Here is a 48071-nt window from a genome sequence, read left to right on the forward strand (position 1 = left end):
CCAGTCGGACTCCGTCGTCGTGGCCGGCGCCGGGCGGGTGGCCAGCTCGGTCACCCCTGGTCCTCGCGGGCGCCCACCCGATCGGGTTCGCCCTCGTCGTCGTCCTCGGGCTCGGGTTTGTACGGGTCGGGCTCGCCCGCGTACTGCTTGCCGGCCGCCAGCCGCTGCACCTCGGCGTCGCGGTGCCGGGCCGCCGCCAGCAGATCGTCGATCTCGTTGACGTGGTCGAGAACGTTGTCCAGGGTGAAGCTGAGGCTGGGCGAGTGCCGCAGGCCCAGCGCGTGGCCGACCCGGCTGCGCAGCATGCCCTTGGCGCTCTCGAGCGCCGCGGCCGTGGCCGCCTGCTCGGTCGGGTCGCCGAGGACCGTGTAGTAGACGGTCGCGTCGCGCAGGTCACCCGTGAGCCGCGCGTCAGTGATCGTCACCATGCCGAGCCGGGGATCCTTGATCTCCCGCACCAGGGAAGCAACCAGCTCACGCACGCGCTCGGCGTGCCGACGGGTCTTGGCCGGATCCGACATCTCGCCCACCTCCGACAGAACGTAACCCCGTGAATCCCAACGGGTGGAGCCTACCCACGTGCCGTTACGACCGAACGTCCCGAGGGTCCGTCTGTGGATAACCCACCGCTTAGTCTTCATCGCCGTGTAGCCGGCGCTTCACCGACAGCAACTCGATCTCGGGCCGGCCGGCCACCTGGTTCTCGCAGGTGTCGATCACGGTCCGGGCGTGGGCCAGGTCAGCGGCCACCACGGCCACCCCGATCGCGGCCCGGCCGTGCAGGTCCAGATGACCGACCTCGGCCACGCTGACCTCGAACTTCCGCAGCATCGCGATGATCGGCCGGACGTACCCTCGCTTTTGCTTCAGCGACCGCGAGTCGCCGGGCAACAGGATGTCGAACAATGCGGTCTCCGTGAACACGGCCGCACCTTACGCGTACGGCCGGAAAACGGCATGCGATTCTTTCCCGATGCCCGATCCGTACGCCCTGCTCCTAGCCCCGTCCGCCAACCGCGTCTACGCCGATCAGGCCGCGAGGCTGGCCATGGCCGAGCTCAATGCCTTCGCCGGCGTCCTCGACACCCGCCCGGACGAGATCGCGACCACCGTGATCGGTGGCGTGCCGTACCTCACCTTCACCGGCGACCTGACCGCGCAAGATGTGGCGTACCTGTCGAATCTGTCCTCGGCCTTCGCTTTGTTCAAAAGCGAAGGCGAGCTGCTCCGGCCGGTCACGCTGAGCCCGCTCGCCCGCTACGACAGCGATCTGATCACGATTCCCAAGTACGCCGGGAAGACCAACGAGCAGTTCACCAAGCTCGTCCTCAACCTGACCGTGCTGGCCTCCGAGTCGGCCAAGCGGATGCTGACCGGCGGGCTGACCGTCCTCGACCCGGTGTGCGGCCGTGGCACCACCCTCAACCAGGCTCTGATGTACGGCTACGACGCGATCGGGGTCGAGCTCGACGGCAAGGACGTGGACGCCTACAAGTCGTTCCTGCAGACCTGGCTCAAGCGCAAGCGCCTGAAGCACACCGCCGACCTTCATCCGGTACGCCGCCAGGGCCGGAAGTCCGCCCGCCGCCTCGAGGTCACGCTGGCCGCGTCCAAGGACGACCACAAGGCCGGCGCCACCCAGCAGGTCACCGTGATCCACGCCGACACCACCCAGCTGGACGGCCTGCTCAAGCCCCGCTGCGCCGACGTGCTGGTGGCCGACCTGCCCTACGGCGTGGCGCACGGCAGCTACGACGACGAGGGTGGCCTCTCCCGCCGCCCACTGGACCTGCTGGAGCGGGCCGTGCCGCACTGGGCCACCCTGCTGCGCCCGGGCGGAGCGATCGGCCTCTCCTGGAATCTCAAGGTGGCCCGGCGCGAGCACGCCGAGGACATCCTGATCGCCAACGGCCTGACCCCGGTCGAGCACGACGACCTGGCCCACCGCGTAGACCAGTCGATCGAACGCGATGTGCTGATAGCCCGGAAATGACAGAACGGCCCCGCACCGAACCGGTGCGGGGCCGAACTGCACGAGCCGATCAGGCGCGCGGCTTCTCGCGCATCTCGAAGGTCTCGATCACGTCGCCGACCTGCGGCGAGCCGAACCCGGTGAGCGTCAGACCACACTCGAAGCCCTCGCGGACCTCGGTCGCGTCGTCCTTGAACCGCCGCAGCGAGCTGATCGTGACGTTGCCCTCGGACACGACGACCCCGTCCCGCAGGATGCGGGCCTTGCCGTTGCGCTTGATGAGGCCGGTACGGACCACACAACCCGCGATGAGTCCGATCTTGGACGAGCGGAAGACCTCGCGGATCTCCGCCGTGCCCAGCTCGACCTCTTCGTACTCGGGCTTGAGCATGCCCTTGAGGGCCGCCTCGATCTCCTCGATGGCCTGGTAGATGACGCTGTAGTAGCGGATCTCCACGCCGGCGCGGTCGGCCAGTTCCTTGACCTTGTTCGAGGCCCGGACGTTGAAGCCGATGATCGTGGCGGTTGCCTCGGAGGAGGCGCTGGCCAGGTTCACATCGCTCTCGGTGACCGCACCGACGCCGCGGTGGATGACCTTGAGCTGGACCTCGTCCGGAATATCGATCTTGAACAGTGCGTCTTCCAGGGCCTCGACCGAACCCGAGCTGTCGCCCTTGATGATCAGGGTGAGCGAGGTCTTCTCGCCCTCCTTCAGCTCGTTGACCAGGTCCTCGAGCGTCCGGCCCCGACGCGAGTTCGCCAGCGTGGCCGCGCGGCGGCGAGCCTGCCGCTGCTCGGCGATCTGCCGCACCGTCCGGTCGTCCTCGGCCGCCAGGAAGGTGTCACCCGCACCCGGCACCGAGGTCAGACCCAGGACCAGAACCGGACGCGCCGGCTCGGCCTCGGCCACCGTGTTGCCGTTCTCGTCGAGCATGGCGCGGACGCGGCCGTGCGCGCCGCCCGCCACGATCGAGTCGCCGGCCCGGAGCGTGCCCTTGTGCACCAGGACGGTGGCCACGGCACCGCGACCCTTGTCCAGGTGCGACTCGACCACGACACCCTGCGCCGGCCCGTCGATCGGAGCGGTCAGCTCCAGCGCCGCGTCGGCGGTCAGCAGGACGGCCTCGAGCAACTCGTCGATGCCGATGCCGGGCTTGGCCGCGACGTTGACGAACATCGTCTCGCCGCCGTACTCCTCGGCCAGCAGGCCGTAGTCGGCCAGCTGCTGCCGCACCTTTTCCGGGTTGGCGTCGGGCTTGTCGACCTTGTTGACCGCGACCACGATCGGCACCTCGGCCGCCTTGGCGTGGTTCAACGCCTCGACCGTCTGCGGCATCACGCCGTCGTCGGCCGCGACCACCAGGATCACGATGTCCGTCGCCTTGGCACCACGGGCACGCATGGCCGTGAACGCCTCGTGACCCGGGGTGTCCAGGAAGGTGATCGCCCGGTCCTCGCCCTGGTGCTCGACCACGACCTGGTAGGCGCCGATGTGCTGGGTGATGCCACCCGCCTCGCCGGCGACCACGTTGGTCTTGCGGACCGCGTCCAGCAGCTTGGTCTTACCGTGGTCGACGTGACCCATGACGGTCACCACCGGCGGCCGGGTGACCAGCCGGTCCTTGGCCACCTCGGCGTCGAGGTCGATGTTGAACTGCGCCAGCAGCGCGCGGTCCTCGTCCTCGGGGCTGACGATCACCACGTTGAAGCCCAGGTGCTCGCCCAGCAGCAGCAGGGTGTCGTCGGACACCGACTGCGTGGCGGTCACCATCTCGCCCAGGTTGAACATCTCCTGGACGAGCGAGCCCGGGTTCGCGTTGATCTTGTCGGCGAAGTCGGACAGCGACGCACCACGCGACAGCCGGATCTCCTGACCCTGGCCGCGCGGCGCGCCCGAGCTCATCGCCGGGGCGCTGAGGTTGTCGAACTCTTGACGCCGCTGCTTCTTGGACTTGCGGCCACGGGTCGGCCGGCCACCGGGACGCCCGAAGGCACCCGCGGCACCGCCGCCACGACCGCGACCGCCACCACCGGGACGCCCGGGAGCGCCACCCGCGGGAGCGCCGCCACCGCCGGGACCACCGCGGTAACCGCCACCACCAGCGCCACCACCGGGGCCGCCACGGTAGCCACCGCCACCGCCGCCACCACCGGGGCCGCCACGGTAACCGCCACCGCCGGCACCGCCGCCACCACCGGGACGGAAGCCACCGCCACCGCCACCACCGGGGCCACCACGACCGCCGCCGGGACCACCGGGGCGACCGGCACCGCCACCGCCGCCAGGACCGGGACGACCCGGACGCTGCGACGGCATGGACGCGGGGCTGGGCCGCGGCGGCATCGAGGCCGGGCTCGGCCGCGGCGGCATGCCGCTGCCGGACTGGCCGCCGGGCCGGGGCATGGCGTTCGGGGTCGGACGGCCGGAGCCGCCGGAGACACCGAACGGGTTGTTGCCGGGACTGCGCGACGGCGGACGCGGCGTGTTACCGCCGGGGCCGGGACGCGGACCGGGGCCGGGACGCGAGGCCGGTGAACCCGGACGCGGCGGCACCGAACCGGGGCCGGGACGCGGACCGGGACCCGGACGCGTGGCACCACCATCGGCCGGCGGCGTCTGCTGCCGGCGTTCGGCGTCCCTGGTCCGGGCGGCCTGTGCGGCCTTGACCGCGGCCTCCTGCTCGGCCTTGAGCGCGGAAGCCCGCGCCTCGGCCGCCGCCACCTCGATGTCGTGCGCGCTGGCCGGCTTGGCGACCGGACCGGGCGTGGGGCCGGGACGGGCCGGACCGGGCCGGGGCCCGGGACGGACCGACGGGCCGGGTGCGGGCGCCGGGGACGACGGGGCACTGGGCTTGGTCGCCTCTGCTCCCGGCGCGGGCGCGGAGGGACGACGCGGCGGCGCGGGTCGCGCGCTCGTGCTGGACTTGGGCGCGCTGGGAGCCGCCGCGGCGGGCGCCGGAGCGCTGCCGTTCGACGCCTCGAAGGCACCACGAAGTCGCCGGGCCACGGGGGCCTCGACGGTGCTGGAAGCTGATTTGACGAACTCGCCCATGTCCTTGAGCTTGGCGAGAACGGTCTTGCTGTCGACCCCGAGCTCCTTTGCGAGCTCGTGTACGCGGGCCTTGCCTGGCACTGCACTCCTCACTTCGAGGTCGTGCAGGCGCACCCGCAGCGACCTCACTCGTGCACTAGAAGCCTGTTCATTTCAGGGACTTCATCGTGTGCTCATGTCGGTCGTCCTACCTTGCTGGGTCGTGGCTGGGCTTCGACGCCCCGCCATCGGCGGCTCCGGAGGGTCGAGAGACCACCCGGATGTGCTCGGCCAGCGGACCGGTGTCAGCAACACCGATGAGTCGCAACGCGCGCCCGAAGGCACGACGCCGCTCCGCCAGCGCGAAGCAAGCCGGATCGGGATGCAGATGGGCTCCCCGCCCCGGCAGTCGGCGGTTCGGATCAGGCTGGAGCCGGAGATCATCCCCGGAACCGGCCGCGACGAACCGCAACAATGCGAAGGCCGGGGCGCGTGAGCGACAACCGACACAGGTGCGTGTCGGCCCGGCCGTGAGCAAGTCTACTCCTCCGCCTACGGCTGCGCGTATTCGGTCAGCTTCCGGCTTCGGCGGCATCGTGTTCCGTGACGCCGGCGGGCTCGTTGTCCGGCTTGATGTCGATGCGCCAGCCGGTGAGCCGGGCCGCCAGCCGGGCGTTCTGCCCCTCACGGCCGATGGCCAGGGACAGCTGGAAGTCGGGAACGGTCACCCGGGCGGTGCGGGACGCGGCGTCCACGACCTCGACCCGCAGGGCCTTGGCCGGGGAGAGCGCGTTGCCGACGAACTGTGCCGGGTCGTCCGACCAGTCGATGATGTCGATCTTCTCACCGTGCAGCTCGCTCATCACGGCCCGGACCCGCTGACCCATCGGGCCGATGCAGGCGCCCTTGGCATTCACCCCGGGCACGGTCGACCGGACCGCGATCTTCGTACGGTGACCTGACTCACGTGCGATGGCGGCAATCTCGACCGTGCCGTCGGCGATCTCCGGCACTTCGAGCGCGAACAGCTTCTTGACCAGCGCCGGATGCGACCGGGACAGGGTGATCTGCGGGCCGCGGAAGCCCTTCACCACGTGCACCACGATGCACCGGATCCGGGCGCCGTGCTCGTAGGTCTCGCCGGGAACCTGCTCGGACTGCGGCAACACCGCCTCGAGCTTGCCCAGGTCGACGATGATGATGCCCTTCTCGGCCCGCGCGGCGTCGGCCTGGACCACGCCGGTCACCAGGTCACCGTCGCGGCCGGCGTACTCGCCGAAGTGGGCCTCGTCGGTCGCCTCGCGCAACCGCTGCAGAATCACCTGTTTGGCGGTCATCGCCGCGATCCGGCCGAAGTCGTGCGGGGTGTCGTCCCACTCGCGGACGACAGTGCCCTCGTCGTCCAGTTCCTGGGCGAAGACCAGGGCCGCGCCGGTCTTGCGGTCGATCTCCACCCGGGAGTGCGTCTCCGCGCCGTCGGTGTGGCGGTACGCGGTGAGCAGCGCCGTCTCGATCGCCGCGAGGATCGTGTCGAACGGGATCTCCCGCTCGCGCTCCAGGGCGCGCAGCGCCGCGAGGTCGATGTTCATTCCTCGCCCTCCTCATCCTCGTCCTCGAACTCGGCTTCTTCCATGCGCTTGAACTCGATCTGGACGCGACCCGGACCGAGGTCCGCGTACGCCACCACAACCGAGTCCAGAGTTATGCCGGTCTCGTCGGCCGCGGTGACCCGGCCGGTCTGCCCGTTGACCGTGACCAGACGGCCCACGTTGCGGCGCCAGTGCCGGGGCAGGGTCAGCGGCCGGTCGACCCCGGGCGAGCCGACCTCGAGCTGGTATTCCCCGGCGATCACCTCATCGCCGGACTCCTCGGCCGCGTCCAGCGCGGTGGAAATCGCCCTGGAGACCAACGCCACGTCGTCCAGGCTGATTCCGCCGTCGGCGTCGACCAGGACGCGCAGCACGTGCCGCCGGCCGGCCCGGGACAGGCCGATGTCCTCCAGGTCGTACCCGGCCGCGGTGACCACCGGCTCGATCACGGCGAGCACCCGGGCCTTGGCCGCGGCCAGGTCGATCCGGGGTGCCGCGGGACGATCGGGAGCCGCGTCCCGGTCACGGCCGCCACCGGGGCGGCGATGACCCGGGCGAGAGCCCGCGCGACCACGCTGCGTCATCGATGAACACCCCTTTCTGGCCGCCGCCGGAAACACCGGCATGCCGCCGGGCCGAAAACCCCCGGCGGCTGCGCAGAGCGTAACGCTTCGCTCGGAAAGCCCGGCCGCCGCCGCTCCGAATCCCCACGAGCCGCTGGTCAGCGACCGGTTAACTACCGATGGTGTGAATGGTGTTGACTATCCGCCGTGGGGATGTGGAACCGGCGGCGCGTGCTCGGCGCGACCGTGATCGGGGCGGTGGCCATGACCGCGCCGAGCGGCTGCGGACTCTTCGACAGCGACCCCGAACCGATCCCCGAACCGGACCCGCTGCAGCCGATCCTGGACGACGCGCTGGCGCTGGCCGAGGCCTACGACCGGCTGGCCGCGGCCCAGCCCGAGCTGGCCGCCCGGATCACCCCGCTGGCCGCCGACCACCGGGCCCACGCCGCCGAGCTGTCCCGGGTCATCGGTGCACCCGCGCCGTCCAGCCCGTCGAGCGCTCCCACGCGGGAAGAGGACTTGCCGGGAATGCGTACGGCGGAATCGAGGGCGATGAAGACCGCCGACGCGTCCGCCCGCACCGCCCCGGCCGCCCGGGCCGTCCTGGTCGGGTCGATCGCCGCCTGCCGGGCCGCCCATGTCGAGGCGCTGAGGTGAACGAGGACCTGGCCCGGGCGCTGGCCGCCGAAGAAGCGGCGATCTACGCGTACGGAATCATCGGGGTGCACCTCAGCGGCACCGCCCAGACGCTGGCCCGATCGGCCGAGGCCGACCACCGCGCCCGCCGCGACCAGTTGGTCAGCCGCCTCGACGAGCTCAAGGCCAGCCCGGCCCCGGCACCGGCCGGCTACGACCTGCCGTTCCCGGTGACCGACAAGGAGACCGCCCTCAAGCTGGCCATCCAGGTCGAGGACGGGGTGGCCCAGGCCTGGCGGGCGACGCTGGCGGCGACCAGCGGCACCGACCGGGCGGTCTCGCTGGCCGCGCTCAGCGGAGCCGCGATCCAGGCCGTCCGCTGGCGCAGGGCCGCCGGCGTCGCCCCGCTGACCATGGCCTTTCCCGGCCGCCCGGCGTAGAAGCTGACCATGGCTTTTCCGGCCCGCCCGGCATAGAACGGGTCCCATGGACATCGATGTCGCCGGGCCGCGGGGTCACCTCGCCGCCCGGCTGCGTGACCTGATCGAGAACCGCTGGCCGGCCGACGTCCGCGCGATCGGCGTGCACGGCTCGGTGGCGCACGGCGACGACACCGACGGCAGCGACGTCAACCTGCTCGTGGTGACCTACCGGAACGCGGGACCACGGCCGACCCTGCGCCGGGTGGACGGCATCCTGGTCGACCTGACCGTGGTGAACGCCGAGGAGGGCCTGCGCCGGGCCCGCGAACTGACCCCGCGCTGGCCACTGATCGCCGACCGCTACCTGTCGGCGAAATCGCTCTACGACCCGCACGGCTGGTTCGCCGAGCAGCGCGACGCCCACCTGGCCAAGCTGGCCGAGACCCGGCCGGGCGAGTTCACCGCGCTGGCCCGGCGCAACTGGGGTGTGGCGTCGGCGGCGCACGCCCGGGCGGTACGGCTGGCCGAGTGGTACGAGACCGACACCGCCCTGGTGCTGATGGCCGAGGCCCGCCTGCACGCCGCGATGGTGACCGGGCTGCTCAGCCGCACCTACTTCCGCAGCCGGGCCGACGCGGTCAAGCGCACCGGCCTGGCCTCGGCCGACATGCGCGAGCTCGGTGCGCTGCTGAAGGCGCAGGCCGAGGATCTGACCGCGCGGGGCCGCCCGGTCGACGGGACGATCGACGACTTTCTCAGGGCAGAGTGAGAATCTCGTAGCCGTCCTCGGTGACGACCAGGGTGTGCTCGAACTGGGCCGTCCACGAGCCGTCCTTGGTCACCACGGTCCAGCCGTCGGCCCACATCGAGTACTGGTACGTCCCCAGCGTGATCATCGGCTCGATGGTGAAGGTCATGCCCGGTTCCATCACCGTGTCCAGCTTCGGGTTGTCGTAGTGCGGCACGTAGAGGCCGCTGTGGAAGGTCCCGTGGATGCCGTGCCCGGTGAAGTCGCGGACCACGCCGTACCCGAACCGGCGCGCGTACGCCTCGATGACCCGGCCGATCGCGTTGATCGGGCGGCCCGGCGCCACCGCCCGGATGCCCCGCATCATCGCCTCGTGGGTGCGCTCGACCAGCAGCCGCACCTCCTCGCGGACGTCGCCGACCAGGAACGTCGCGTCGGTGTCGCCGTGCACGCCGCCGATGTAGGCCGTCACGTCCACGTTGACGATGTCGCCGTCCTCGATCACCGTGCTGTCCGGGATGCCGTGACAGATGACCTCGTTGAGCGAGGTGCAGCAGGATTTCGGATAGCCCTTGTAACCCAGCGTCGACGGGTAGGCGCCGTGGTCGCAGAGGAACTCGTGCACCACCGCGTCGATCTCGTCGGTGGTCACGCCGGGCTTGCAGTGCTCGCCGGCGAGCTGGGTGGCCTGGGCCGCGAGCCGACCGGCCAGGCGCATCCGCTCGATGGTCTCGGCCGACTGGACGTGCGAGCCGTGGTACTCCTTCGGGCGGGGCTTCCCGACGTACTCCGGGCGGGTGATGTCAGCGGGCACCTGCCGCCGCGGGGACTGCTCACCCGGGGTGAGCGGGGCTCGTTCGGTCATGCGTACCAGCCTATCGCTGAGCCCTCGTTCACCCACCTGGCACAACCCCTTGTTGCCTGCCCTCGGAGCGCTGTGCCATCGTGCAGCCGTGGATCAAGACGGGCTCGGCTCCTTCTCCGCCGTCGGTGAGGTACACGACGACCGGGTCACCGTGACGGTGACCGGCGAGGTGGACATGTCGACCGCGGAGGCCATGTTCCGGGCGGCGACCCCGCAGGGCGTACGCGGAGCGACCCTCGACCTGACCGCGGTGACCTTCTTCGACTCGGCCGCCCTGCACGCCCTGATCCGGCTGAACGAGCGCTACCCCGGCTCCCTCCACGTGATCCCGTCCACCCAGGTCCACCGGGTCCTCGACATCAGTGGTCTGGCGACTCAGCCGTGGGTGGTACATCCCGGGTGAGCGGCCGGCGCAACGTCACCGAGGTGCCGAACTCGGACCGGACCAGCGACATCTCCGACAGCGCCCCGATCAGCGCCAGCCCCCGCCCGCGGAAGCCCGGCCCGCTCGACGGCCGCCAGGTGCCGGTGTCCCGGATGGTCACGGTCACCGCCTCCCGATCCAGTGACGCCTCGATGGTGATGAACGGCTCGGCCGGGTCGATCGGGTGCTCGATCGCGTTGGCCGCCGCCTCCGACACCGCCACCGTGAGATCGAACACGTCGGCCTCGGGGACCTCGTGCGCGGTGAGGAAGTCCTCCAGCCGCCGGCGCAGCACGCTCAGCCGGGTCGGGTCGGACGGCAGCCGCAGCACGAACTCGCGGGGCTCGGTGACCTGCAGCGCCAGCAGCGCGATGTCGTCCCGGCGGGACTGCTGGGACGCCTTGGCCAGCAGCATGTCGAGCAGGTCCTCGATGTGCTCGGCCGGCTTGGCGACGTCGCTGGTCAGCTCGGCCAGCCCGGTGTCGATGCCCCGGCGCCGGTCCTCGACCAGCCCGTCGGTGTAGAGCAGCAGCCGGGTACCGGCGTCCAGCTCGACCTCCCGGGTCGGGTAGTCGATGTCGCTGAGGGCGCCGATCGGCGGTCCCATGGCCGCGTCGTAGAGGAACGTGCCGTCCGTGCCGGCGGCGGTCAGCACCGGCGGCGGATGACCGGCCGACGCGTAATGCAAGATCCGGGTTCGCGGGTCGAAGCACACGCACACCACGGTCGCGAACTGCCGCCGGCCCAGGTTGTCGACCAGCCGGTTGAGGCGGCTCAGGCTCTCCCCGCAGCCGAAACCCTCGAGGATGTACGCGCGGAGAGCGTTGCGCAGCTGCCCCATCCCGGCGGCGGCCTGCACACCCTTACCGACCACGTCCCCGATGACCAGGAACAGCTTCTCGCCCGGGGCGCTGATCACGTCGTACCAGTCGCCGCCGACCTCGGCCTCGGTGCTGCCGGGCAGATAGCGGGCGGCGACGATGGCCCCCGGCATCCGCGGCAGGTAGGCCGGCAGCAGGCTGTGCTGCAACGTGGTGGCGATCCGGTGCTCGGCCTCGTAGATCCGGGCGTTCTCCAGCCGCAGGCCGATCAGCCGGGCCAACTGGGTCAGCAGGGCCGGTTCGAGTACGCCGCCGGTGCCCTCCCACACGCTCAGCTCGCCGCGCTCGACCCCGGCCGTGTCCAGCAGTGGCAGCACCGACACCGGGGTCGCGCCCGGGGCGGCGCCGCCGTCCACCTCGGCCCGTACGCCCGGGGCGGTCACCACGACCCGGCCGGCCGCGGTCATCGCCCGCACGTGCCGCGCCGCGACGTCGAGGACCTCGGCGGTGGTGCGTACCGTGTTGACCGCCGCCGCCGCGTCGACCAGCCCGCGCAATCGGCTGATGATCTGCCGGCGTACCTTGCCGAGCTCGAGGTTGGCCCGCACCCGGGCCACCAGGTCCCGCGCCGAGAACGGCTTGACCAGGTAGTCGTCGGCGCCGACGGCGAGCCCCTCGCCCGACGCCTCCTCGCCCGCGCGGGCCGAGAGCACCACGATCGGCACGTCCCGGGTCCGTTCGTCGGCCCGCAGCGCCCGGATCAGCCCGAAGCCGTCCAGGCGGGGCATCATCACGTCGGTCAGGACCAGGTCGACCGGCTCCTTCAGGGCCGTCTCCAGGGCGGCCTGCCCGTCGGCCACCGCTGTCACCTCGAAGTGCGGCCGCAGCAGCCGGGACACGTGTTCGCGCAGGTCGGCGTTGTCGTCGGCGAGCAGGATGCGGCCGCCCGGCCCGGCACCGCCGGTCGCCGGGCGGGCCGGCTCGGCCGACCAGCTCTGTGTCTCGTCCAGGTAGAGCCGCGGGTCGAGCTCGTCGCCGAGCTGCCGCGGGTCGGCGATCAGCCGCTCGGCCGGGAGGTGGGCGGTGCCGAACGGGATCCGTACGGTGAACCGGCTGCCCAGCCCGGCCTCGCTGGCCGCGGCCACCCCGCCGCCGTGCAGCTCGGCCAGCTCACGGACCAGGGCCAAACCGATGCCGGTGCCCTCGTGGCTGCGCGACCAGCTGCTGGAGACCCGGTGGAAACGGTCGAAGAGCAGCGCCTGCTCCTCGGCCGGGATGCCGACCCCGGTGTCCTCGACGGTCAGCACCGCAACCGCGTCGGCCGAATCCCCCTCCGCCTCCAGCCGGACCGTGATGCCGCCCTCACGGGTGAACTTGACCGCGTTGGCGAGCAGGTTGAAGACGATCTTCTCCCACATCTCACGGTCGACGTGCACCGGCGCGGCCAGCGGCGGCGTCTCCACGGTCAGCCACAGCCCGGCGCGTTCGGTGGCCGAGCGGAACGTGCCGGCCAGCCGGGCGGTGTAGGTGGCCAGGTCGGTCGGGCGGTAGGCGGCGCGAATCCGGCCCGACTCCAGCCGGGAGAAGTCCAGCACGGTGTTGACCAGGCGGAGCAGGCGCAGCCCGTTGCGGTGCATGAGCCACAGCCGGTCGGAGACGTCGGCGTCGAGACGTGCGGCGAGCAGATCCTCGAGCGGGCCCAGGATCAGGGTCAGCGGGGTACGGAACTCGTGGCTGACGTTGGAGAAGAAGTTGGTCTTGGCGGTGTCCAGCGCGGTCAGCTCGGTGGCCCGGCGGCGTTGCAGTTCGTACGCCCGGTGCGCGGCGACGGCCTGGGAGATCTGGCCGCCGGCCAGGTCGAGGAAGTCGCTGTAGTCGCGGTCCATGGCCAGGTGCCGGCTCAACCCGACGACCAGCACGCCGGCCTGATCGGTGCCGGAGCCGACCGGCAGCACCAGGGCGGTGTCGGCGGCCGCGTGCGGCGGCGGGTCGCACACCGCCCGGGTCGGCACCCGGTCGGGCCGGCCGTTGCGCAGCACGCCGGCGATGATCCCGCGTTCGGCCGGCGTCATCCGGGTCAGCGGGGACGGCGCCGCGCCGCTGGACCCGGCCAGGCTCAGCTCGCCGCCGGTCTCCGGATCGTCCAGCCACAGCGCAGCGAACGGCACGTCACCCCGGTTCTCACCGAGCACTTCGGCCACCCGGGCACCCAGGCCGGCCTGGTCGACCTGATCGGCCAGGCGGCGGCCGAGAGCGCTCAGGGTGCGTACGCGCCGCTCGTTGAGCACCCGCGACGTGGTGTCGCTGACGATGCAGTTGACGCCGGTCACGGTGCCGTCGCCGGCCCGGATCGGGTCGTACGAGATGTCGAAGTACGTTTCCTCCAGGAACCCGTACCGGTCGAGCATGAACGGGTGGTCGCCGGCCCAGAACGACTCGTCCGAGCCGACCACCCCGTCGAAGAGGGCCTGCAGCACGCCCCACGCCTCGGCCCACATCTCGCGCCCGGGCCGCCCCAGGTAGCCGGGATGCTTGGTGCCCATCGTCTCGATGTACGCGTCGTTGTAGAGCGCGCAGTACTCCGGCCCGTGGAAGATGACGATCTGCGCCCGCGAGGCGAGCATGGCCGCCACCGCGTACTGCAACTCCTCGGGCCAGTCCCGGGGCGGGCCGAGGGGTGTCGTGGCCCAGTCGAGCTCGCGCATCCGGCGGCCCATCTCGCCGCCGCGCTCGAACGCCGTCCGCAGCCGCTGCGGCAGGGGGTCGTCCGAGCCCACGCCCACCTCCCCAGTACACGTCCGGCCAGGCCTAGCACGGTAACACCGCGAGGCGCCGGGTCAGGCCGCCAGCGCCTGTCGTGCGGCCTCGGACCGGCGGGACGCGGCCTCGGCCAGCGCCGCGAAGACCCGGAGATCACCGGTACGTTCCGGATGCCACTGGACGCCCAGCGCGAACGTCCGGTCCGGGTCCTCCAGGATCTCGATCACCCGGTCGTCCGGGCACCAGCCGCTCGCGGTGAACGTACCGGGGTCGTTGACGCCCTGGTGGTGGAACGAGTTCACGGTCAGGCGCTCGCCGAGCAGGGCGGCCGCCCGCGAACCGGGCCGGACCTCGACGTCGTGCCGGCCGAACGCGGACGAGTCCGCGGCCAGCGGATCGGTGCCCGGTGCGGCCCGATGCCGGTCGTGGCCGATCACGTCGGGCAGGTGCTGGTGCAGCGAACCACCGGCGGCCACGGCCATCACCTGCATCCCCCGGCACACGCCGAGCAGCGGCAGGTCACGTTCCAGGGCGGCCTTCATGAGCATCAGCTCGGCGGTGTCCCGAGGCTCGTCGACGTCGGCCGCCGGGTGCAGTTCCTCGCCCCAGTACCTCGGGTCGATGTCGCCGCCACCGGAGAAGACGATGCCGTCCAGCGTGTCCAGCACATCGACGTCCGGCTCGTCCGGGGTGATCAGGACGGCGCGCCCGCCGGTGGCGTGCACCGCCTTGACGTACGACATCGGGAGCATCCCGGCCAGGACCTCGTTGCTGTTGTACCGCACGTTCGTCGCGTAGGCGGTCATTCCGATCAGGGGCCTGCGCATGATCCTCCTTCGCTATCGGGCGGCGTCGACCAGAGCGCCGAACAGCCGCTTGTCCCGGTGCAACTCGGGATGCCACTGCACACCGAGCACGAACCGGCGGGCCGGGTCCTCGACCGCCTCGGGCAGTCCGTCCTCGGTCCGCGCGGTCACCAGCAACGATCCCGGATCGGCCACGCCCTGATGGTGGTAGCAGTGGATCTCCAGGTCGTCACCCAGCAGTCCGGCGATGCGGCTGCCCGCGACCGGCGTCACGGCGTGCGTGCCGTAGACGGCCGGCGCCGGGCGGTGCTTCTCGTGGCCGAGCACGTCCGGTAGGTGCTGATGCAGCGTCCCGCCGGCGGCCACCACGAGCACCTGCATGCCCCGGCAGACACCGAGGATCGGCCGGTCGGCGTCGAGGGCGGCGCGGGTGAGCGGCAACTCTGCCGCGTCCCGGTCGGTGCGGGCCACGGTGAGCGGCTCCGGTTCGGCGCCGTAGAGCGCCGGGCCGAGGTCGGCTCCGCCGGAGAGCACCAACCCGTCCAGGGTACGCAGAACATCGGTGTCCGTGTCATCCGGCGGCAGCAGCACGGCCCGCCCACCGGCACCGGTGATCGCCTCCACGTAGGCGTGCGGCACCAGCGTCGTGGGCAGATCCTGCCAAACCCCCCAGGTGGCGGGCTCGACGTAGGTCGTGATGCCGATGATGGGACGGCGCATGATCCCCACGTTATAGAACGCGGCGCCTTCCCAGAACGGGAGGCGCCGCGCACCTGGGTCCTTCCGACCCACCCACGCGGCGCCCATACGCACGCCCGGGCGGGGACTCGACCCCTGCGATGTATTACATCGGTCGTGCACAAACCCTGCCCAGCAGACCCGCGAGTTAAACCCGAACTGCTACAAAGGTGTTACATAGGCGCCCGTGATACCGCCGTCGACGACGAACTGGTTGGCGGTCATGAATGAGGCGTCGTCGCTGGCCAGGAAGGCCACCGCGGCGGCGATCTCGGTGGGCTCGGCGAACCGGCCCATCGGCACGTGCACGAGGCGGCGGGCGGCCCGCTCCGGGTCCTTGGCGAACAGATCCATCAGCAGCGGCGTGGCCACCGGCCCGGGGCACAGCGCGTTGACCCGGATGCCCTCGCGGGCGAACTGCACGCCGAGCTCGCGGGTCATCGCCAGCACGCCGCCCTTGCTCGCGGTGTACGCGATCTGCGACGTCGCCGCGCCCAGCAGCGCCACGAACGAGGCGGTGTTGATGATCGAGCCTTTGCCCTGCGTACGCATGTGCGGGATGGCGTATTTGCAGCCGAAGAAGACCGACGTGGTGTTGACCTTGAGCACCCGTTCCCAGGCGTCCAGGCCGGTGTCCAGGATCGAGTCGTCGTCGGGCGGCGAGATGCCGGCGTTGTTGAAGACGATGTCGAGGCGCCCGTGCCGTTCGGCCGTGCCGTCCATCAGCGCCCGCACCGACTCCTCGTCGGCCACGTCGACCTGGACGAACTCCCCGCCAACCTCCCCGGCGGCCTTTTCTCCAGCGGAGACCGAGATGTCCGCGCAGACAACGCGTGCCCCCTCGGCGGCGAACCGTCGCGCGGTGGCCAGCCCGATGCCGCTGCCGGCGCCGGTGATGACGGCGACCCGGTCCTGAAGTCGTTCCAAATCAGTCCTCCGTAGCGATGAACACGTTCTTGACGTCGGTGAAGGAGTGCAGCGCGTCGGGGCCGAGCTCGCGGCCGAGGCCGGACTGTTTCATGCCGCCGAACGGCGTCCAGTAGCGCACCGAGGAGTGCGAGTTGACGCTGAGCGCGCCGGTCTCGACCGCCCGGGACACCCGCAGCGCCCGGCCGAGGTCGCGGGTCCAGAGACTGCCGGACAGGCCGTACTCGGTGTCGTTGGCCAGCCGGACCGCTTCCTCCTCGTCGCGGAACGGCAGCACCGACAGCACCGGGCCGAAGACCTCCTCGCGCCAGTGCCGGTCGCCGGTCGAGTGGGCCAGCAGCACGGTCGGCGGGAACCACCAGCCGTCGCCGTCGGGTGCGGTGCCACGGAACGCCACGTCGGCGTCCTCGACGTACGACGCGACCGATTCGCGTTGGCCGGAGGAGATGAGCGGGCCCATGTCGGCGCTGGGCGACGCCGGGTCCTCGACCCGGAAGGCGCGGACCGCCGGTTCCAGGAGGGCGAGAAACTCGTCGTACACGGAATCCTGGACGAGCAGCCGCGAGCGGGCGCAGCAGTCCTGGCCGGCGTTGTCGAAGACCGAGGCCGGCGCCGACGCGGCCGCCTTGGCCAGGTCGGCGTCGGCGAAGACGATGTTGGCGCTCTTGCCACCGAGTTCCAGCGTCACGCGTTTCACCTGGTCGGCGCAACCCGCCATGATCGCCTTGCCGACGTCGGTGGAGCCGGTGAAGCACACCTTGCGGACCGCCGGATGGGTGACGAACCGCTGGCCGACCACGCTGCCCCGGCCCGGCAGCACGGTGAACACGTGCGGTGGCAGGCCCGCCTCGAGCGCGAGTTCGCCGAGCCGGATCGCGGTCAGCGGGGTCAGCTCGGCCGGCTTGAGCACCACCGTGTTGCCGGCCGCCAGCGCGGGCCCGAAGCCCCAGCCGGCGATCGGCATCGGGAAGTTCCACGGCACGATCACGCCGACCACGCCGAGCGGCTCGTGGAAGGTCACGTCGAGGCCGCCGGCGACCGGGATCTGCCGGCCGGTGAGCCGCTCGGGCGCGCCCGCGTAGTAGTCGAGCACGTCCCGGACGTTGCCCGCCTCCCACCGGGCGTTGCCGATGGTGTGCCCGGAGTTGCGTACCTCCAGGTCGGCGAGCTCGTCGATGTGCTGGTCGACCACCGCCGCGAAGCGGCGCAGGAGCCGGGCGCGGTCGCCGGGGGCGACCTTGCGCCAGCTCTCGAAGGCCTTCCGCGCACGCTCGATCGCCGCGTCGGTCTCGTGCGGACCCATTCCCGGCACGGAGGTGAGCACCGCACCCGTGGAAGGGTTGATCACCTGAGTCACGAGTTGATCCTGACACGAGACGAGCCGATCGCAGTGCGCCCGTCGATGACTCGGGCGCCGAAAATGCCGCGGAAACCCCGCCGCGGCATTTTCGGTGACTGAGTCATCGGCATTGGGGGCGCACCGCCCGCCGGAGCGGAGCGGAGGCCATGTCACAGCCTCTCGAAGCCGCGCCGCAGCTCCCAATCCGTTACCGCCGCATCGAACGCGGCCAGCTCGACCGCCGCCATGTTGGCATAGTGATCCCGCACGTCAGCACCGAATGCGGCCTCCGCCACACCACTGCCCGACCACAGCTCGGCCGCCTCCCGCAGGGTCGTCGGCACCCGCCCGGCCGTGGCGTCGTCGTAGGCGTTCCCGACGAACTCGTCCTCCAGGCTCAGCTCGTTCTCGATGCCGTGCAACGCCCCCGCGACCAGCGCGGCGATGGCCAGGTAGGGGTTGACGTCCCCGCCCGGCACCCGGTTCTCCACCCGCATCCCCTGACCGTGCCCGGCGATCCTCAGCGCACAGGTGCGGTTGTCCACCCCCCAGCGCAGCGCGGTCGGCGCGAACGACCCGGCCGCGTACCGCTTGTACGAGTTGATGTTCGGCGCCCAGAAGATGCTGAACTCACGCATCGTGGCCAGCAGCCCGGCCAGCACCCGCTGCCCGATCTCGGAGAGGTGCGCCGGGCCGTCGCCGAGCATCGCGCTCTTTCCATCCTGGCCGCGCAGCGAGAAGTGGATGTGGCAGGAGTTGCCCTCGCGCTCGTTGGGCTTGGCCATGAAGGTCAGCGCCATGCCCTCCTGCGCGGCGATCTCCTTGGCCCCGTTCTTGTAGATCACGTGGTTGTCGGCCGCCTTGAGCGCCTCGTCGTAGCGGAACGCGATCTCGTGCTGCCCGAAGTTGCACTCGCCCTTGGCACTCTCCGGCACCAGCCCGGCGCCGTACATCTCGTTACGGATCCGGCGCAGCAACGGCTCCACCCGCGCGGTCCCGAGCAGCGAGTAGTCGACGTTGTACTGGTTCGCCGGCACCAGGCCGCGGTAGTTCTTGTCCGACGCCTGCTCGTAGGAATCCTTGTACAGAACGAATTCCAGTTCGGTTCCGGCGTACGCGGTCAGCCCGTGCGCCGCCAGCCGGTCGAGCTGGCGGCGCAGGATCTGCCGCGGCGAGGCATAGACGGCCTCGCCGCTCGTGGTCTCCAGATCGGCGAGGACCATCGCGGTGCCGGGCTGCCACGGGACCGGGCGCAGGGTGCTGAAGTCCGGCTTCATCACGAAGTCGCCGTAGCCGGAGTTCCACGACGACATCGCGTACCCGTCGACGGTGTTCATGTCCACGTCCACCGCGAGCAGATAGTTGCAGCCCTCGCTGCCCCCTTGCACCACCTCGTCCATGAAGTACCGGCCGTGCAGGCGTTTGCCCTGCAAGCGGCCCTGCATGTCGGTCAGGGCGAGCAGCACCGTGTCGACGCTGCCGTTGTCCACGGCGACGTCCAGGTCCTCGACATCCATGTTTTCTCGGTCCCCCAGAGTTATTCGGCGGTCGGCATGGTCTGTTCCCCGTGCGCGGCCTTCTCGATCAGGTTCTGCTTCGGTCCGGTGAACCACTTGCGGGCACTCGCGAACCACCAGATCGTGGCGAAGGCCACCACTGCCGCCACCGCGATGATCGTGTAGTTGAAGTTGCTCGCGGTGATCGGCGCCGCGGTCGGCAGGATGAACAGCACACAGATGATCACCACCCACACGATGGCGATCCAGCCGACCGGCGCGCTCCACTTCCCGAGGTTCCACGGCCCGACCTGGAACTCGTTGCCCAGCATCCGGCGCAGGAACACCGGACCGACGTACGCGATGTAGAGGCCGATGACCGCGACCGACGTGGCCGCCAGGTAGGCCGTGGTGTTCACCAGCGACGGGACGACCAGGATGGTGGACAGGGTCACGCACAGCCAGATCGAGTTGGTCGGCGTGCCGGTCCGCGGGTTGACCTGCTTCCACAGCCGCGATCCGGGCAGCGCGCCGTCGCGGGCGAACGCGTAGGACATTCGCGAGTTGGCGGTCACCGAGGCCATGCCGCAGAACCACTGCGCCACCATGCAGATGAACAGCAGGAAGGTGCCGAGGTTGTGGCCGGCCGCGTCGATGAAGATCTGCGCCGGGGGCAGGGCGAGGTCGGTCGTGCGTTCGGTGTCGTAGTCCTGGATCGCCCAGGTGATCGCCGTGAGCAGGAAGAACCCGGCGATCACGGAGACCACCACCGACATCACGATGCCGCGCGGCGCCGCCCGGGACGCGTCGTGGGTCTCCTCGGCCACGTGGGCCGAGGCGTCGTAGCCGGTGTACGTGTACTGGGCCATCAGCAGTCCGATCAGCACCGCGTAGATCGCCGCCCCGCCGAAGGTGAACCCGGTCTCGTTCTTGACCTCGAAGAACACCTCGGAGATGGGCTTGTGCTGGTCCGGCACGACGGCCAGGACGACGACGATGACCGCCACGCCGACCAGGTGCCACCAGGCGCTGACGTCCGAGAGCAGCCGCACCAGGTTGACGCCGAAGGTGTTCAGCAGCCCGTGCACGATGATGATGACCAGGAAGATCAGGAAGGTCTTGAGCGCGGTGACCTCCATGCCGAAGGTCAGGCTCAGGAACGCCGACGTGGTGATGGCCGCGCCGAAGTCGATGGCCGCGGTGACCGCCACCTCGCCAAGGAAGTTGAACCAGCCGATGAACCAGGCCCAGGCGGCCTTGTTGCGTTTGGCCAGCGCCGCCGTCCACCAGTAGAGCGCCCCGGCGGTCGGGTACGCAGAACAGACCTCGGCCATGGCCAGCGCCACGAAGGTGACCATGATGCCGACGAAGAGCCAGCCGAGCGTGATCGCAAGCGGTCCGCCGGCGTTCATGGCGATGCCGTACGACGTGATCGCGCCGGCCAGGATGCTGATGATCGAGAAGGAGACCGCGAAGTTCGAGAACCCGGACAGCCGGCGATGAAGCTCCTGCTGGTAGCCGAGCTGTGCGAGCCGTTCTTCGTCGGTGCTGGGGACTGGTTGGGTAGTCATGTTTCTCCCTCAGCCAGGGGGTCGACTGTGACGCAAGCCACGGCCGTGCCTGGATGATCTCCCCGTGGTGTTACCAGCGTCAATGAGCGCGGTTAATTGCGTTGCCGGGCTGTTCGGCTGACGGCAGACTTCTTGGCATGTCAGGGCTTACGCACGACGCGTTCACTGCTTTTCAGCAGGCAGAGCGCGCGCGGCCCGGCCGGTGTTCTGACGTCGGCGCGTAGCGACGCGGGCCCTCGGCAGGCCTTATGGACACCATTCCCGCGGCGGCGCGGGGGCGCGGTCACCTCTCTCCCTTTTCGGTCATCGCCCGCTCCCGCGCCGCTGCACAAAATCTGTCGTGGCGGTACTAGAAATCTGCCTGTGACCGGCCTAACATTCCAAGGAGCAAGACGCTGTCGCTGGTGAAGGAGGACGAGATACCGCAGCAACGTGTAAGCGAACTCTCAACGTCCCCGACCCCGACAAGAGGTGATCGCAGCCGATGCCCTTCACTCCGGCCCGCCGCTAGCGGCACGCACGCGGTGAACAGGCCACAGAACTGAACAGCCAGGGCCCCGGTTACCCGCCGGGGCCCTGGATCGTGTTCGGGACCCCTCACCCCCCGGAAAGGCAGATGAGCACCAACTTCGACGACGCGGACTACCCCGCGTACACGATGGGCCGCGCGGCCGAGATGATCAGGGTGACCCCCGCCTTCCTGCGCAGCCTCGGTGCGGCCGGGCTGATCGAGCCCGAACGTTCGGACGGCGGCCACCGCCGCTACTCCCGGCACCAGCTGCAGCTGGCCGCACGCGTACGACAACTGCTCGACGACGGCATGCTCCTGACCGCGGCCTGCCGCATCGTCACCCTCGAGGACCGGCTGAACGCCGCGCACCGGCGGATCATCGAGCTCGGCGGCGCCCTCACCCCGGACGACGACGCCGACGTACCCACACAGACCCACCAGCCCCGCACCCCCCACGAGTACGACCAGGCCGGGTAGCTTCTGCGCATGTCCGACGACTGGCGACGGCCCGGCCCGACCCCGCGGCAGCGGCGGATCGACCTGTGGATCGGCCTCGGCACCACGGCCGCCGCCCTGGTCAACGTGGCCATGGCGCGCAGCGCGGGCGTGTTCATCTGGCAATTCCGGCCCAGCGCGCTCGAGCACTACGCCTGGGCGGCGGCCATCACCCTGCCGCTGATCTGGCGGCGCGCCCATCCGTCGATCGTGTTCGCCGCGGTCTCCCTGATCTTCGTCGCGGGTCAGGTCCGGGGCACCCAGGAACAGCAGTTCGCCGGGGGCGCGCTGTTCGCCACCATGTACGCGATCGGCGCCTGGGAGCAGGACCGGGTCCGCGCCAAGTGGATCCGGATCATCGTCATCGCCGGGATGTTCGTCTGGGTCTTCCTGTCCTGGCTGACGTCGCTCGACCGGCTGGCCCAGATCACCGACGGCCGCGGCCCGTTCACCCCGACCGTCGCCGCACTGGTCAGCCTGGTGCTGGTCAACACCGGCATCTTCGCCGGGGCCTACCTCGCCGGCGAGGGCACCTGGCTGGCCGTCCGCCGCCAGCACCAGCTCGAGGTGCAGGCCGAGGAGCTGCGCGCGGCCCAGGAACAGGCCGAGGAGCGGGCGGTCCTGGGCGAGCGGGTGCGCATCGCCCGCGAACTGCACGACGTCGTCGCCCATCACGTGTCGGTGATGGGCATCCAGGCGTCGGCCGCGCGCAAGGCCCTCGACAAGGACCCGCCGAAGACCCGGGCCGCGCTGTCGGCGGTCGAGGAGAACGCCCGGACGGCCGTGGCCGAGCTGCGGCGGATGCTCGGCGCGTTGCGCGCGCCGGACCAGTCGGTGGAGACACCGTCGGCGGCCGCCGGCCTCGACCGGGTCGACGAGCTTCTGGTCCGGGTACGCGAGGCCGGGCTGACCGCCACCCTGACCGCGTACGGCGATCCGGTCGCCCTGCCCGAGTCGGTGTCGCAGGCGGCGTACCGGATCGTCCAGGAGGCCGTGACCAACGTGCTCAAGCACGCGCACGCGTCCACGGTGGACGTCCGCATCCGCTACCTGGAGCACGACCTGGAGATCGACGTGGCCGACGACGGCCGGGCCGCACCGCCGCTCTCGTCCGGCGGCATGGGTCTGATCGGCATGCGCGAACGGGTCGCTGTGCACGACGGCACCATCGAGACCGGCCCGCGCGACGACGGCGGCTTCCGCGTACGCGTACGCCTCCCCCTCGAACTGCCCGCCGTACCCGCCCAGCGCCCGGCCCAGTTCGAGGCCAGCGCATGATCCGTGTCCTGCTCGCGGACGACCACCGGATGGTCCGCACCGGCTTCCGCGTGATCCTCGACCTGGAGGACGACATCGAGGTGATCGGCGAGGCCGCCGACGGCGCCCAGGCCGCCGACCTGGCCGCCGAGCTGCGCCCCGACGTGGTCCTGATGGACGTCGAGATGCCCGGCACCGACGGCCTGGCCGCGACCCGGCGGATCACCGGCGGCGACGGACCCCGCGTCCTGATCCTGACCACCTTCGACCGGGACGAGTACCTGTTCGCGGCCCTGCAGGCCGGCGCCTCCGGCTTCCTGCTCAAGAACGGCACCCCTGAGGCCCTGGTCGAGGCGGTGCGCGTGGTCGCCCGGGGCGATGCCCTGCTCGCGCCCGAGATCACCCGCCGGGTGATCGCCGAGTTCGCCCGCCCGTCCGGCCCCGCCCCCGGCCGCCGCCTGTCCGACCTCACCCCGCGCGAACACGAGGTCCTGGTCCATCTGGCCGGCGGCGCCACCAACGCCGAGATCGCGGCCGCCCTCCACCTGGGCGAGACCACGGTGAAGACCCACGTCAGCCGGGTTCTGATGAAGCTCGGCGCCCGCGACCGCACCCAGGCCGTCGTTCTCGCCTACGAGTTGGGCGTCGTCCGGCCCGGCGGCTGACCCGTCGCCCACCACGCGGGTCCTCCGCACGGAGGACCCCGGGCGGTCGTCCCCGGGCCGGACGACAGGGCCGCCGGCCGCCCCCTACCGTTCGACGGCATGACCGATGTTCTGACCGTCGACGCCGTGAGCCGCAGCTTCGGCGATCGTCAGGTGCTCGAGGACGTCACGTTCGGGGTGACAGCGGGCCGGATGACCGGTTTCGTCGGCGCCAACGGGGCCGGCAAGACCACCACGATGCGGATCATCCTCGGCGTGCTCGCCGCCGACCGGGGCTCCGTCTCCTGGCGCGGCGTCCCGCTGGACCGGCCCACCCGGCAGCGGTTCGGCTACATGCCCGAGGAGCGCGGCCTCTACCCGAAGATGACCGTCACCGACCAGATCGTCTACCTCGGACAGTTGCACGGGCTGAGCCGGGCCGACGCCCGCCGCCGCACCGCCGCCCTGCTCGACCGGTTGCAGCTCACCGAGCGCGGCGGCGACCAGGTGGAGAAGCTGTCACTGGGCAACCAGCAGCGGGTGCAGATCGCCGCCGCCCTCGTGCACGACCCCGAGGTGCTGGTGCTGGACGAGCCGTTCAGCGGCCTCGACCCGATCGCCGTCGAGACCGTCGTCGGGGTACTGCGCGAACGGGCCGCCACCGGCGCGCCGGTCCTCTTCTCCAGTCACCAGCTCGAACTGGTCGAACGCCTCTGCGACGACCTGGTGATCATCGCCGACGGCACGATCCGGGCGGCCGGCAGCCGGGCCGAGTTGCGCTCGTCGTACGCGCTCCCCCGCTATGCCGTCGAGGTCGCCGCCGACGCCGGCTGGCTGCGTGACCAGCCCGGTGTCACGCTGGTCAGCCTGGACGGCCCGCGCGCGGTGTTCGACCTGGCCGCCGACGTCTCTGACCAGGACGTCCTGCGGGCCGCCCTGGCCCGCGGGGCCGTTACGTCGTTCGCTCCGGTGCGGCCGAGCCTGGCCGAGATCTTCCGAGAGGTGGTGTCCGCATGACCACGCTGGAGGCGGCGCGGCTGGTGGCCGCACGTGAGATCAAGGTCAAGATCAGAGACAAGACCTTCCTCTTCAGTACGGTGTTCTTCCTACTCATCGCCATCGGCTCGATCGCCCTGCCGATCCTGCTGGACGACGACCCGCAGAACGTGGCCGTGTCCCCCACCGCCGCGGCGTCGGCCGGCGCCCTGACCCGGGCCGGCCTGACCGTGGTGCCGGCCGGCTCCGACGCCCAGGCCGCTCAGCTGGTCCGCGACGGCGACGCCGACGCGGCCGTGGTCGGCGGCCCCAAGGTTCTCGGCCTGGACGAGGCGCCTCGCGCGGTGGTGCAGGCCCTGAGCGAGTCGCCGCCGGTCGAGCTGCTGGAGCCGGACGACCGCGATCCCTTCGTCAGCTTCCTGGTCCCGTTCGTCCTGGCCTTCATCTTCTTCACCACGTCGCTGACCTTCGGCCTGCAGATCGCCCAGAGCGTGACCGAGGAGAAGGCCACCCGCATCGTCGAGATCCTGGTCGCCAGCGTCCCCGTCCGCGCCCTGCTGGCCGGCAAGGTCGCCGCCATGACCCTGCTCGCGTTCGGCCAGATCGCCCTGATCAGCCTGGTCGCCTTCGCCGGCATGCGCCTGGGCGGCGTCGACACGTCGATCGTGTCGCTGATCCTGCCGGCGATCGGGTGGTTCCTGCCGTTCTTCATCCTCGGCTTCGTCATGCTGGCCACCCTCTGGGCCGGCGCCGGAGCCCTGGCCGCCCGCCAGGAGGACCTGGCCGGAGTGTCGGCTCCCCTCCAGATGATCGTGATGATCCCGTTCTTCCTGACGATCTTCCTGTCCGACAACCCGCTGGCCATGAAGGTGCTGTCCTACATCCCCCTGAGCGCCCCCCTGGCCATGCCGATCCGGGCCTTCACCGGCGACCTGGCCCCCTGGGAGCCGTACGTGTCCCTGCTGATCCTGGCCCTGTCGGCCGCGGCCATGCTCGGCGTCGGTGCTCGCCTCTACGAGGGTTCCCTGCTACGCACCAACGGCCGCACGTCCTTCGCCACCGCCTGGCGCAGCCGTTCCCTGGTCAACTGACCGGTGATCGAAGACCATCGGTAATTCTCATCGCTGGAATGGCGATCATGAGCCACCGAACGCCATGATTACGCCGAGAGTCTGTCAAACACAACGCCCGGGGACATGCGGCTCGTTACTACACTGGGCGTCCCCATCCGTCCCCCCAGCGGAGTTGCCTGATGGACCCCATAACGCTTGCCGGCTCGGCGGTCAAGGCCGCGGCGCAGGGCATCCCGCTGATCAGCAAGAAGCTGATTTCGAAAAGACGAAACCGCGCCATCGCGGACGAGGCCGCCAGCCTTCTGTCCAACGATGCCGTTGACCGGCTGGTTGATCAGCTCACTGAGCGCCAGAGATCATCAGTAGCCGGGTTCATCGACTCCGCACAATTCGGCGCGATCGTCCAACAGGCCACGATCCTCACCCTGACTGACATGAGGGAGGAGGAAACAGCCGCGATACGTGAGCAGATCAGACATGGCCTGCGACTCAGAGGCGGGTTCGACGGAGCCGATCAGCTCGACATGACGGACAAGCTCGAGAACCTTGTCTACGAATCAGTTCACGCGGTCCGGCGGGTCGCTACGCCGACGGCTTTCGACAGCGCGCGGGCCCTCGCGATCGCCAGCAGGGTTGCCATTGCCGGCGCACGAAACAGCGAGCTTCTGGCGGGCATCTCAACTCTCACCGAGATCGACAAGTTCGCGCAGAACGCACGATCTGCCGTCCGATCCGGGAATTCGAAGCTTCGCATGGCCAGCCACAACGGCGGACGCCAAGTCGAATACGCGGAGCTCTATGTCACGCCGGCGCTCGTGCCCCGCGCCGACCAGAACTGGTGGTACCCGCTGGAGGAGGAGACCGCATCTGCCTCCGAAGTCGCAGCGTACGCTACCCGTTTCGTCATCCTCGGCGACCCTGGCGCCGGGAAGTCGACCATGGCCGCCAAGCTGGCGCATGACATAGCGGCCGATCTGGTGCCAGGGCTATGCGGTCAAGTCCCTTTCCTGCTCAGAGTTCGGGACCACACCGCATCACTGAGAACAGACCACGAGACATTACTTCACTACCTTGAGGCAACCTGCCGCCGGCCCCGCAACATCTGCCCGCCGCCCGACGCCGTCGAGTATCTGCTGCTCAATGGCCGCGCGGTGGTCATCGTTGACGGAGTGGACGAACTTGGAACCAGCGAGCATCGCAGATCATTTGCTGAACTGCTCGAAGGTTTTGCGCATCGGTTTCCGCTGGCCCGGATCGTCGTCACATCCCGAGTCGTCGGGTACGACGAGGCACCCTTGGACGCAGATCTCTTTCCAGCCTCCTACGTCAGACCCTTCAGCCTCCCGCAGGTCCAGGACTACGCCAAGCGATGGTTTCGGCTCTCTACCACCCGGCCCGAAGATCGCGACGATCTGACCACGGCGTTCCTCCACGAAAGCAACATCGCCAGCGATCTCCGAGAGAATCCACTGCTGTTGTCGCTGCTCTGCGGCCTTTATTCGTCCGTCCACTACATTCCGCGCAACCGGCCCGAGATCTTCGAGAAATGCGCGGAGCTATTGTTCGAGACGTGGGATCGTCAGCGCGGTATCGAAGTTGCCCACCGGTATGGCGCAAACATCAGACCGGCGGTTCAACACTTGGCTTGGAAGATCTTCACCGATCCGGTCGGACGGCAAGCACTTCCGAGACCGGAACTGGTTTCGTATCTGGCCAACTTCATGCAGCGGCGCAGATTCGAAAATCGCGACGAGGCGGAGCAAGCCGCCTCAGACTTCCTGGATTACTGCGCAGGCCGCGCGTGGGTGCTCACCGAACTCGGGACCAACTCTCTGCTGCCAGTCTATGGTTTCGTTCACCGAACATTCCTGGAATATTTTGCCGCTACCCAGCTGGTGAAGCAGAACCCCCGGCCGGGCGCGGTCTGGAAGGCGATTTCGGCGCACGTCGATGACTTCTCCTGGGAAGTCATGGCACAGTTGGCGGTGCAGATATTGGATCGGACGGTCGAAGGCGGAGCCGAGGATCTCCTGCAACTAGCGACGAGCCGGGAACGATCTTATGACGCAAAGCGCTTTGCCGCACGCGCGCTCGACACAGTAGCTCCCGCCAACGACTCACTGCGAGCCGTCATCGAATCGATCGTGACAACGGCCTGTGAGGTCTCGGTCAACGACCGAAGAGTCGCGGAGTACCGTCCGTCCAATGTGGTACTGAAAGACATGGCCATGATTGAGATTCTTCGGGTCACATCGCCGGACAACGTAGAGCGCGTCATCGAGTACGTTACACGCCATCTCATCAAGAACGCACAGGAGAGGCCTGTCCATTCGTCGGCAGGGCTATTGGTCGCCGCCATTCAGCGCGGGCTCGTAAATCAACCGATCGCGGCAAGGGTGGCCCAAGTTCTCCAACTGGTCAAGATACCTTCGGTGGAGTATTGGCAGCGCATACTTTCCATGCCGGGGCCCGACGACATCACCGCCGACGGACTCGACCCCTTGTACAAAAGTACCTTGGTTCTCGGCGGGTCTTATCCTCCCCCGGTCATCAACTTCCTCGAACACATGACTCGGCATCTTCCCTTCGCCGGAAACGACCAGATCCAGGCATTCAAGGAATCACTCGAAGAATACTACCCGGCTATCATTTCCTATCGTGACTATCTCAGCCGGCAAGTGGTTTCGGTGACTCCCGGATACTTGACAGTGCTTGGGCACCTGGCGAGACCGCAAGACGTCGCCGAAGATTCAATGATCATGCTGCTGAGCGCTGAGGCCCGAGCGGCGTTCATTCTCCTGCTCATGCCATTTGCAGAAGATCCGTCAGACCACTTCGGCAGTCTCATCGCAAAGGTTTCGGGAAGTCGCCGATCACAGGCGGAGTCGCTTATCAGCTATTGGCGCCTGCCGGCCGACGCCCACCACTATCTCATGAGGTGGGTGAGTCTGAGCCCCCATTTCGATGCTCCTGTGCCCTCGCGATGAGACCTGACGACGCTGCCGTCGCGGAGAAGCAGATTCCGGCGCGGGTCTTCGGGGAGGTCGCCGGCGAGTACGACCGGGCCAGCGGTCGCCGGCCGCCTCGGTCGAGGTGGTACGCGCGAGCATCGAGGTCGACCGTCTGTGGGCGGGGTGGCGGCGCATCGTCACCGAGCACGGGCCGTCCGTCGTGGTCCCGGACGATCGGATGACCGCCGACAGTGCCTGGAGCGGTAAGCTGGCCGGGCAGCCGACACCGAGCTGCTGCTGGCCCCGGGTCAGGCCCCGAGCGCGGTGATCAGGGCCAGCTTGCCGGCCGTTCCGCTCGCGTCCCACTCCGGCGTCGCGATCAGGGCCTGCACCGGCACGCGGATGCCGTTCTCGGCGTAGGCCTGGATCTTGGCCCGGCATTCGGCCGGTGAACCGTGCACGATCAGGTCGTCGACCACGTCGTCGGGGATCGCGGCCAGCGCGCCCTTGCGGGCGAGGACGTCGGCCGCCGAGGGCGTCATCAGGGCTCGCAGCTCGTCAATCGCGGGCGGCCGCCGGCTCCACGCCACCAGGGGCGTGCCGGCGCGGACCAGGTTGAGTGCCATCGGCTCGCCCATTACGCCTAGCCCGAGAAATCCGACGATCATCGTAAGACGGAAGGCCATCGCGGTGCCCAGGGTCGCGAGCCACTTCAGTGATGGCGGTCTCGTGCTTGCGATGCTGCGCTGGGCGATCGGAATCCGGCCGTTGACACCCGATCTTTGGCCATGGCGATCACTTGGCGAACTGGCTGGGTGGCGTGAGGTGCAGACGATTCCGGCTGGGCCATTGACTGATCGCGGCTCGGCGGCCTACCTCAACCGACGCGGCGGACGATGGCGAGCAGCGATGCTTCGACGTCTTCGATCGGGCGCTCGGGCGCGAAGACCAGCCAGTCGACCGCCACGACCAGGCCGACACCGAAGAGGGCCGACGACGCCACCCGGACGTCGAGGTCGGGTGGGAGGTCGCCGGAGTCGACGCCGGCCTGGACGGTTTCGGCGATCACCCCGATGGCCTGTTCGCGGAGGAGGATCAGGGTCTGCTGCCACTCGCGGTTGGTGCGCCACATCTCGGAGAGCAGCAGCTGGGCGAAGGCGCGGTAGCGGCGGATGTACTCCAGCTGGGCGCGGACCAGGGCGGCCACCGCCTCGCGCGGGGGCTTGCCGGCCACGGCCGCGCGGAAGGCGTCGGTGAGCAGGTCGATGCCGTGCCGGAGCAGTTCCTCGAACAGGGCGGTCTTGGACTTGAAGTTGTAGTAGACAGTGCCCTTGGCGACCTTGGCCCGCAGCGCGATGTCGTCCACCGTGGTGGCGGTGAAACCCTGCTCGGCGATCAGTTCCACGGCCGCCTCGTAGAGCTTCTGCCGGGTGTCGGCCCGCCTGCGGGTACGCCCATCGGCCACCACGGGAAGTCCCCCTCAGATCACCAGCGACGGGTGCAGCGCGGACGGGGTCAGCCGCCGGCCGCGGTGAGCCACCAGCACGGTCAGGATCAGGGCGGCGGCGCCGTAGCCCAGCAACGCCAGGCCACCCGTGAGTACCGTACCGGCCGCGCCGCCGTCGATGGCGTGGCGGAGCGCGCTCACCGCGTACGTCATGGGCAGCAGCGGGTGGACCGCCTGGAAGAACCACGGCGTGGTCTGCACCGGATAGGTGCCGCCGGAGGACGTGAGCTGCAGCATCAGCAGCACCAGGGCGAGGATCCGGCCGGCCGGGCCGAGCGCGGCACCGAGCAGCTGCATGATCGCGGCGAACGCGGCCGCGGCCAGCGCCAGCAGGCCCCACATCGCGAACGGGTGCACCGGGTCGAGGCCGAGCCCCAGGCACACCACCGCGAACAACAGCGTCGCCTGGGCCACGCCGATCGTCACCGCGGGCAGCAACCCGGCCAGGACGACGCGCGGGGTGGGCGCGCCCGAGACCAGGTGCCGACGGTTCAGCGGGCGCAGCACCATGAACGTGATCATCGCGCCGACCCAGAGCGCCAGGGCCAGGAAGTACGGGGCGAACCCGACGCCGTAGGTGGCCGCCGGGTGCCGCGTGTCGCGGTCCAGCGCGACCGGGTCGCCGAGCACGTCCGAACGCTGGGCGGCGTCGTCGTACCCGGGAATCCGATCGGCGCCGTCGGCCAGCCCGGTGGCCAGCCGCGCGGCGCCGCCCTCGAGGTCACCCAGCCCGGCCGCGAGCTTCCGGCCACCCCGGTCGAGAGTGGTCAGGCCATCGTCGAGCTGCCGGGCGCCGGTGGCCAGGCGGAAGATTCCGCCGCTGAGCCGGTGGGCGCCGGCGGCGGCGCTGTTCGCGCCGGCATCGACCCGGCCGGCCCCCGCGGCGAGGTCCGACAGACCGTTGGCCAGGGCGTCGACCTGGGTACGGGCGGCCGCCACGTCGTCGGCCAGGTGCGGTGCGGCGTCGGCCAGCCGGTCGGCGGCGTCGGCCAGCGTCCGCAGCCGCGCCCGCAACTGGGCCAGGTCGGCGTGGTCGATGCTGTCCTGAATCTTTTCGGCCGTCGCCACCAGCCGGTGGGCGGTGTCCCGCATCGCGTCGATGTCGTCGGTCTCGTCGGGCAGGCCGTCCAGGTAGCGACTCAGCTGCCGGGCACTGCCGACCGCGTCGCCGGCCGCGTCGTCGAGGGCGTCGATGTTGTCGGCCAGCGCGTCGGCGCCGGTCGAGACCTGACGGGCCGCGGTCTGGATCAGCTCGGCGTTGTCGCGCAGGACCGGCTCGATCCGGTCGGCGGCGCCGTCCACGGCCGTCTTGAGCTGCCGCCCGCCGTCAGCGGCGCGGGCGGTGCCGTCGGCCAGCTGCCGCGTGCCGGCCTTGAGCCGGTCGAGCCCGGTGGCCAGGTCCTTGGCGCCGGTGGCGGCGGTACCCAGCCCGCGGTCGAGCTGCCCGGCGCCGTCCTTGGCGGTGCCGAGCCCTCCGGCCAGCCGGTCGGCGCCCGTACTCGCGTCCTGGGCGCCGTCCCGCAGCTGCCCGGCGCCATCGGCGGCCTGCTCGGTCTGCTGCTTCAGATCGGTGAAACCGATCAGCATCCGGTCGAAGTACCCGGCGGCGGCCGAGGCCGAGGCGGCCGCCCGGACCTCGCTGAACGCGGTCTTGGAGAAGACGCCGGACAGGTAGTTGGTGGCGTCGTCGGTCACCACGTGCAGTTGCGCGTCGGCTGGGGTGGCGTCCGGGTCGGGCGCGGTGACCAGATCGGCCGAGAAGTCGGCCGGGATGCGCAGCACGATGTGGTACGTGCCGTCGTCGAGGCCCCGCTCGGCGCCCCGCTCATCGGTCACGTGCCAGTCGAAGACCTGCCGTTTCCGCAGTTCGTCGGCCAGGTCGCGGCCGGCGTGCACCTCGGTGCCGTCGCTGCCCCGGGCCGGCCGGTCCTCGACGACCAGCGCGGCCGGGATGTGGTTGAGCCGGCCGTACGGGTCCCAGAACGCGTAGAGGTAGAGCGCCCCGTAGAGCAGCGGGATCACGGCCAGCACGACGAGGGCGGCCGCGGTCAGCCGGCCCCGCAGGAAGCGCCGCAGCTCCATGCCCGCGAGCCGGATCATGCCGCCACCTCCAGCTTCTCCAGGTTGATGACGTGGGTGGTCAGGTCACATGCGACGGTGCGCGCGGTGATGATCACGGCGATGCCTTCGGTGGTGAGGTCGGTGAAAATCTGCCGGAGCCGCCACCGCTCGGCCTCGTCCAGGCCGGCGTCCCAGTCGTCGAGCGCGATCACGGCCGGGTTCTCCATCCGGGCGAGGACCAGGCCGAGGAGTTGGCGCTGGTAGGGGGTCAGGTCACGGCCGCGCAGGTCAGGATCGAGACCCAGCAGGGGTACGGAGGGGAGCTCGCGCCGCCGCCCGAATCGTCGCCGGCGGTGTCCGAGCAGGGCCAGCCGCTCCCGCACGTGCTCGGCCACGGTGGCGGTCGGCTCGGGGTCATTCACCCCGGCGACGTAGGCCAGTGCCACCCCTCGCCGCATCGGACCCACCGTCCCCGCCTCGTCACGCCCGGCGTCGCCAGGCGCCGCCTCGTCGGGCACGACGTCTATGGGCGTGCCGTCCACGGGGTCGGCGTCGGCTGCGGGCGGGGCGTCGGGGGCGGGGGTGTCGGAATCGCGGGCTGACGGAGGCGTACCCGCCGGGGTGTGGATCTTGCCGGCGGAGAGCTTGAAGCGACCGGCCAGCGCGAGCAACGCGGTGGTACGGCCGCTGCCCGGCGGGCCGGTGAGCGCGACCAGCTCGCCCGGCTCGACCACCGCGTCGAGGCCGCGGACGATCCAGCGGCGGCGATGGCGGACGCCCACACCCTCGGCGATGAGCACTGACATGCGGAACACCTCTTTGCACTGACTGGTCAGTACAAAAAGATACTCCCACTCCGGCCCGATGCGGCGGCACGAGACCAGGATCACGTCCCGTGGCAGGATCGGGCCCATGGTGAAGCGCTGGGGCATGACCGTTCCGCTCGGCGGGATCCCGCTGGCCGAGCACGCCGACGTGTTCAAGACCCTGGTCGACGCCGGGTTCACCGACGCCTGGACGTCCGAAGTGGCCGGCACCGACGCGTTCACCCCGCTCGCCCTGGCCGCGGCCTGGGCGCCGGCGCTGCGGCTGGGCACCGCGATCGCGCCCGTCTTCACCCGCGGCCCCGGGCTGCTGGCGATGACCGCGGCCGCCCTGGCCGAGACCGCACCGGGAAGGTTCCAGCTCGGCGTGGGCGCGTCCTCGCCGGTGGTGGTCGGCGACTGGAACTCGGTGCCGTTCGACCGGCCGTTCGCCCGCAGCCGCGACACGTTGCGCTTTCTGCGTCCGGCGCTGGCCGGCGAGATGGTCGACCAGGAGTTCGAGACCTTCGCGGTACGCCGGTTCCGGCTCGAGCGTCCCCCGGCGACCCCGCCGCCGGTCCTGCTGGCCGCGTTGCGCCCGGGCATGCTGCGGCTCGCCGCGACCGAGGCCAACGGCGTGATCATGAACTGGCTGGCCGCCACCGACGTGCCGACCGCGCTGGCCGAGACCAAAAGCGCCGCCACCGACGTGCCCGCCGCCCTGGCCGAGCCCGAGAACGCCGCGGCTGGCTTCGACGTGGTGGCGCGGATCTTCGTCTGCCCGACCACCGACACCGGCTACGCCCGCGCGGTGGGCCGGCGCATGATCACGTCGTACCTGAACGTGCCCGCCTACGCCGAGTTCCAGAAGTGGCTGGGCCGCGGCCCGGCGCTGGCGGGCATGTGGTCGGCGTGGGCCGCCGGGGACCGCAGGGGTGCGCTGGCCGCAATCCCCGACGAAGTGGTCGACGACCTGATCGTGCACGGCTCACCGGCCGAGTGCCGCGCGAAGATCCAGGCGTACGCCGACAACGGCATCCGCGTGCCGGTGCAGGCCCTGATCGCGACGCCGGAGTGGGACGCGGGCAGCACCGCCGACAAGCTCGCCCTGATCACCGCGCTCGGAGCCTAGGCGCATCTGACGGACGTTCCAACACTGGTTCGTAGCCAGGCGGCACGCAGACGATGCGTTCGTCGTTCCAGAGCAGGGCCAGCGTGCCGCCGGCGGCGAGCGCGCCGGCGGCCGGCCGCCACCGGGAGGCGGGCCGGCGACCTCGCGAAGACGCGGCCGGGATTCCGGTCCTCCATCGTGGAATCGTGGGGCGCGAAAGCCCGTCGCGTCGGCTGACGGCTTCGGGTTAACCTACGGGCCCTCGGCGGAAGGGCTGACGATGAACGCCGTACCCGCCCCGCGGGTGACTCTGAACGGGATTGCCCGGCTGGCCGGCGTGTCGGTGGCCACCGTGTCGCGGGTCCTCAACGGACAGGGCAACGTGTCGGCCGCCACCCGGGCCCGGGTCCGGCACCTGCTGGACGAGCACGGCTACCAGGCTCGCGCCTCGCGCCGGCCCGAGTCGACCGGGCTGATCCAGGTCATCTTTCCCGGCATCGACACCGGCTGGGAGATCGAACAGCTCCGCGGGATGGAATCGGCCGCGCACGACGCCGGCGTGGGCCTGGCCGTGGCCGCGCTCGGCCCGGGGCCGGCCGACGACCTGCGACGGTGGGTGAGCACCGGCCGGATCGACGGCGTGATCCTGGCCGCGACCAGCGGCGCCGGCCCGCTCGCGGCGATGCTCGACAGTTTGGACATTCCGGTGGTGGCCCTCGACCCGGGCACGCGGGCCGGTGCGGAGTTGCCTTCGATCGGCGCCGCCAACTGGTCCGGTGCGTTCCAGGTGACCCGGCATCTGACCGCGCTCGGCCACCGGCGGATCGGCATGGTGACCGGCTGGAACGGCTTGCTGTGCAGCCGGGCCCGGCTCGACGGCTTCCGGGCCGCGCTCGACGGGGCGGGCATCGAGGACGACCCCGGGTTGATCGTGCGGGGCGATTTCTCGTACGAGGCGGGCTTCGCCGCGGCGCAGGGGCTGCTCGCCCTCGACCGTCCGCCGACGGCGATCGTGGCGTCGAGCGACAACATCGCCCGTGGCGTGATCGAGGCGGCCCGGCGACGCGGCATCGCGGTGCCCGACGAGCTCAGCGTCACCGGCTTCGACGACATCCCGAGCGCCCGCTGGTCGTCGCCGCCACTGACGACGGTCCGCCAGCCACTGCAGGACATGGGCCACCTGGCCACGGGCACCGTCCTGCGGCTGGCCCGCGGCAAGCCCCTCGACACCCCCACCGTGGAACTCAGCACCCAGCTGATCATCCGCGAGAGCACCGCCCCACCACCGCGCCCGCGTCGCCGCTGACCCCCACCCAGCACTGAACGCTCCCTGCTTCCCCATCGCCGCCGCAGAGCCCGTCCCGGCGACACCCCGAGCCGCGATCGCCGAATTGGATCGCGACGCCGAAAGCGCCGGTCACCTACCGTCTGCCCATGGTCGTCGGATTTCTGGGGCTCGGCGTGATGGGCGAGCCGATGGCACTCAACCTGGCCCGCGCCGGCACACCCCTGGTGGTGTGGAGCCGACGGCCACCCGCGAGCGACGAGCTGCGCGCCCTGATGGCGCCGTCCGCCGCCGAGGCCGTCGCCCAGGCCGATGTGATCCTGCTCATGCTGGCCAACGGCGAGGCCATCGACGCGGTCCTGGCCCGCGGCACCGACGACTTCGGCGCCCTCAAAGGCAAGATCATCGTGCCCATGGGTACGACCGCACCCGAGTATTCCGCCGGCCTCTGCGCGGATGTGCTCGCCGCGGGCGGACGGTACGTCGAGGCCCCGGTCTCCGGCTCCCGCAAGCCCGCCGAGGCCGGCCGGCTGGTCGCGATGCTCGCCGGCGAGCCCGGCGACGTGGCGGTGGTCCGCCCGCTGCTGGCCCCGATGGTCGGCGACGCGATCGAGTGCGGCCCGGTCCCGCAGGGCCTGCTGATGAAGCTGGCGGTCAACGTCTACCTGATCAACCTGGTGACCGGCCTGGCCGAGTCGTACCACTTCGCCGAGCGCCACGGCCTCGACCTGGACCGGCTGACCTCGGTGCTGAACGCCGGTCAGATGGCCAGCGACATCTCCCGGATCAAGACGCTGAAGTTGCGTGACCGCGAGTTCGGGGTGCAGGCCGCGATCCGGGACGTGCACTACAACAGCGAGCTGGTGGCCGACGCCGCCCGCCGCGCCGGGATCGCGTCGCCGCTGGTCGACGTGTGCGAGCAGCTGTTCGGCGAGGCGGTCGCCCTGGGCCACGGGGGCGACGACATGGCCGGGGTGGTGACGGCGCTCGAGGCGCGTACCCGGTCAGCCGCTCAGCGCCACGCCCCCGCGACCAGCACGAGCAGCGGGATCACGCGCTCGCCGGGCACCTCGTAGACGCCTCGCGCCGACGACCGCAGCCAACCGGCGTTGACCAGTTGCCGCAAGTGGTGGTAGATCTGCCCGGTCGTACCCAGCCCTTCCTGCTCGGCCAGTTCGGCCGGATTGCGGACCCCTTCGAGTACGCGCCGGAGCAGCGTCAACCGCACCGGATGCCCGAGGGCGGCCAGGGTTCGGGCCGGGTCGGACCAGTCCTCGGCCATCAGCCGCTCGACCGGCAGCCCGTACTGCCATTCGTAGCGTTCGTCGGTGGGCAGTTGGACGATGCCGGTGAAGAGCACCGCCCCGCCCTCGAGGTCCCCGATCTGCCCGCGCAGCCCTTCCAGCGCCCAGAAGTCCTGCTCGTGCCGGCCCGGCGCCGGCGTCGCGGGCGGCTCAGCGGTCAGCGCGGCGACCTTCTGTTCCAGGTCAGCCAGCCGTTCCTCGACACTTCTTTCCTCCATAATTCCACAATTACGGAGCTACGAAGAAGAGTCAATCCAAGGCCTACGAGCCAGGCCACCGCGACCACGAGCAGGAGCCGTTCCAACGCCGCCCCGAGCATCACCCGCCCCGCGAACAGCATGATCAGCCCGAGCGCCCCGCCCACCGGCACGGTGATCGCCACCGCGATGCCGGACACCCACCGCGCCGCCCGGTCCCGCGTGATCATCCAGTGTTCGGCCATCGCCCCGGCCAGGACCACCATCCCGAGGATGGCCGCGCCGGCGTGCACCACGTCAGCCCCCGTGCTCGCCTCGAAGGGCGGCAACGGGCACCCGCCCGTACACGGAACCGCCCCCGACACCGCGGCCAGGCCCGCCGCCACGAGCAGCAACACCGCACGCAGCCGGAGGCCCAGCCCGGCGACACCGACCGCCAGCACGATCAGACCGGCCCGGTAGAGCCCGGCCAGCGGCAGCCCCGCCACGCCGGCCTCACTCACGTACCCCTGCCACCAAGGCCCCGGAGCCGCGACCAGACCGGCCAGCATGATCACCGCGCCGCCGAGCACCGCACCGGCGCTCGCCCCCGCCAACAGGCGAGCGGCCCGCACCGACTGACTCGGTGCGGGCCGCTCCTGGGTGCCGGTCACTCGCCGTCGGCGAGGATCGCGTACAGCCGGCGCTTGGTGTCCCCCAACACCTCGAGCGCCTTCTGCCGCTGTTCCGGCGTGCCGTTGAAGCCGACCTGCCGCAGCGCGTCGAAGATGCCGACGGCCGCGTCGCGGAAGTCGTGCACCTGGGACATGCTGTCCTCGCTGAACTGTGCCCACGGCGGGTTCTGGGCGGCGGTCTCGGCCTCGGGCCGGCCGTCGGAGGTAAGCCGGTAGCTCTTGCGGCCACCGGCGGCCTCGGCCTCGATCAGGCCCTCGTCCTCCAGCAACTGGAGGGTCGGGTAGACCGAGCCCGGGCTCGGGCGCCAGATGCCGCCGGTGCGGCTCTCCAGCTCCTGAATGATCTCGTAGCCGTGCATCGGCCGCTCGAGGAGCAGCGCCAGCACCGCGGGCCGGACGTTGGGCCGGCTGCCTCGCCCGCCCCGCCGGCCACCGCGCCCCTCGAACCCGCCACCCCAGCCGTGGCCACCGGGACCACCGGGGCCACCCGGGCCGAACGGGAAACCGGGAGGGAAACCAAACCCACGCATGCGGGCCTCTCGCAGATGACGGAAAGCTTCATGCCTCATGATCGTTCTCCAACCTGTCGTCGATAGGTAGACGATATATCGGCAACCGCTCGGCGACAAGGTTTTCATTCTTGCCGGGGTACGACGCGTGTGGACGAGTCGTCGTCTGGCAATCTGATAGCTGTGCTGACGGTGCCGATGCGCCAGCTCGGGGAGTCCGAGCGGGCGACGGTCGAGCGGATCCTCGACCGAGACCCCTACGCCGGTGCCCAGATCGCCGAGCGTGTAGCCGCCCATGGCCTGAGCTGGTGGCGGTCCGACGGGCGGGTCTACGGCTACGGCCCGAGCGACGCCGTCGAGTCGATGATCTGGTCCGGTGCGCATCTGGTTCCGGTGTGCGCGACGCCGGCGTCGGTGGCCGCCTTCGCCGAGTTGCTGGCCGGCGAGCCCCGCATCTGCTCGTCGATCATCGGTCGCGCCGACGCGGTGCTAGATCTCTGGGACAGGCTGGCCGTGCACTGGGGCCCGGCCCGCGACGTGCGCCCCAACCAGCCGCTGCTGGTCGCCGATCAAGAGCCCGAGATCAACCCCGATCCCGGGGTACGCCTGGTCCGCCACGACGAGATCGATCTGCTGTTCCCGGCGGCCGTGGCGATGTACACCGAGGAGGTCGGCGTCTCGCCCCTCATGGACGACGGCGGCCGTGGCTACCGTCGCCGCATCGCCGAGCTGGTCCGGGGCAAGCGCGCCTACGCCCGCTTCCACGAGGGCCGCGTCATCTTCAAGGCCGAGCTGGCCATTGTGACCCGCCACACCGCCCAGGTCCAGGGCGTCTGGGTCGACCCCGAGTTCCGTGGCCAGGGCTTGGCCGCCCCGGCGATGGCGGCGGTCACCCAGGACGCTCTGCGCCGCGTGGCTCCCACGGTCAGCCTCTACGTGAACGACTACAACACTCCCGCCCGCAAGGCCTACGCCCGCTGCGGTTTCACCCCCGCCGGCACCTTCGCCACGGTCCTCTTCTAGCGCCCACCGCAGAGTTCCCTACCGCGCGGAATTCCGTGCGGCGCGACCCACCGTGGGGCGCACGTCCCCAACCGCCGCCCAGCTCCCCCTCGACGGCGCCGCGCGCCCACTCACCGCGCGGGGCCTCGCCCACTCACCACGCGGGGCCGCACCCACCCACTCACCGCACGGGGCCACGCCCACCCACCACGCGGGGCTCTGCACCCACCCACCACGCGGGGCCGCACCCACCCACTCACCGCACGGGGCCACGCCCACCCACCACGCGGGGCTGCACCCACCCACCACGCGGGGCCGCACCCACTCGCCGCGCGAGGTGGGCTCAGTGCACCGTGACGGTCGGCCCCGGCAGCAGCTCGCGCATCTCGTCGGGCAGGTCGGCGCCCATCGCGTCGGCGAGCCGCAGCGCCTCCTCGACCAGCGTCTCGACGATCACCGACTCGGGCACCGTCTTGATCACCTGGCCCTTGACGAAGATCTGCCCCTTGCCGTTGCCCGACGCCACACCCAGGTCGGCCTCGCGCGCCTCGCCCGGACCGTTCACCACGCAGCCCATGACGGCCACCCGCAGCGGCACCGGGAAACCTTCCAGCGCCGCCGTCACCTGCTCGGCCAGCGTGTACACGTCGACCTGGGCCCGGCCGCACGACGGGCAGGAAACGATCTCCAGCCCACGCTCACGCAGCCCCAGCGACTCGAGGATCGCTTGCCCGACCTTGATCTCCTCGACCGGCGGCGCCGACAGCGACACCCGGATCGTGTCGCCGATGCCCTCGGCCAGCAGCGCACCGAACGCCACCGAGCTCTTGATCGTGCCCTGGAACGCCGGCCCGGCCTCGGTCACGCCCAGGTGCAGGGGGTAGTCGCACTGCTCGGCCAGCTGGCGGTACGCCCGGATCATCACGACCGGGTCGTTGTGCTTGACCGAGATCTTGATGTCGCGGAAGCCGTGCTCCTCGAACAGTGAGCATTCCCACAGCGCCGACTCGACCAGTGCCTCGGCGGTCGGCTTGCCGTATTTCTCCAGCAGGCGCTTGTCCAGGCTGCCGGCGTTGACCCCGATCCGGATCGGGATGCCGGCGTCGGACGCCCGCTTGGCGATCTCCTTGACCTGGTCGTCGAACTTGCGGATGTTGCCGGGGTTGACCCGGACCGCCGCGCATCCGGCGTCGATCGCCGCGAACACGTACTTGGGCTGGAAGTGGATGTCCGCGATCACCGGGATCTGGGACTTCTTGGCGATCGCCGGGAGCGCCTCGACGTCGTCCTGGGACGGCACCGCGACCCGGACGATCTGACAGCCGGACGCCGTGAGCTCGGCGATCTGCTGCAGCGTGGCGTTCACGTCGGCGGTCAGGGTGGTGGTCATGGACTGCACGCTGACCGGTGCCCCACCGCCCACCGGGACCGAGCCGACCATCACCTGACGGCTCTGGCGGCGGGGGGCGAGCGGCGGAGGAGGAACGGCCGGCATACCGAGACTGACTGCGGTCACTGTCACATCACCTGGAGAAGATCGAGATCGGATTGACGACGTCCGCCGTGACGGTGAGCAGGGTGAACGCCCCACCGATCAGAATGACGGCGTAGGTCAGCGGCATCAACTTGAAGTAGTCGACACGCCCTGGATCGGGTCGCTTCAGCTTGGAGTAGAGCCACGAACGTGCGCGTTCGTACCAGGCGATGGCGATGTGCCCGCCGTCGAGCGGCAGCAGCGGCAGCAGGTTGAAGATGCCGATGAAGACGTTCAACGAGATAAAGATGCCGATGAAGATCTCCCACAGGCCGGCCTCGGCCGCCTCGGCGCCCAACCGGCTGGCACCCAGCACGCTGATCGGGGTGTCGGGGTCGCGCTCGTCACCGGTGATCGAGTGCCACAGGGCCGGGATCTTCTCGGGGATGCGCTTCATCGCCGCGAACGTGCCGCTGACGATCGTCGCGGTCTGCTGGCCGACCGAGCCGAACGCGTCGACCGGGCCATAGGTGACCGTGAGCGGTTCCGTGGTGGTCCAGTTGATGCCGGCCACCGCGACCTGAGTGACCGGGCCCTTCGGGTTTTCCAGCGGCGGCCGCTGGGCCGCGATCAGGTTGATGGTCGCCGTGCCGGGCTGACCGGCCCGGGAGTAGGCGAACTGGGCCGCGCCGGCCGGCAGGGACCGGATCGTGTCGGTCAGCTGGCCGTAGTTGGCGATCGGCTTGCCGTTGATCGCGGTGATGATGTCGTCGGTCTTCAGCCCGGCGACGGCCGCCGGGCCCTTGACGTCACCGTTCTGCCCGACCGCGCACGGTGAGTTGTCGCGCAGGTTGATCTGCACGCAGTCGCCGACCTGGATCTGGGCGGGTGCCTCACGCTGCTCGGTCGCGGTGACCGGCAGGGCCGGGTTCTGCACCCCGACGGCGACGGCCGCGAAATACATCGCCACCAGGGCCAGCAGGAAGTGCGTGACCGAGCCGGACGCCATCACGATCGTCCGTTTCCACACCGGGAAGCGCCACATCGCCCGCGGCTCGTCGGCCGGGTCGACGTCGTCGTCCTGCGGCGTCATGCCGACGATCTTGCAGAAGCCGCCGAGCGGGATCAGCTTCAGGCCGTACTCGGTCTCGCCCCGGCGGAAGGAGAACACCGTCGGTCCGAACCCGACGAAGTACTTGGTGACCTTCATGCCGAAGCGTTTGGCCGTGATCATGTGGCCCGCCTCATGCAGGCTCACCGAGATCAGGATCGCGAGCGCGAACGCCACAAACCCCACCGCGAACATCCTCAAGCCCCTTCAGCCGCAGTCGCGATCATCCGCTGCGCCTGGGCACGCGCCCAGGACTCCGCGGCCAGCACGTCGTCGACGGTACTCGGATCGGCAAACCCGGGCGCCGCCGCGAGCACCCGCTCCAAGGTTTCGACGATGCCCAGAAAAGGTAGCCGACCGGACACGAACGCGGCCACACACTCTTCGTTGGCCGCGTTGTAGACAGCCGGTAACAAATGCCCCGCCTGGCCCGCCTGTTTCGCCAGGCGTACGGCTGGAAAGGCCTCGTCGTCCAGCGGCCGCAGCTCCCAGTTGTGTGCCTCACGCCAGTCGACCCCCGCGGCCGCCCCCGGCACCCGATCGGGCCAGGCCAGCGCCAATGCGATAGGCAGCCGCATGTCGGGCGGGCTGGCCTGGGCCAGCGTGGAGCCGTCGGTGAACTCGACCAGCGAGTGCAGCACCGACTGCGGATGCACCATCACCTCGATGTCGGAGTACGGCACGTCGAACAACTCGTGCGCCTCGATCACCTCGAGTCCCTTGTTCACCATGGTGGCCGAATTGATGGTGACGACCGGGCCCATGTCCCAGGTCGGGTGCTTGAGCGCGTCCTCGGGTGTGACATGCGTCAACTCCGCGCGCGTACGCCCCCGGAACGCTCCCCCGCTGGCCGTCAGCACCAGCCGGCGCACCTCCTCGCGCCGCCCGCCGCGCAGGCACTGGGCCAGCGCCGAGTGCTCGGAGTCGACCGGCACGATCTGGCCGGGCGCCGCCGCGGCCTTGACCAGTGGCCCACCCGCGACCAGGGACTCCTTGTTGGCCAGGGCGAGCACCCGCCCGGAACGCAGCGCGGCCAGCGTGGGGGCCAGCCCGAGACTGCCCACGACGCCGTTGAGGACCACGTCACAGGGCCACTCGGCCAGCTCGGCCATCGCCGACGGCCCGGCCACGATCTTGGGCAGCTGGAAGTCGCCGCTGGCCCACCCACGGCGCTGCGCCTCAGCGTAGAAGGCCAGCTGCAGGTCTTGCACGACGGTGGCCCGGGCCACCCCGACCACCTCGACCGACAGCTCGAGGGCCTGCCGGGCCAGCAACTCGACGTTGCCGCCGCCGGCTCCCAGCGCGACCACCCGGAACTGACCCGGGTCGCGCCGGACGATGTCGATGGCCTGGGTCCCGATCGAACCGGTGGACCCGAGCAGCACTAGCTCCCGCATGGACACCATCTTCCCGGATTCGCGCCCAGGTCCGAATTTGCCTGTGGACAACTGGGTATCAGCCCAGCGTGCTGAAGGCCTGGCAAGGACGGGACGTGTCGCTGCACGCGGCCGCGGTGACCTTCTACGGCGGCATCGCGGTGGTGCCGGTGTGCCTGCTGGCGATCTGGCTCACCGGGCTGGTGGCCGGCGCTGATCGGGTCCGCCGGCTGACCGGGCACACGATCGCGGCGCTGCCGGACGCGATCGGCGCGCCCCGGGCCCTCTCCGCGCTCATCGACGCCGGACTGCACCTGTCGCCGTGGTTCGCCCTGGCCAGCCTGCTCCCGGCGACGCTCTACGGCGAGGGCCTGCGCCGCGCGTTCGTCTCGGTCCGGAGCCGGGACGAGACGCTGGTCGGCTGGCGCGGCCGGCTGCTCTGGCTGCCTCTGCTGGCCGCCGCCCCGGCGCTGCTGCTCGCCGCGTTCCTGGCCCTGCCGGTGACAAGTTCCCTGTGGGTACGCGGTGGCTGGTACGCCGTGGGCGGCGTGGTCCTGTCGTTCCTGGCGTGCTGGCTGGTGCTGACGCCGGTGGTGATCTGGGTCTACCGCTACCTGGCCCCCGGCCGCCCCCGATGGCTGGCCACCGTCCTGGTCGGCTCGTTCACCGCCGCCAACCTCAGCGGCTTCCTGCACGGCTTCGTGCTGTTCTGCTCGCTACCGCTGGACCTGGGTGTCCCGTTCGGCGGCTTCACCCAGATCGGCGGCATGGTCGCGGTCGGCCTCTGGCTCTATCTCTTCCACGTGATCGTGCTGGTCGGCTACGGTGCCACCCTCAGCGCCAGCGCCTTCCAGCAGCGGCGAGCGGAAGCGGCCGAGCGGCCCGGGCGCCCACCAGTTGAGCCGGCCGAGCAGGCGCATGGTGGCCGGCACGAGTAGCGCCCGCACCAGCGTGGCGTCGACCACGATGGCCACGATCATGCCGACGCCGATGGTCTTCACGATCGAGACGCCGCCGGTGGCAAACCCGGCCACCACGACGATGAGCAGCAGCGCGGCGGCGGTGATGATCCGCCCGGTGTGCTGCAGACCGGTCGCCACCGCGGTGGTGTTGTCGCCGGTCCGGTCCCACTCCTCGCGCACCCGGGAGAGCAGGAACACCTCGTAGTCGGTGGCCAGCCCGAACAGCACGGCCAGGACCAGGATCATGTTGCTGGGCTCGATGAACCCGGTCGCCTCGAAGCGCAGCAGGTTCTCGAAGTGGCCGTCCTGGAAGATCCACACCACCACGCCGAAGGACGCGCCGATCGAGACCAGGTTCATCAGCACCGCCTTGATCGGCAGCAGCAGCGATCCGAAGGCCAGGAACAGCAGCACGAACGTGGCCACGGCCATGATCAGGGCCATCCAGGGCAGCCGGTCGGACAGGCTGTCGAGCAGGTCCTGGTCGATCGCCGCCCGGCCGCCGACGAGGGCGTCCGGGGCCAGCTCACGGATCTGCCGGACCACACCGCGGGCGGCGTCCGAGCTCGGATCGTACGACGTAGTGACGGTGAGCAGGGACGGGTCGGTGGCCTGGGCGCCGGTCACGCCACGCAGCCCCGAGACGCGGCCGGCCAGGGCCTCGGCGTTACCGGCCGGGGCGTACACATCGATGGGGGTTGTGCCGCCGCCCGGGAAATCGTCACGCAGCGTCTCGACCACGATCCGCGCCGGGGTGTCGGCCGGCATCACCCGTGCGTCGAAGCCCCCGAACTCCACCCTGGTGAACGGCACCGCGAACAGCACCAGCAGGGCGAGCACACCGACCAGGTAGAGCACCGGGCGGCGCATCACGCTGTGTGCAAGCCGGCCCCACGCGGCGCCCGGCACCGCGCCGCGGCGCTGCGGCAGCGGGATGCGCAGGCGGTCGATCCGGTGCCCGATCAGGGACAACGCCGCCGGCAGCACGGTCAGCGCGGCGAGCATCGCGATCAGCACGGCGGCCATGCCGCCGATCGCCATCCCGCCGAGGAAGGGCTGCGGGAAGATCAGCAGGGAGGAGAGGGCCAGGACGATGGTCAGGCCCGAGACCATGACGGTACGCCCGGCCGTCGCGACAGTGATCCGGATAGCGTCCGGCACGTCCCGCCCCGCGGCCAGCTCCTCGCGAAACCGGCTGACCACGAAGAGTGAATAGTCGACGGCCATGCCCAGCCCGAGCAGCGTGATCACGTTGATCGCGAAGACGCTGATGTCGGTCAGATAGGTCAGCCCGCGCACCGCCACGAACGCGCCGAGGATCGCTATACCACCGATGACCAGCGGGGACAGCGCCGCCACGACCCCACGGAAGATCAGGATGAGCAGCAGCAGGAGGACCGGCAGCGAGAACAGCTCGGCCCGGGTCACGTCCCGCTCGGTCTGCTCGTTGGCCTGCTGGTTGAACGCCACCTCGCCACCGACGTCGGTGGTCAGCCCGGCCGCGTCCAAACGCGGCTCGATCGCCTCGTACGAGGCCAGCTTGGCGTCCTCATCGTCGCCGGCCAGCCAGACCATCGCGTAGGTGGCCCGGCCGTCGGTGCTGACCAGGCCCGGAGTACGCCCGTCGAGGTAACTCGCGACGTTGGTCACCTGGGGCTGGGTCCGCAGGCCGGCCACCGTGGCGCTGATCGCCGCGCGTACCTGGGCGTCCTGAACGGTCCGGCCCGTGCTCGACCAGAGCACGATGAGGTCGGGGCCGGGCCGGTGCAGCCGCTCGGCGATCGCCTCGGCGGCGCGGTTGGACTCCGAGCCCGGGTCGTCGTAGCCACCGCCGGTGAGCGCCCCGAAGACTCCGAAACCCCAGGTGGCGCCGGCCGCGACAAGCACCGTCGCAGCGACGATGACCCATCCGCGTACGCGTACGACGGCGCTCCCCCACCACCCGAACATGCCGTCAACCTACTGGAATCCCGTTGTCCACAGGCCCGGACGCGAGACGGATTTCAGCGCTAGGGTCCACGCCATGACGACTCTCCCGCAGCGTGCTGACGTGGTCATCATCGGCTCCGGCCACAACGGGCTGGTGTCCGCGATCCTGCTCGCGCGCGCCGGCCTCGACGTGGTGGTCCTCGAGGCCGCCGACGTGCTGGGGGGCGCCACGCGCACCGAGCATCCGTTCCCCCGGGTGCCCGGCCTGGGCCAGTCGACCGGGTCTTATCTTCTCGGTCTGATGCCGCCCGAGCTGCTGCGGAAGCTCGACGTGCAGATCCCGGTGCTGCGCCGCGACCCGCACTACTTCCTGCCCACGCCCGGTCCGGCCGGCTCGCCCTACCTTCTGTTCGGCAGCGACCGGGCGGCCACCCGGGCCCAGATGGAGCGGTTCTTCTCGCCGCGTGACGTGGCCGCCGACGAGGCGATGGCGGTCGAGATCGCGGCGCTGCGGGCCGACCTCGCGCCGGCCTGGCTGGCCGAGCCCGGGTCGATCGAGCAGGTCGCCGACCGCTACATCCGCCCGTCCCTGCAGAGCACGTTCATCGACATGATGCGGGGCTCGGTCGCCGACTATCTCGCCCGCTTCGGTTTCAAATCCGAGCTTCTGATGAGCATGTACGCGGTGACCGACGGCATCTCCGGCCTCAACGCGGGCCCCGACGACCCCGGCACCGGCCACAACTTCCTGGCCCACAACATGTGCCGGCTGCCCGGGGCCGACGGCACCTGGATGATCGCGGCCGGCGGCATGGGCACGGTGTCCCAGATGTTCGCGGCCGCCGCGCGGGGTTCAGGAGCGCAGATCTTCACGGGTACGCGGGTGAGCGCCGTGACCGTCTCCGGTGGCGCCGCCAGTGGTGTCGAACTGGCCGACGGGTCGTCCGTCGCCGCTTCGGTCGTGCTGGGCGCCTGCGACCCGTACGCGCTGATCGACCTCGTTCCCGACGGCGCCCTGCCCGCCTCCCTGATCGACCACATGGCCGCCATCCGCAAGCCCGGCACCACCATGAAGGTCAACCTGGCCCTGCGCGACCTGCCCACCTTCTCCTGCCTTCCGCCCGGCGCCCCGTCCCCGTTCGGCTCGACCATCCACCTGCTGCCCGGCTCCGCGGGCCTGGCCGGCGGGGCCGAGGCCGATTCCCCGATGGCCGCCCTGCGCGCGATGTGGGCCGACGTCCAGGCCGGCCGCCTGCCCGCCGAGCCGACCATGGAGTGGTACCTGCACACCACGGTCGACCCCAGCCTGCAGGACGACGAGGGCCACCACTCGTCCGCGCTGTTCGTCCAGTCGGTGCCCTACGACCTGGCCGGCACCACGTGGGACGAAGCTCTGCCCCGCTACGTCGACCAGCTCCTGGCCATCTGCGACAGGTACGCCCCCGGCACCAGCGCCCTGGTCGCCGACATGATGCCGTTGACCCCGCCCGGCATCGAGAAGCACTTCGGCATCACCGGCGGCCATATCCACCACGTCGACAACACGGTCGCCTTCAACCAGCGCATGCCCTACGCCACAGGGCTCGACGGCCTGTACGCCGGTTCCGCCGGCACCCACCCCGCCGGCAGCGTCATAGGCGCCGCCGGCCACAACGCCGCCACCCGAATCCTCCACGACCTCGGCCGCCCCTGACCCCCACCCCTCAGCCCGCACCACCCCGCCTACACCACCCCGCACCGCGGCACCACCCGCGCCACCGCACCGCTTCCAACGCCCCGCCCGCCGATATGCGCCGCTGCAAGGCACCGCCCCGCACACCATTCCCGCCGCCCCGGCGGCTGGCAGGCTGCGCGGGGCTGTACCCGAAACGGTGTTTCTGGCCCGATTCGCCGGACTTGAGAGTCGGCGGGATGGGCACTGTGAGTAATGACGTCAGAGATCGTGGAGACACCGACGAAGAACAGGCGGGTCGGGCGGCAGCTGTCGCCGGAGCAGGCCGCCGCGGCAGCGATGGTCGCCGAGGCGAGGGCCAGCGGGCTGGAGCTGACCGGTCCCGGCGGGTTACTGAAATTGTTCACCAAGAACGTCCTCGAGACGGCGCTGAACGAGGAGATGACCGAGCACCTC

42 protein-coding genes and 2 pseudogenes (1 of these 44 cut by a window edge) are annotated in these 48071 nt (G+C 70.6%); 18 read left to right on the forward strand and 26 right to left on the reverse strand.

Going from position 1 to position 48071, the window contains the following annotated elements:
• The 3 genes from ACGFIO_RS09595 to ACGFIO_RS09605 form a co-directional block, all read right to left on the reverse strand.
• On the reverse strand, positions 1–54 hold the start of the coding sequence (locus ACGFIO_RS09595; protein WP_392824238.1) for a bifunctional oligoribonuclease/PAP phosphatase NrnA. The gene continues 990 nt to the left of window position 1, outside the view; only the first 54 of its 1044 coding nucleotides appear in the window; the start codon lies at positions 52–54; its stop codon lies off the left edge, out of view.
• Positions 51–521: a 30S ribosome-binding factor RbfA gene (rbfA, locus tag ACGFIO_RS09600; RefSeq protein WP_392824240.1), complete on the reverse strand. Its 471-nt coding sequence runs from the start codon at positions 519–521 to the stop codon at positions 51–53. Before rbfA ends, ACGFIO_RS09595 begins: the two co-directional genes overlap by 4 nt.
• 109 nt (positions 522–630) lie before the next feature.
• Positions 631–924, reverse strand: coding sequence for a DUF503 domain-containing protein (locus tag ACGFIO_RS09605; protein WP_392824243.1), 294 nt, complete (start codon positions 922–924; stop codon positions 631–633).
• Positions 925–973: 49 nt separating this feature from the next.
• Between ACGFIO_RS09605 and ACGFIO_RS09610 the strand changes: the two genes are divergently transcribed.
• Entirely contained in the window at positions 974–1993 is a 1020-nt protein-coding gene (locus ACGFIO_RS09610) for a TRM11 family SAM-dependent methyltransferase (RefSeq protein ID WP_392824246.1), read from the forward strand.
• 49 nt (positions 1994–2042) lie between these two features.
• Here ACGFIO_RS09610 and infB read toward each other — a convergent pair whose 3' ends face one another.
• From infB to rimP, 4 genes are all read right to left on the reverse strand, one after another.
• Complete coding sequence (infB, locus tag ACGFIO_RS09615) at positions 2043–5105, reverse strand: translation initiation factor IF-2 (RefSeq protein WP_392824247.1); 3063 nt, start codon at positions 5103–5105, stop codon at positions 2043–2045.
• Positions 5106–5211: 106 nt separating this feature from the next.
• On the reverse strand, positions 5212–5598 hold the full coding sequence (locus ACGFIO_RS09620; RefSeq protein ID WP_392824250.1) for a YlxR family protein: 387 nt from the start codon (positions 5596–5598) through the stop codon (positions 5212–5214).
• The gene (gene nusA / locus ACGFIO_RS09625; RefSeq protein WP_392824253.1) at positions 5576–6592 is read right to left on the reverse strand and encodes a transcription termination factor NusA; all 1017 of its coding nucleotides are present in this window, start codon (positions 6590–6592) and stop codon (positions 5576–5578) included. Before nusA ends, ACGFIO_RS09620 begins: the two co-directional genes overlap by 23 nt.
• Positions 6589–7176, reverse strand: coding sequence for a ribosome maturation factor RimP (rimP, locus tag ACGFIO_RS09630; RefSeq protein ID WP_392824256.1), 588 nt, complete (start codon positions 7174–7176; stop codon positions 6589–6591). The genes nusA and rimP overlap by 4 nt, the downstream gene beginning before the upstream one ends.
• A 192-nt stretch (positions 7177–7368) precedes the next feature.
• Here rimP and ACGFIO_RS09635 point away from each other — a divergent pair, with 192 nt between their 5' ends.
• The 3 genes from ACGFIO_RS09635 to ACGFIO_RS09645 are packed head-to-tail and all read left to right on the forward strand — an operon-like array spanning position 7369 to position 8985.
• Positions 7369–7815 (forward strand): hypothetical protein, encoded by a 447-nt coding sequence (locus tag ACGFIO_RS09635; protein ID WP_392824382.1) that lies wholly within the window; start codon positions 7369–7371, stop codon positions 7813–7815.
• Positions 7812–8234: a ferritin-like domain-containing protein gene (locus ACGFIO_RS09640; protein WP_392824258.1), complete on the forward strand. Its 423-nt coding sequence runs from the start codon at positions 7812–7814 to the stop codon at positions 8232–8234. Before ACGFIO_RS09635 ends, ACGFIO_RS09640 begins: the two co-directional genes overlap by 4 nt.
• A 46-nt stretch (positions 8235–8280) precedes the next feature.
• Complete coding sequence (locus ACGFIO_RS09645) at positions 8281–8985, forward strand: nucleotidyltransferase domain-containing protein (RefSeq protein ID WP_392824260.1); 705 nt, start codon at positions 8281–8283, stop codon at positions 8983–8985.
• Here ACGFIO_RS09645 and map read toward each other — a convergent pair.
• Positions 8972–9829: a type I methionyl aminopeptidase gene (map, locus tag ACGFIO_RS09650; protein ID WP_392824262.1), complete on the reverse strand. Its 858-nt coding sequence runs from the start codon at positions 9827–9829 to the stop codon at positions 8972–8974. The two genes, ACGFIO_RS09645 and map, sit on opposite strands and share 14 nt — an antisense overlap.
• A gap of 88 nt (positions 9830–9917) precedes the next feature.
• Between map and ACGFIO_RS09655 the strand changes: the two genes are divergently transcribed.
• Positions 9918–10232, forward strand: a complete 315-nt coding sequence (locus ACGFIO_RS09655) for an STAS domain-containing protein (RefSeq protein WP_392824263.1) — start codon at positions 9918–9920, stop codon at positions 10230–10232.
• On the opposite strand, the gene ACGFIO_RS09660 is transcribed toward ACGFIO_RS09655, so the two are convergent.
• The 7 genes from ACGFIO_RS09660 to ACGFIO_RS09690 all read right to left on the reverse strand — a co-directional run bounded on the left by ACGFIO_RS09660 (position 10189) and on the right by ACGFIO_RS09690 (position 20711).
• Positions 10189–13791: a SpoIIE family protein phosphatase gene (locus tag ACGFIO_RS09660; protein ID WP_392824384.1), complete on the reverse strand. Its 3603-nt coding sequence runs from the start codon at positions 13789–13791 to the stop codon at positions 10189–10191. The two genes, ACGFIO_RS09655 and ACGFIO_RS09660, sit on opposite strands and share 44 nt — an antisense overlap.
• A 120-nt stretch (positions 13792–13911) precedes the next feature.
• Entirely contained in the window at positions 13912–14661 is a 750-nt protein-coding gene (locus ACGFIO_RS09665; RefSeq protein ID WP_392824265.1) for a gamma-glutamyl-gamma-aminobutyrate hydrolase family protein, read from the reverse strand.
• A gap of 12 nt (positions 14662–14673) precedes the next feature.
• Complete coding sequence (locus ACGFIO_RS09670) at positions 14674–15360, reverse strand: gamma-glutamyl-gamma-aminobutyrate hydrolase family protein (protein ID WP_392824266.1); 687 nt, start codon at positions 15358–15360, stop codon at positions 14674–14676.
• 180 nt (positions 15361–15540) lie between these two features.
• The gene (locus tag ACGFIO_RS09675) at positions 15541–16305 is read right to left on the reverse strand and encodes a 3-oxoacyl-ACP reductase (protein WP_392824269.1); all 765 of its coding nucleotides are present in this window, start codon (positions 16303–16305) and stop codon (positions 15541–15543) included.
• A gap of 1 nt (position 16306) precedes the next feature.
• Positions 16307–17662, reverse strand: a complete 1356-nt coding sequence (locus tag ACGFIO_RS09680) for an aldehyde dehydrogenase family protein (protein ID WP_392824272.1) — start codon at positions 17660–17662, stop codon at positions 16307–16309.
• Between the two features lie 152 nt (positions 17663–17814).
• The gene (locus tag ACGFIO_RS09685) at positions 17815–19161 is read right to left on the reverse strand and encodes a glutamine synthetase family protein (RefSeq protein WP_392824274.1); all 1347 of its coding nucleotides are present in this window, start codon (positions 19159–19161) and stop codon (positions 17815–17817) included.
• A 20-nt stretch (positions 19162–19181) separates the two neighbouring features.
• A complete protein-coding gene (locus ACGFIO_RS09690) occupies positions 19182–20711 on the reverse strand; it encodes an amino acid permease (RefSeq protein WP_392824277.1) in 1530 nt (509 codons plus the stop codon).
• A gap of 616 nt (positions 20712–21327) precedes the next feature.
• Between ACGFIO_RS09690 and ACGFIO_RS09695 the strand changes: the two genes are divergently transcribed.
• The 6 genes from ACGFIO_RS09695 (at position 21328) to ACGFIO_RS09720 (ending at position 28674) form a co-directional block, all read left to right on the forward strand.
• On the forward strand, positions 21328–21699 hold the full coding sequence (locus tag ACGFIO_RS09695; RefSeq protein WP_392824279.1) for a MerR family transcriptional regulator: 372 nt from the start codon (positions 21328–21330) through the stop codon (positions 21697–21699).
• Between the two features lie 9 nt (positions 21700–21708).
• A complete protein-coding gene (locus tag ACGFIO_RS09700; protein WP_392824281.1) occupies positions 21709–22995 on the forward strand; it encodes a sensor histidine kinase in 1287 nt (428 codons plus the stop codon).
• On the forward strand, positions 22992–23639 hold the full coding sequence (locus tag ACGFIO_RS09705) for a response regulator (protein WP_392824284.1): 648 nt from the start codon (positions 22992–22994) through the stop codon (positions 23637–23639). Before ACGFIO_RS09700 ends, ACGFIO_RS09705 begins: the two co-directional genes overlap by 4 nt.
• Before the next feature lie 99 nt (positions 23640–23738).
• Positions 23739–24635: an ABC transporter ATP-binding protein gene (locus tag ACGFIO_RS09710; protein WP_392824287.1), complete on the forward strand. Its 897-nt coding sequence runs from the start codon at positions 23739–23741 to the stop codon at positions 24633–24635.
• Positions 24632–25705: an ABC transporter permease gene (locus ACGFIO_RS09715; RefSeq protein WP_392824289.1), complete on the forward strand. Its 1074-nt coding sequence runs from the start codon at positions 24632–24634 to the stop codon at positions 25703–25705. The genes ACGFIO_RS09710 and ACGFIO_RS09715 overlap by 4 nt, the downstream gene beginning before the upstream one ends.
• A 161-nt stretch (positions 25706–25866) precedes the next feature.
• Positions 25867–28674, forward strand: a complete 2808-nt coding sequence (locus ACGFIO_RS09720) for an NACHT domain-containing protein (protein ID WP_392824291.1) — start codon at positions 25867–25869, stop codon at positions 28672–28674.
• Between the two features lie 272 nt (positions 28675–28946).
• Here ACGFIO_RS09720 and ACGFIO_RS09725 read toward each other — a convergent pair whose 3' ends face one another.
• From ACGFIO_RS09725 to ACGFIO_RS09740, 4 genes are all read right to left on the reverse strand, one after another.
• A complete protein-coding gene (locus tag ACGFIO_RS09725) occupies positions 28947–29306 on the reverse strand; it encodes an NAD(P)-binding domain-containing protein (RefSeq protein ID WP_392824294.1) in 360 nt (119 codons plus the stop codon).
• 209 nt (positions 29307–29515) lie between these two features.
• Positions 29516–30103, reverse strand: a complete 588-nt coding sequence (locus ACGFIO_RS09730) for a TetR/AcrR family transcriptional regulator (protein WP_392824387.1) — start codon at positions 30101–30103, stop codon at positions 29516–29518.
• 15 nt (positions 30104–30118) lie between these two features.
• A complete protein-coding gene (locus tag ACGFIO_RS09735; protein WP_392824296.1) occupies positions 30119–32245 on the reverse strand; it encodes a YhgE/Pip family protein in 2127 nt (708 codons plus the stop codon).
• Positions 32242–33012 carry an ATP-binding cassette domain-containing protein gene (locus tag ACGFIO_RS09740; protein WP_392824299.1) on the reverse strand — a complete coding sequence of 257 codons (771 nt, stop codon included), beginning with the start codon at positions 33010–33012 and terminating at the stop codon, positions 32242–32244. Before ACGFIO_RS09740 ends, ACGFIO_RS09735 begins: the two co-directional genes overlap by 4 nt.
• A gap of 106 nt (positions 33013–33118) precedes the next feature.
• On the opposite strand from ACGFIO_RS09740, the gene ACGFIO_RS09745 reads away from it, so the two are divergent.
• The 3 genes from ACGFIO_RS09745 to ACGFIO_RS09755 all read left to right on the forward strand — a co-directional run bounded on the left by ACGFIO_RS09745 (position 33119) and on the right by ACGFIO_RS09755 (position 36481).
• Positions 33119–34141, forward strand: coding sequence for an LLM class F420-dependent oxidoreductase (locus tag ACGFIO_RS09745; protein WP_392824301.1), 1023 nt, complete (start codon positions 33119–33121; stop codon positions 34139–34141).
• Between the two features lie 259 nt (positions 34142–34400).
• Positions 34401–35426 (forward strand): LacI family DNA-binding transcriptional regulator, encoded by a 1026-nt coding sequence (locus ACGFIO_RS09750; protein ID WP_392824304.1) that lies wholly within the window; start codon positions 34401–34403, stop codon positions 35424–35426.
• Between the two features lie 128 nt (positions 35427–35554).
• Positions 35555–36481 (forward strand): NAD(P)-dependent oxidoreductase, encoded by a 927-nt coding sequence (locus ACGFIO_RS09755; protein ID WP_392824306.1) that lies wholly within the window; start codon positions 35555–35557, stop codon positions 36479–36481.
• Here the strand turns inward: ACGFIO_RS09755 and ACGFIO_RS09760 are convergent.
• From ACGFIO_RS09760 to ACGFIO_RS09770, 3 genes are read right to left on the reverse strand one after another with little or no spacing between them, the layout of a single operon-like run.
• Positions 36418–36927: an ArsR/SmtB family transcription factor gene (locus tag ACGFIO_RS09760; RefSeq protein ID WP_392824308.1), complete on the reverse strand. Its 510-nt coding sequence runs from the start codon at positions 36925–36927 to the stop codon at positions 36418–36420. The two genes, ACGFIO_RS09755 and ACGFIO_RS09760, sit on opposite strands and share 64 nt — an antisense overlap.
• On the reverse strand, positions 36867–37559 hold the full coding sequence (locus ACGFIO_RS09765; protein ID WP_392824310.1) for a DUF998 domain-containing protein: 693 nt from the start codon (positions 37557–37559) through the stop codon (positions 36867–36869). The genes ACGFIO_RS09760 and ACGFIO_RS09765 overlap by 61 nt, the downstream gene beginning before the upstream one ends.
• Positions 37556–38149: a PadR family transcriptional regulator gene (locus ACGFIO_RS09770; RefSeq protein WP_392824312.1), complete on the reverse strand. Its 594-nt coding sequence runs from the start codon at positions 38147–38149 to the stop codon at positions 37556–37558. The genes ACGFIO_RS09765 and ACGFIO_RS09770 overlap by 4 nt, the downstream gene beginning before the upstream one ends.
• Positions 38150–38272: 123 nt before the next feature.
• Here ACGFIO_RS09770 and ACGFIO_RS09775 point away from each other — a divergent pair, with 123 nt between their 5' ends.
• Positions 38273–39112, forward strand: a complete 840-nt coding sequence (locus tag ACGFIO_RS09775; RefSeq protein WP_392824314.1) for a GNAT family N-acetyltransferase — start codon at positions 38273–38275, stop codon at positions 39110–39112.
• 322 nt (positions 39113–39434) lie between these two features.
• Here ACGFIO_RS09775 and ispG read toward each other — a convergent pair whose 3' ends face one another.
• The 3 genes from ispG to dxr are packed head-to-tail and all read right to left on the reverse strand — an operon-like array spanning position 39435 to position 43082.
• Positions 39435–40607 (reverse strand): flavodoxin-dependent (E)-4-hydroxy-3-methylbut-2-enyl-diphosphate synthase, encoded by a 1173-nt coding sequence (gene ispG, locus ACGFIO_RS09780; protein ID WP_392824316.1) that lies wholly within the window; start codon positions 40605–40607, stop codon positions 39435–39437.
• Positions 40608–40614: 7 nt separating this feature from the next.
• Entirely contained in the window at positions 40615–41871 is a 1257-nt protein-coding gene (locus ACGFIO_RS09785) for a M50 family metallopeptidase (RefSeq protein WP_392824318.1), read from the reverse strand.
• 2 nt (positions 41872–41873) lie between these two features.
• A complete protein-coding gene (dxr, locus tag ACGFIO_RS09790; protein ID WP_392824321.1) occupies positions 41874–43082 on the reverse strand; it encodes a 1-deoxy-D-xylulose-5-phosphate reductoisomerase in 1209 nt (402 codons plus the stop codon).
• Positions 43083–43168: 86 nt separating this feature from the next.
• On the opposite strand from dxr, the gene ACGFIO_RS09795 reads away from it, so the two are divergent.
• Positions 43169–43990, forward strand: coding sequence for a YhjD/YihY/BrkB family envelope integrity protein (locus tag ACGFIO_RS09795; RefSeq protein WP_392824322.1), 822 nt, complete (start codon positions 43169–43171; stop codon positions 43988–43990).
• 9 nt (positions 43991–43999) lie between these two features.
• Here ACGFIO_RS09795 and ACGFIO_RS09800 read toward each other — a convergent pair.
• Positions 44000–45964: pseudogene (locus ACGFIO_RS09800) on the reverse strand (MMPL family transporter); the annotation flags it as partial.
• 73 nt (positions 45965–46037) lie between these two features.
• Between ACGFIO_RS09800 and ACGFIO_RS09805 the strand changes: the two are divergent.
• Together ACGFIO_RS09805 and ACGFIO_RS09810 are read left to right on the forward strand one after the other, a co-directional pair.
• Positions 46038–47636 (forward strand): phytoene desaturase family protein, encoded by a 1599-nt coding sequence (locus ACGFIO_RS09805; protein ID WP_392824325.1) that lies wholly within the window; start codon positions 46038–46040, stop codon positions 47634–47636.
• A 234-nt stretch (positions 47637–47870) separates the two neighbouring features.
• Positions 47871–48071, forward strand: a pseudogene (locus ACGFIO_RS09810) (hypothetical protein); the annotation flags it as partial.

The sequence above is a fragment of the Actinoplanes sp. NPDC049265 genome (assembly GCF_043197135.1).
In the GTDB taxonomy this organism is placed as follows: Bacteria; Actinomycetota; Actinomycetes; order Mycobacteriales; family Micromonosporaceae; genus Actinoplanes.

Coding starts and splice junctions, on each gene's coding strand:
- ACGFIO_RS09715 (WP_392824289.1), top strand. CDS start 24,632: ATGACCACGCTGGAGGCGGCGCGGCTGGTGGCCGCACGTGAGATCAAG.
- ACGFIO_RS09785 (WP_392824318.1), bottom strand. CDS start 41,871: ATGTTCGCGGTGGGGTTTGTGGCGTTCGCGCTCGCGATCCTGATCTCG.
- ACGFIO_RS09760 (WP_392824308.1), bottom strand. CDS start 36,927: ATGGAGGAAAGAAGTGTCGAGGAACGGCTGGCTGACCTGGAACAGAAG.
- ACGFIO_RS09645 (WP_392824260.1), top strand. CDS start 8,281: ATGGACATCGATGTCGCCGGGCCGCGGGGTCACCTCGCCGCCCGGCTG.
- rimP (WP_392824256.1), bottom strand. CDS start 7,176: ATGACGCAGCGTGGTCGCGCGGGCTCTCGCCCGGGTCATCGCCGCCCC.
- ACGFIO_RS09610 (WP_392824246.1), top strand. CDS start 974: ATGCCCGATCCGTACGCCCTGCTCCTAGCCCCGTCCGCCAACCGCGTC.
- ACGFIO_RS09720 (WP_392824291.1), top strand. CDS start 25,867: ATGGACCCCATAACGCTTGCCGGCTCGGCGGTCAAGGCCGCGGCGCAG.
- ACGFIO_RS09665 (WP_392824265.1), bottom strand. CDS start 14,661: ATGCGCAGGCCCCTGATCGGAATGACCGCCTACGCGACGAACGTGCGG.
- ACGFIO_RS09755 (WP_392824306.1), top strand. CDS start 35,555: ATGGTCGTCGGATTTCTGGGGCTCGGCGTGATGGGCGAGCCGATGGCA.
- ACGFIO_RS09805 (WP_392824325.1), top strand. CDS start 46,038: ATGACGACTCTCCCGCAGCGTGCTGACGTGGTCATCATCGGCTCCGGC.
- ACGFIO_RS09695 (WP_392824279.1), top strand. CDS start 21,328: ATGAGCACCAACTTCGACGACGCGGACTACCCCGCGTACACGATGGGC.
- ACGFIO_RS09725 (WP_392824294.1), bottom strand. CDS start 29,306: ATGATCGTCGGATTTCTCGGGCTAGGCGTAATGGGCGAGCCGATGGCA.
- ACGFIO_RS09635 (WP_392824382.1), top strand. CDS start 7,369: ATGTGGAACCGGCGGCGCGTGCTCGGCGCGACCGTGATCGGGGCGGTG.
- ACGFIO_RS09670 (WP_392824266.1), bottom strand. CDS start 15,360: ATGCGCCGTCCCATCATCGGCATCACGACCTACGTCGAGCCCGCCACC.
- ACGFIO_RS09735 (WP_392824296.1), bottom strand. CDS start 32,245: ATGATCCGGCTCGCGGGCATGGAGCTGCGGCGCTTCCTGCGGGGCCGG.
- ACGFIO_RS09740 (WP_392824299.1), bottom strand. CDS start 33,012: ATGTCAGTGCTCATCGCCGAGGGTGTGGGCGTCCGCCATCGCCGCCGC.
- ACGFIO_RS09770 (WP_392824312.1), bottom strand. CDS start 38,149: ATGAGGCATGAAGCTTTCCGTCATCTGCGAGAGGCCCGCATGCGTGGG.
- ACGFIO_RS09710 (WP_392824287.1), top strand. CDS start 23,739: ATGACCGATGTTCTGACCGTCGACGCCGTGAGCCGCAGCTTCGGCGAT.
- nusA (WP_392824253.1), bottom strand. CDS start 6,592: ATGAACATCGACCTCGCGGCGCTGCGCGCCCTGGAGCGCGAGCGGGAG.
- rbfA (WP_392824240.1), bottom strand. CDS start 521: ATGTCGGATCCGGCCAAGACCCGTCGGCACGCCGAGCGCGTGCGTGAG.
- ACGFIO_RS09745 (WP_392824301.1), top strand. CDS start 33,119: ATGGTGAAGCGCTGGGGCATGACCGTTCCGCTCGGCGGGATCCCGCTG.
- ACGFIO_RS09620 (WP_392824250.1), bottom strand. CDS start 5,598: ATGCCGCCGAAGCCGGAAGCTGACCGAATACGCGCAGCCGTAGGCGGA.
- dxr (WP_392824321.1), bottom strand. CDS start 43,082: ATGGTGTCCATGCGGGAGCTAGTGCTGCTCGGGTCCACCGGTTCGATC.
- ACGFIO_RS09660 (WP_392824384.1), bottom strand. CDS start 13,791: ATGGGCCGCCGGATGCGCGAGCTCGACTGGGCCACGACACCCCTCGGC.
- ACGFIO_RS09700 (WP_392824281.1), top strand. CDS start 21,709: ATGTCCGACGACTGGCGACGGCCCGGCCCGACCCCGCGGCAGCGGCGG.
- ACGFIO_RS09690 (WP_392824277.1), bottom strand. CDS start 20,711: ATGACTACCCAACCAGTCCCCAGCACCGACGAAGAACGGCTCGCACAG.
- ACGFIO_RS09685 (WP_392824274.1), bottom strand. CDS start 19,161: ATGGATGTCGAGGACCTGGACGTCGCCGTGGACAACGGCAGCGTCGAC.
- map (WP_392824262.1), bottom strand. CDS start 9,829: ATGACCGAACGAGCCCCGCTCACCCCGGGTGAGCAGTCCCCGCGGCGG.
- ACGFIO_RS09750 (WP_392824304.1), top strand. CDS start 34,401: ATGAACGCCGTACCCGCCCCGCGGGTGACTCTGAACGGGATTGCCCGG.
- ACGFIO_RS09705 (WP_392824284.1), top strand. CDS start 22,992: ATGATCCGTGTCCTGCTCGCGGACGACCACCGGATGGTCCGCACCGGC.